At 49.5% G+C, this 57,671-nt stretch carries 53 protein-coding genes, 1 tRNA gene and 1 riboswitch (2 of these 55 only partly in view); of the genes, 36 read left to right on the top strand and 18 right to left on the bottom strand.

From position 1 onward, the window contains the following. Both V3C10_18725 and tyrS read left to right on the top strand, forming a co-directional pair. Positions 1-698 carry the 3' portion of a TRAP transporter large permease gene (locus V3C10_18725; GenBank protein WVP61318.1) on the top strand. It extends 571 nt beyond the left edge of the window, so 698 of the gene's 1,269 nt are visible here — the last part of the coding sequence; its start codon lies off the left edge, out of view; the stop codon is at positions 696-698. 667 nt (positions 699-1,365) lie between these two features. Continuing rightward, positions 1,366-2,589, top strand: a complete 1,224-nt coding sequence (gene tyrS / locus V3C10_18720) for a tyrosine--tRNA ligase (GenBank protein ID WVP61317.1) — start codon at positions 1,366-1,368, stop codon at positions 2,587-2,589. A gap of 104 nt (positions 2,590-2,693) precedes the next feature. Here the strand turns inward: tyrS and V3C10_18715 are convergent, their stop codons facing one another. The 3 genes from V3C10_18715 to V3C10_18705 all read right to left on the bottom strand — a co-directional run bounded on the left by V3C10_18715 (position 2,694) and on the right by V3C10_18705 (position 4,980). Continuing rightward, positions 2,694-3,437 carry an ABC transporter permease gene (locus V3C10_18715; protein WVP61316.1) on the bottom strand — a complete coding sequence of 248 codons (744 nt, stop codon included), beginning with the start codon at positions 3,435-3,437 and terminating at the stop codon, positions 2,694-2,696. Continuing rightward, positions 3,430-4,158, bottom strand: a complete 729-nt coding sequence (locus V3C10_18710; protein WVP61315.1) for an ABC transporter ATP-binding protein — start codon at positions 4,156-4,158, stop codon at positions 3,430-3,432. Before V3C10_18710 ends, V3C10_18715 begins: the two co-directional genes overlap by 8 nt. Positions 4,159-4,227: 69 nt before the next feature. Next, complete coding sequence (locus V3C10_18705; protein ID WVP61314.1) at positions 4,228-4,980, bottom strand: MerR family transcriptional regulator; 753 nt, start codon at positions 4,978-4,980, stop codon at positions 4,228-4,230. A 327-nt stretch (positions 4,981-5,307) separates the two neighbouring features. Between V3C10_18705 and V3C10_18700 the strand changes: the two genes are divergently transcribed. Continuing rightward, a complete protein-coding gene (locus V3C10_18700) occupies positions 5,308-5,922 on the top strand; it encodes a DUF5780 domain-containing protein (GenBank protein WVP61313.1) in 615 nt (204 codons plus the stop codon). A 230-nt stretch (positions 5,923-6,152) separates the two neighbouring features. On the opposite strand, the gene V3C10_18695 is transcribed toward V3C10_18700, so the two are convergent. Beyond that, a complete protein-coding gene (locus tag V3C10_18695) occupies positions 6,153-6,881 on the bottom strand; it encodes a hypothetical protein (GenBank protein ID WVP61312.1) in 729 nt (242 codons plus the stop codon). 180 nt (positions 6,882-7,061) lie between these two features. Then, positions 7,062-7,622, bottom strand: a complete 561-nt coding sequence (locus V3C10_18690; GenBank protein ID WVP61311.1) for a manganese efflux pump MntP family protein — start codon at positions 7,620-7,622, stop codon at positions 7,062-7,064. 675 nt (positions 7,623-8,297) lie between these two features. On the opposite strand from V3C10_18690, the gene V3C10_18685 reads away from it, so the two are divergent. From V3C10_18685 to phoU, 5 genes are all read left to right on the top strand, one after another. Continuing rightward, on the top strand, positions 8,298-9,218 hold the full coding sequence (locus tag V3C10_18685) for a phosphate ABC transporter substrate-binding protein (protein ID WVP61310.1): 921 nt from the start codon (positions 8,298-8,300) through the stop codon (positions 9,216-9,218). Between the two features lie 162 nt (positions 9,219-9,380). Then, positions 9,381-10,319: a phosphate ABC transporter permease subunit PstC gene (gene pstC, locus V3C10_18680; GenBank protein WVP64663.1), complete on the top strand. Its 939-nt coding sequence runs from the start codon at positions 9,381-9,383 to the stop codon at positions 10,317-10,319. Continuing rightward, entirely contained in the window at positions 10,309-11,178 is an 870-nt protein-coding gene (gene pstA / locus V3C10_18675; GenBank protein WVP61309.1) for a phosphate ABC transporter permease PstA, read from the top strand. The genes pstC and pstA overlap by 11 nt, the downstream gene beginning before the upstream one ends. 12 nt (positions 11,179-11,190) lie before the next feature. After that, a complete protein-coding gene (gene pstB, locus V3C10_18670; GenBank protein WVP61308.1) occupies positions 11,191-11,946 on the top strand; it encodes a phosphate ABC transporter ATP-binding protein PstB in 756 nt (251 codons plus the stop codon). Between the two features lie 48 nt (positions 11,947-11,994). Further along, the gene (phoU, locus tag V3C10_18665) at positions 11,995-12,657 is read left to right on the top strand and encodes a phosphate signaling complex protein PhoU (GenBank protein ID WVP61307.1); all 663 of its coding nucleotides are present in this window, start codon (positions 11,995-11,997) and stop codon (positions 12,655-12,657) included. A gap of 265 nt (positions 12,658-12,922) precedes the next feature. Here phoU and V3C10_18660 read toward each other — a convergent pair whose 3' ends face one another. Next, positions 12,923-13,363 (bottom strand): Hsp20/alpha crystallin family protein, encoded by a 441-nt coding sequence (locus tag V3C10_18660; GenBank protein ID WVP61306.1) that lies wholly within the window; start codon positions 13,361-13,363, stop codon positions 12,923-12,925. 310 nt (positions 13,364-13,673) lie between these two features. Between V3C10_18660 and V3C10_18655 the strand changes: the two genes are divergently transcribed. Together V3C10_18655 and V3C10_18650 are read left to right on the top strand one after the other, a co-directional pair. Continuing rightward, positions 13,674-14,291 (top strand): DedA family protein, encoded by a 618-nt coding sequence (locus V3C10_18655; GenBank protein WVP61305.1) that lies wholly within the window; start codon positions 13,674-13,676, stop codon positions 14,289-14,291. A 439-nt stretch (positions 14,292-14,730) separates the two neighbouring features. Further along, entirely contained in the window at positions 14,731-15,159 is a 429-nt protein-coding gene (locus V3C10_18650; GenBank protein WVP61304.1) for a chemotaxis protein CheW, read from the top strand. 147 nt (positions 15,160-15,306) lie between these two features. Here the strand turns inward: V3C10_18650 and lepB are convergent, their stop codons facing one another. After that, complete coding sequence (gene lepB / locus V3C10_18645; protein WVP61303.1) at positions 15,307-15,948, bottom strand: signal peptidase I; 642 nt, start codon at positions 15,946-15,948, stop codon at positions 15,307-15,309. A 466-nt stretch (positions 15,949-16,414) separates the two neighbouring features. Between lepB and V3C10_18640 the strand changes: the two genes are divergently transcribed. Continuing rightward, on the top strand, positions 16,415-16,915 hold the full coding sequence (locus V3C10_18640; GenBank protein ID WVP61302.1) for an aminoglycoside adenylyltransferase: 501 nt from the start codon (positions 16,415-16,417) through the stop codon (positions 16,913-16,915). A 73-nt stretch (positions 16,916-16,988) separates the two neighbouring features. Then, positions 16,989-17,837, top strand: a complete 849-nt coding sequence (locus V3C10_18635; protein WVP61301.1) for a MerR family transcriptional regulator — start codon at positions 16,989-16,991, stop codon at positions 17,835-17,837. A 91-nt stretch (positions 17,838-17,928) separates the two neighbouring features. Here V3C10_18635 and V3C10_18630 read toward each other — a convergent pair. Both V3C10_18630 and V3C10_18625 read right to left on the bottom strand, forming a co-directional pair. Beyond that, positions 17,929-18,000, bottom strand: a tRNA-Arg gene (locus V3C10_18630). A gap of 230 nt (positions 18,001-18,230) precedes the next feature. Next, the gene (locus V3C10_18625; GenBank protein WVP61300.1) at positions 18,231-19,031 is read right to left on the bottom strand and encodes a hypothetical protein; all 801 of its coding nucleotides are present in this window, start codon (positions 19,029-19,031) and stop codon (positions 18,231-18,233) included. Between the two features lie 247 nt (positions 19,032-19,278). Between V3C10_18625 and V3C10_18620 the strand changes: the two genes are divergently transcribed. From V3C10_18620 to V3C10_18610, 3 genes are all read left to right on the top strand, one after another. Then, positions 19,279-19,986, top strand: a complete 708-nt coding sequence (locus V3C10_18620; protein WVP61299.1) for a hypothetical protein — start codon at positions 19,279-19,281, stop codon at positions 19,984-19,986. Positions 19,987-20,025: 39 nt separating this feature from the next. Next, positions 20,026-21,051 carry a tRNA preQ1(34) S-adenosylmethionine ribosyltransferase-isomerase QueA gene (gene queA, locus V3C10_18615; GenBank protein ID WVP61298.1) on the top strand — a complete coding sequence of 342 codons (1,026 nt, stop codon included), beginning with the start codon at positions 20,026-20,028 and terminating at the stop codon, positions 21,049-21,051. A gap of 62 nt (positions 21,052-21,113) precedes the next feature. Continuing rightward, a complete protein-coding gene (locus V3C10_18610; protein WVP61297.1) occupies positions 21,114-21,239 on the top strand; it encodes a hypothetical protein in 126 nt (41 codons plus the stop codon). Between the two features lie 893 nt (positions 21,240-22,132). On the opposite strand, the gene trxB is transcribed toward V3C10_18610, so the two are convergent. From trxB to V3C10_18595, 3 genes are all read right to left on the bottom strand, one after another. Then, entirely contained in the window at positions 22,133-23,041 is a 909-nt protein-coding gene (trxB, locus tag V3C10_18605) for a thioredoxin-disulfide reductase (protein WVP61296.1), read from the bottom strand. 13 nt (positions 23,042-23,054) lie between these two features. Further along, positions 23,055-23,378, bottom strand: coding sequence for a thioredoxin (trxA, locus tag V3C10_18600; protein ID WVP61295.1), 324 nt, complete (start codon positions 23,376-23,378; stop codon positions 23,055-23,057). Between the two features lie 111 nt (positions 23,379-23,489). After that, positions 23,490-25,013, bottom strand: coding sequence for a serine hydrolase (locus V3C10_18595; protein WVP61294.1), 1,524 nt, complete (start codon positions 25,011-25,013; stop codon positions 23,490-23,492). Between the two features lie 343 nt (positions 25,014-25,356). Between V3C10_18595 and V3C10_18590 the strand changes: the two genes are divergently transcribed. The 4 genes from V3C10_18590 (at position 25,357) to ligA (ending at position 30,144) form a co-directional block, all read left to right on the top strand. Next, a complete protein-coding gene (locus V3C10_18590) occupies positions 25,357-26,385 on the top strand; it encodes a nucleotidyltransferase domain-containing protein (protein ID WVP61293.1) in 1,029 nt (342 codons plus the stop codon). Further along, positions 26,366-27,181, top strand: a complete 816-nt coding sequence (locus V3C10_18585; protein WVP61292.1) for a nucleotidyltransferase domain-containing protein — start codon at positions 26,366-26,368, stop codon at positions 27,179-27,181. The genes V3C10_18590 and V3C10_18585 overlap by 20 nt, the downstream gene beginning before the upstream one ends. A gap of 212 nt (positions 27,182-27,393) precedes the next feature. Further along, a complete protein-coding gene (locus tag V3C10_18580) occupies positions 27,394-28,122 on the top strand; it encodes a pseudouridine synthase (protein WVP64662.1) in 729 nt (242 codons plus the stop codon). A gap of 54 nt (positions 28,123-28,176) precedes the next feature. Then, the gene (gene ligA, locus V3C10_18575) at positions 28,177-30,144 is read left to right on the top strand and encodes an NAD-dependent DNA ligase LigA (GenBank protein WVP64661.1); all 1,968 of its coding nucleotides are present in this window, start codon (positions 28,177-28,179) and stop codon (positions 30,142-30,144) included. A 110-nt stretch (positions 30,145-30,254) separates the two neighbouring features. Here ligA and V3C10_18570 read toward each other — a convergent pair whose 3' ends face one another. Continuing rightward, positions 30,255-31,373, bottom strand: a complete 1,119-nt coding sequence (locus V3C10_18570; GenBank protein WVP61291.1) for a ferritin family protein — start codon at positions 31,371-31,373, stop codon at positions 30,255-30,257. A 171-nt stretch (positions 31,374-31,544) separates the two neighbouring features. On the opposite strand from V3C10_18570, the gene metA reads away from it, so the two are divergent. The 11 genes from metA to V3C10_18515 all read left to right on the top strand — a co-directional run bounded on the left by metA (position 31,545) and on the right by V3C10_18515 (position 43,783). Continuing rightward, positions 31,545-32,462 carry a homoserine O-succinyltransferase gene (metA, locus tag V3C10_18565; protein ID WVP61290.1) on the top strand — a complete coding sequence of 306 codons (918 nt, stop codon included), beginning with the start codon at positions 31,545-31,547 and terminating at the stop codon, positions 32,460-32,462. A gap of 297 nt (positions 32,463-32,759) precedes the next feature. Then, the gene (locus V3C10_18560; protein ID WVP61289.1) at positions 32,760-33,920 is read left to right on the top strand and encodes an aldo/keto reductase; all 1,161 of its coding nucleotides are present in this window, start codon (positions 32,760-32,762) and stop codon (positions 33,918-33,920) included. Positions 33,921-34,383: 463 nt separating this feature from the next. Next, positions 34,384-35,724, top strand: a complete 1,341-nt coding sequence (locus V3C10_18555) for a hypothetical protein (GenBank protein ID WVP61288.1) — start codon at positions 34,384-34,386, stop codon at positions 35,722-35,724. A 527-nt stretch (positions 35,725-36,251) separates the two neighbouring features. Further along, entirely contained in the window at positions 36,252-37,037 is a 786-nt protein-coding gene (locus V3C10_18550) for a DeoR/GlpR family DNA-binding transcription regulator (GenBank protein ID WVP61287.1), read from the top strand. 40 nt (positions 37,038-37,077) lie between these two features. Further along, positions 37,078-37,440, top strand: a complete 363-nt coding sequence (locus V3C10_18545) for a VOC family protein (GenBank protein WVP61286.1) — start codon at positions 37,078-37,080, stop codon at positions 37,438-37,440. 363 nt (positions 37,441-37,803) lie between these two features. Continuing rightward, a complete protein-coding gene (locus tag V3C10_18540) occupies positions 37,804-38,904 on the top strand; it encodes a sialic acid TRAP transporter substrate-binding protein SiaP (GenBank protein WVP61285.1) in 1,101 nt (366 codons plus the stop codon). A 37-nt stretch (positions 38,905-38,941) separates the two neighbouring features. After that, positions 38,942-39,475, top strand: coding sequence for a TRAP transporter small permease (locus V3C10_18535; protein ID WVP61284.1), 534 nt, complete (start codon positions 38,942-38,944; stop codon positions 39,473-39,475). Then, positions 39,472-40,746 carry a TRAP transporter large permease gene (locus tag V3C10_18530; protein WVP61283.1) on the top strand — a complete coding sequence of 425 codons (1,275 nt, stop codon included), beginning with the start codon at positions 39,472-39,474 and terminating at the stop codon, positions 40,744-40,746. The genes V3C10_18535 and V3C10_18530 overlap by 4 nt, the downstream gene beginning before the upstream one ends. 51 nt (positions 40,747-40,797) lie before the next feature. Further along, the gene (gene iolC, locus V3C10_18525; protein WVP61282.1) at positions 40,798-41,823 is read left to right on the top strand and encodes a 5-dehydro-2-deoxygluconokinase; all 1,026 of its coding nucleotides are present in this window, start codon (positions 40,798-40,800) and stop codon (positions 41,821-41,823) included. A gap of 18 nt (positions 41,824-41,841) precedes the next feature. Continuing rightward, entirely contained in the window at positions 41,842-42,675 is an 834-nt protein-coding gene (locus V3C10_18520) for a hypothetical protein (protein WVP61281.1), read from the top strand. A gap of 52 nt (positions 42,676-42,727) precedes the next feature. Next, complete coding sequence (locus V3C10_18515; protein WVP61280.1) at positions 42,728-43,783, top strand: alcohol dehydrogenase catalytic domain-containing protein; 1,056 nt, start codon at positions 42,728-42,730, stop codon at positions 43,781-43,783. Between the two features lie 55 nt (positions 43,784-43,838). Here V3C10_18515 and V3C10_18510 read toward each other — a convergent pair whose 3' ends face one another. Both V3C10_18510 and V3C10_18505 read right to left on the bottom strand, forming a co-directional pair. Next, complete coding sequence (locus tag V3C10_18510; protein ID WVP61279.1) at positions 43,839-45,167, bottom strand: MATE family efflux transporter; 1,329 nt, start codon at positions 45,165-45,167, stop codon at positions 43,839-43,841. Next, a complete protein-coding gene (locus tag V3C10_18505; protein WVP61278.1) occupies positions 45,167-45,598 on the bottom strand; it encodes a MarR family transcriptional regulator in 432 nt (143 codons plus the stop codon). Before V3C10_18505 ends, V3C10_18510 begins: the two co-directional genes overlap by 1 nt. 257 nt (positions 45,599-45,855) lie before the next feature. Between V3C10_18505 and V3C10_18500 the strand changes: the two genes are divergently transcribed. Continuing rightward, positions 45,856-47,247 (top strand): Na+/H+ antiporter NhaC family protein, encoded by a 1,392-nt coding sequence (locus V3C10_18500; GenBank protein ID WVP61277.1) that lies wholly within the window; start codon positions 45,856-45,858, stop codon positions 47,245-47,247. A 27-nt stretch (positions 47,248-47,274) separates the two neighbouring features. Then, the gene (locus V3C10_18495; protein WVP61276.1) at positions 47,275-48,624 is read left to right on the top strand and encodes a M20 family metallopeptidase; all 1,350 of its coding nucleotides are present in this window, start codon (positions 47,275-47,277) and stop codon (positions 48,622-48,624) included. Positions 48,625-49,074: 450 nt separating this feature from the next. On the opposite strand, the gene V3C10_18490 is transcribed toward V3C10_18495, so the two are convergent. Next, positions 49,075-50,100: an IS3 family transposase gene (locus tag V3C10_18490; protein ID WVP61275.1), complete on the bottom strand. Its 1,026-nt coding sequence runs from the start codon at positions 50,098-50,100 to the stop codon at positions 49,075-49,077. A gap of 11 nt (positions 50,101-50,111) precedes the next feature. Next, positions 50,112-50,531, bottom strand: a complete 420-nt coding sequence (locus V3C10_18485) for an HTH domain-containing protein (protein WVP61274.1) — start codon at positions 50,529-50,531, stop codon at positions 50,112-50,114. 902 nt (positions 50,532-51,433) lie between these two features. Here V3C10_18485 and brnQ point away from each other — a divergent pair. Together brnQ and mgtE are read left to right on the top strand one after the other, a co-directional pair. Further along, positions 51,434-52,777: a branched-chain amino acid transport system II carrier protein gene (gene brnQ, locus V3C10_18480; protein WVP61273.1), complete on the top strand. Its 1,344-nt coding sequence runs from the start codon at positions 51,434-51,436 to the stop codon at positions 52,775-52,777. A 163-nt stretch (positions 52,778-52,940) separates the two neighbouring features. Then, positions 52,941-53,108, top strand: a riboswitch (M-box (ykoK) riboswitch). 355 nt (positions 53,109-53,463) lie between these two features. Continuing rightward, on the top strand, positions 53,464-54,795 hold the full coding sequence (gene mgtE, locus V3C10_18475) for a magnesium transporter (protein WVP61272.1): 1,332 nt from the start codon (positions 53,464-53,466) through the stop codon (positions 54,793-54,795). A gap of 115 nt (positions 54,796-54,910) precedes the next feature. Here the strand turns inward: mgtE and V3C10_18470 are convergent, their stop codons facing one another. Further along, positions 54,911-55,681 carry a DeoR/GlpR family DNA-binding transcription regulator gene (locus V3C10_18470; protein ID WVP61271.1) on the bottom strand — a complete coding sequence of 257 codons (771 nt, stop codon included), beginning with the start codon at positions 55,679-55,681 and terminating at the stop codon, positions 54,911-54,913. 208 nt (positions 55,682-55,889) lie between these two features. On the opposite strand from V3C10_18470, the gene V3C10_18465 reads away from it, so the two are divergent. Beyond that, positions 55,890-57,044 carry an iron-containing alcohol dehydrogenase gene (locus tag V3C10_18465; GenBank protein WVP61270.1) on the top strand — a complete coding sequence of 385 codons (1,155 nt, stop codon included), beginning with the start codon at positions 55,890-55,892 and terminating at the stop codon, positions 57,042-57,044. 468 nt (positions 57,045-57,512) lie between these two features. Then, on the top strand, positions 57,513-57,671 hold the start of the coding sequence (locus V3C10_18460) for a ketose-bisphosphate aldolase (protein ID WVP64660.1). The gene runs 660 nt beyond the window's last position; the window shows 159 of its 819 coding nt (coding positions 1-159); the start codon lies at positions 57,513-57,515; its stop codon lies off the right edge, out of view.

The raw sequence follows: 57,671 nt of genomic DNA, 5'->3' as shown, positions 1-57,671 counted from the left end.
AACGCCATTATGTCGGACGTGAGCAGAAAGCGCCGGCAAGTGAGGTGTTAAAAACAGGAAAAGACGCACTGCTGGCGCTGATCATGCCGGTTATCATCATCGGCGGCATTATGAGCGGTATCTTTACAGCGACGGAATCGGGTGCAATCGCCTGCGTCTACTCCCTGATTATCGGAATTTTTGTTTACCGTGAACTGAAGATTAAAAACCTATGGGGCGTGTTTATCGACAGCGCCAAATCCACGGGCCAGGTTCTGATTGTCGTTGCTTTTGCATCCCTGTTTACCTGGATCATCACGGTTAACCAGGTTCCGCAGCAGGTCAGCGCATTCCTGACGGCCAACATCGGAAATAAGTACCTGATGCTCCTTGTCATCAACATCGTACTCTTAGTTGCGGGAACATTTATTGATACAACCAGCGCTCTGGTCATCTTTACACCGCTGTTCCTCCCGATTGTACAGGGCCTTGGAATCGACCTTCTTCACTTTGGCCTTGTAATGACGGTCAACCTGACAATCGGTATGTGTACGCCTCCGCTGGGCGTCTGCCTGTTCGTATCGGGAACCATTGCGGAAGTGTCGCTGAAAGACCAGATGAAGGATTTGCTTCCGATGCTGGCGGTTCTGCTGATTGTCCTGCTGATTATCACATACATACCGGCTACGGTTACATTCCTGCCTAACCTGATTGGATAGGGCTTGACAAACGGGAAAAAACTCCCTATAATGTCAAGTACTTAAACTTAATACCTAATAATAAAGGCTTTGAGGGGAACAAGTAGTAATCTGCAGGACGCACAGAAAGCAGCCGGTCGATGAGAGGCGCGCAGGTTGGCAGACAGACGAATACATCCCGGAGCCGCGCACCCAACGGAATTGTTTAAGGATTTCCCAGTAGGCTGCGACGTATAGGCATACGTTACCGTGCCGGAGTATCTTCTGCCTGAACGGCTGGATGTACTTACTGAGGCAGGCAGTGCGAGCTGTTTGCAAATGAAGGTGGTAACACGGGATATTGCCCCGTCCTTTTAGCGAAGGACGGGGCTTTTGCATTAACCGCTTAGTAAGGTCTTATCGAACTTAGCGGTTAAGCACACCTGTGAAACGAGCGCGTCCTCTGCGCGACATTGAACATGGTGTTTCACTGCAATTACCGCTTAGTGAGGTCTTTTCGAACTTAGCGGTTAAGCACACCTGTGAAACGAGCGCGTCTTCTGCGCGACATTGAACATGGTGTTTCACTGCAATTACCGCTTAGTGAGGTCTTATCGAACTTAGCGGTTAAGCACACCTGTGAAACGAGCGCGTCCTTTGCGCGGCATTGAACATGGTGTTACAGCAAGAATGGAAAAGGAGAATCACGATGAAAATCTACGAAGAGTTAGTTGCCAGAGGCCTGATTGCCCAGGTAACGAACGAAGAAGAAATCAAAAACATGATTAACGAAGGAAAAGCCACATTTTACATTGGCTTTGACCCGACTGCGGACAGCCTTCATGTAGGCCATTTCATGGCGCTCTGCCTGATGAAACGTCTTCAGATGGCGGGAAATAAACCGATTGCGCTTTTAGGCGGCGGTACGGGAATGATCGGTGATCCGTCCGGAAGAAGCGATATGCGACAGATGATGACGGTGGACACGATTCAGCACAACTGTGACTGCTTCAAGGAGCAGATGAGCCGTTTTATCGACTTCTCCGAGGGCAAGGCCATGATGGTAAACAATGCGGAGTGGCTGATGGATCTCAACTATGTGGAGCTGTTACGTGAAGTAGGACCGCACTTCAGCGTAAACCGCATGCTGACGGCGGAGTGCTACAAGCAGAGAATGGAAAAGGGCTTAAGCTTCTTAGAGTTTAACTATATGATTATGCAGAGTTATGACTTCTATATGCTGTTCCAGAAGTACGGCTGCAACATGCAGTTCGGCGGCGATGACCAGTGGAGCAACATGCTGGGCGGAACCGAACTGATCCGCCGTAAGCTGGGCAAGGACGCCCACGCCATGACCATCACCCTCCTTCTGAATTCCGAAGGCAAGAAGATGGGCAAGACGCAGTCCGGCGCAGTATGGCTGGATCCGAAAAAGACGACTCCGTTCGAGTTCTACCAGTACTGGAGAAACGTGGGAGACGCCGATGTATTAAAATGCTTAAGAATGCTTACCTTCCTTCCGCTCGAGCAGATTGACGAGATGGACAAATGGGAAGGCAGCCAGCTCAACACGGCGAAAGAAATCCTGGCATACGAGCTTACAAAGCTGGTACACGGCGAGGAAGAAGCAGAGAAGGCAAAAGAGGCGTCCAGAGCGTTATTCTCAAGCGGAAATGCTGCCGATATGCCGACGGCCGAGCTTACAGAGGAAGACTTTACAGGGGATGAGATCGATATTCTCACTATCCTCCAGAAATCCGGTCTGGCTCCGTCGCGTTCCGAGGCAAGGAGAAACGTGGAGCAGGGCGGCGTAGCCGTAGACGGCGAGACGGTAAAGGATACAAAGGCCGTATTTACAAAGGCACAGCTCTCAGGGGACGGAGTGGTTGTAAAACGCGGTAAGAAGAACTTTAAAAAGGTAGTTTTAAAATAAGATAGTTATCGTTTAAACTAAGGCCGTTTTAATATCAATGCGAAATCAATAAAAAGCGCCGGGAAAGCTGCAAATTGGCTTTCCCGGCGCTTTTGGCCCTGCGTTTACTCCCATTTAAAAAACAGGAGCGAAATTCCGCCGCAGACAACGCCAATCACAACCATCACAATCAGAGGCACCGTTACATGTTCAAGCGGCAGGCCGAGTGATGTGGCTTTTAAGAGCTTGATTCCCTGGGTCAGGGGCAGCACACCGGCTATTTTTTGCAGAACCGGGGGCATCACCTCATACGGCAGCGTGGCGCCGGAGAAAATCAGCATTGGAAAATACAAAAGGCTTGCAAGGATACCGGCAATTTTAGTATTTGGAGAAACGCCTCCCACCATCATTCCAATGCTGAACATGGAGAGCATGACAAGGAAAAATGTGCCGATAAACGGAAAAAAGTCTCCCTTAAGGCGCATGCCGAAAAACAGGGTGGAAACCAGATAGACCAACACCAGTGCGATCAGCGAATAAATCATATAGATGGATACCTGCACCGACAGCAGAAGAACCGGGCTGGAGGGCGTGATTTTAAAGCGCTTGAGGATTTTTTTCTGACGGTAATCGGAGATTACAAGCGGCAGGCCCATCACGCCTCCGGCGCAGACCGCGATTGTCGAGACGGCGCCGAAGGACTGTTCTAAAAAGGTATAATCCGCGCCGGGAGAGGCGGGTTTTCCGCCATAAATGATTCCCATCAGCGCGGTCACAACCACCGGCATGCAGATGGCAAAAATGACCATGTCCATTCCGCGGAAAGAAAGTTTCAGCTCTGTTTTTAACATCGTAATAAATTTATTCATCTTCGTATTTCTCCTCTCCTGTAAACCACAGATAGGCATCTTCCAGCCTGTCGTACGGGCTTTTTTCTATTGCTTCGGCCACCGTGCCGCAGAAAACAAATTCCCCGTCTTTTAAAATACCGATTCTGTCGCAGAGTTCTTCCACCTCATCCATGAAATGGGAGGTTAAAAAGATGGTCAGTCCCTTACCCTTCAGTTCCTTCAGGCTTTTCCATACACTCCTTCTGGCCTTTGTGTCGAGTCCCGTGGTCAGTTCGTCCAAAAATACGACCCGCGGATTAGGGATCAGCGCCAGTACAATGAACAGCCGCTGTTTCTGGCCGCCGGACAGTTCACTTACCGGGCTTGGTTTCTTTTCCGCAAGGCCGAACTGCTTAAGCAGCCCGTCATAGTCTGCCGGGGATTTGTACAGACAGGCCGTCTCCTCACATAACTCATTTACCTTGATTTTATCGGGATAATTTACTTCCTGGAACTGGACGCCGACCTGCTCGAATAATTTTTTACGTTCCTTCTGAGGATTCATTCCCAGAATGGAGATTTCTCCCCGGTCGGCTTTTCTGGTGCCTAAAATACACTCGATGGTTGTGCTTTTTCCTGCTCCGTTTGCGCCGAGAAGACCATAAACTTCGCCTCCCGCAACGGTTATGTCAATATTTTTGATTACGTTTAGTGTGCCGTAGGACTTTTCCAGACCGGACACCCTGATGGTTGTCTGCATACCATATCCTCCTTTATTTGATAAAGAGAGGATATCACAGGGAGGAAGGGTGGTGGGAAAGTGGAGACTTTATAGTTTCATCTGCTCCATTTTTTCGATCCGGGTGAGTACATAGTTCATATTGCTTTTTGCATCCGCAAGGGAGGAGAGCAGCTTATCGCAGGCGGTAATCACGTCTTCATCCGGTGCGGGGGTATCGATCTTTTCGCGGATACTGGCGGAAGGATTTGCATCGAGGGACGACAGCATCCTCAGAATTGCCGTCAGTGAGTAATTAGCGCACCGCAGGGAACGTATCATTTTAAGCCGTTCAATATCCTCACAAAAATAGGCGCGGTACCGGTTTTTCCTGCGTTTGACGGTAATGAGGCCGTTGAGTTCCCAGTTGCGGAGCGTGTCCATCGAGATCTGTAAAAGTTCTGCCGCCTCTTTACGGGTATAGACGGAACCGTCTTTTTGTGAAAGGGACGCCGCGCCTTTCAGAATCTGTCCGGCAATGGCGATGGCCTCCTCCGCATGTCTTGTTTCCAGTTCCACCTGCTCCAGATAGCGCGCCACCCTTTGCCTGGCATCCCGGTAATCTCCTGCGGCGGATACTTTGATGATTTCGACTGCCTGTTTTCTGAGGCCGTTCTGCAGTACTTCCGCCCGGAGGGCGGCCCTGGCCAGCCGGAACTGTTCAATGTGCAGATCGGTAAAGACCCGGTAACCGTTACTCATGCGTTCAGGAGCCGGAATCAATTTGCACTGTTCATATAAACGCACGGTATTTACATGGATACCGATGATTTTTGCCACTTCATTTGTTTTGTAAGTTTTCATTTATGAATACCTCCGTCTCCATCATACTACAAAAAATAAGGCTGGTGTATTAGTGTAGGGTTTTATTATAACCGGATTTTAAGATCTGCACTATTATATGAATCTTTCACGGGCCCCGGATAGCTGACGCATAGCGGCCGAAGTGATTCTGCGGTTGTTACTTCCCTATATTGCGCGTGAAAACACCTCGTGGGATATTACCGGTGAACAGGAACTGTGGTTTCTGCCGCAGCCGGAAACTTTGTTAAACGGATTGAATGTACGGTTCCTGATGTGATAAGATAACGGTATAAGACAGGAAACATAGGGCAGAGAAAGGGGGGCGCCATGACGAAACACAAGTTAATGCCGGGAACCACCGTACTGATTGCGGGTGTTCTGGCAGCGGTTTTACTTGGTGGTGCGGTAAGTGCCGCAGCGAATACCGGAACCGGGGATGTAAAGGGGCCGGTATCCCAGGAGAAGGCCGTTATCTATGAAAATGTGGAAATGCGCCGATACGAAGGGGAGAGCGGCCATCCCTATATCCATGACATTAAAACAAACGGAACGGATCGGGGAATAGCGGGCTATAAACAGGGGAAATTGGCCTTTGACCGTGACGGTAATCCCCTGAAAATTGACTGGTGGAGCCTGGACACCGATTTAGAATATGAATATTTCTATCTTTATGAGAATGATTCGTCCGGACTTGCCTCAGGCGGGACGGAAGATGTATTTGGCGGCTGGTCGTTGAATCTCATGGGTGAAGACGATAATGTGGCAGATATTTCCTATATACTGTATTGCGATAAAGAGATTACGTTTGAGGATGGAACCGTATGGGAAAACCCGGATTTTGAGGGCTGGCTTTCCGCTTACTGCGGTAAAAAGACCGATGTTAACGTTTTGGAGTCTTATTATCCTTACGTACAAAAAATTGATATTAACGATACAAAATAATGCAAAAGAGAGTGGAGGAGGAAATCACTCAGGAAACGGGCCGGCCCTCTGGCATGAAACAATGACAGGCATGTATCGGAGCCTTAAAGAGATAGGATAAAGAGGAAAAATTAAGAAGACCAATAAAGACACTAAAAAAGGCGTCCCGCATCATGCAGGAGGCCTTTTCTTTAACTATCTTTTTTATTGTAAAAATGCAGCCGTACTGTGATGCCGCGGCTGATAAAGAATTACTGCAGCGCTATTTTATCGGTTAGAACCGGATCGGAGGCAGGACCGGAGGAATTCCGATCGGCAGAGTCGCCGCCCGGGAAGATGACAACCTTTGAGGCGTGGATGATTTCATTGCCGGAAGCGTCGGTCATATTACGGTCGGGCCATACAAGACAGGTGGTGCCGGAGGTGAGATCTTCCGGAGTGACGATATTCCTGGTCAGGTAGGGGAGGACGGTTGTCTCGCTGTCAATGCCGTATACCATACCGCGTTTTGTTGTAAGCTGCCAGCCCGATTCACTGTTTCCGGTAAGCTTAACGGCTGTTTCATAGGACGGAGCGGCAAAACCGGCCGGGATCTGGCAGATAATCATCTCGGCGTGGGACTGCGGAGGCAGGCTGAGGGCCATGGCCGGACTTATGTAGGCATAAACCATCTCTCCGTCCTTCAGGGAATCGGCGGATACGGGATAACCGTTCAGGGCATCCAGAATCCGTGTTTCATCTGAGATGTTCAAAACCAGTGCATCGAGTGTCGTGTCTCCCTGAATATGATTGAGCATCAGGCGCTCGCCCTCATGGGAAACCGTACCGTAGACACGGTACAGATCGAGAGAACCCTGGCCGTCCTCAGCGGCAATGGCTTTGGCCGGACTCGAAAATGCCATCAGCACAGTAGCCGCGAGCGCTCCGAGAAGCACAGGCGCCTTTCTGGTGATAAATGCGGATAATCTGAAATTCTTCATACAAATCTTCTCCTTATCATCTTAGAATAGTCTATTTAAATCGTGATACCCTCATTTTACCAGAAAACGGGTCAGAATGGGGGCATTTAAAAGAAATGTCAGGAAATCTTCGGATATTACCGTTTCCTTAACTTTTTTGACGGAAGGAATAGACAGAGCCGCTTAGTAAAGTAAATCCGATTAGAAGAACAGATGCTCTATCAGGATTTTTGTGCCCATTATAATAAGGATAACGCCTCCTGTAAATTCGGCCTTTGATTTGTATTTCATGCCGAAAAGATTGCCCGCCTTGACGCCCACGACAGAGAGAAAGAAGGTGATAATACCGATAAAGGAAACAGCCGGCACAATATGGACACTCAGGAAGGCAAGAGTAACGCCGACGGCCAGAGCGTCGATGCTGGTAGCAACTGCAAGCACGGCCATGGTTTTAAAATCCACGGAGGGATCGAGTTCTTCCTCATCGCAGCGGCAGAAAGATTCCTTGACCATATTGGCGCCGATGAGAACCAGCAGGATAAAGGCAATCCAGTGATCCACAGAGGTGATGGCCTCCTTAAAATGGTAGCCGAGATAATAACCAATCAGCGGCATTCCGGCCTGGAATCCGCCGAAGTAGAGGCCGATAATAAGAGCATGTTTTTTATTCATACGTTGCATGGAAAGTCCCTTACAGACTGCGACGGCAAACGCATCCATCGAAAGACCCACGGCGAGGATAAATAGTTCGATTAATGACATAGGAGATCCCCCTGTTCGTTTATTGATATGCGGGAAGCCGGCTGTCTCATGCGCAACCTCGCGGAGCTTTTGCGCTGCCGCGCGGTTGCTTCAGCAACCATTTACCTCTGCGCGGCATGTGCATCCTCGCGGAGCGTTTTTGATTCATAGGACGTAATTTCCTATGAATCAAGAAAAGACTTATCTGCAGCATGAACCGCAGATAAGTCTCATTATTTAAAGTTAAGCCAGATATTTCTATCAGTATGTTGACCAAACTACACAAACGTGCTAACTACTCCCCTATCTCTGTACGATTTTATAGGAAGCGAGAAAAAAAGTCAACAGGGAAATGGGTGAAAAATAAGTATGCGGCAGGGATGGATCGGGGGCGGGGAGGGGTGAGTCTTCAGTCCCGGGCTTTAGATGGTCGCGGGGTGGGGAATCCGGGCAGACTGTGGCCGGGACTGAAGGCGCAGCCGCCAACCTCTCTATCCGTTCGCCAACCTCCCCACCCGTCCGCCATCCTTTCAACGATCCCCATTTGACTTGACATAATAGAACGAAAATATTACTTTCCTTTTACATTTCCTATACAGAAGCATGATTTCCCCTTTTCTGCAAATGTCTTATACTGCGAATTGTAAAACAAATGAGTGAGCATGAAATGAGTTTAAAGGAGAAAAGAGGATCATTATGAAAAAAAGATTTCAGAAATCAATAGCAATTTTAGGCGCGGCAGTTTTAATGATGGGGCTTGCGGGATGCAGTTCTTCTTCTGAAGCGCCGTCCACGGCAGCTCCGGCGGCGGATACGGGTGAGGTGCAGGCGGCGGATACAGAGGCGGCGGATACGGAAGCAGCAGAGGCCCAGGGCGATTTGAGCGGTTCCATCACACTGGCAGGCTCCACTTCCATGGAGAAATTTTCCAATGCTCTTGCAGAGGCATTTATGGAGAAATATCCCGACGTGACGGTGCAGGCCGAGTTTACAGGTTCTTCCGCAGGCGTCGAAGCGGTACTCGGCGGACAGAGTGATATCGGAAATTCTTCCAGAAACTTAAAGGATGAGGAGAAGGGAAAGGGAGCTGTAGAAAATATTGTGGCAATCGACGGAATTGCGGTAGTGACGGATCCGGCCAATACAGCGGCAGACCTTACGAAGGAGCAGCTCATCAATATTTATAACGGCACAATCACAAACTGGAAGGACGCAGGCGGAGCGGATCAGCCTGTCGTAGTGGTAGGACGCGAGGCAGGTTCCGGTACAAGGGGCGCTTTTGAGGAGATTCTCAAACTGGAGGACGCCTGCAAATATGCCAACGAGCTGGATTCCACAGGCGCTGTTATGGCTAAGGTGGCGTCCACACCGGGCGCTATCGGATATGTGTCACTCGATGTAATCGACGACACGGTTAAGGTGCTGACCTTAGACGGAGTGGAGGCCAATGAGGCGAATATTAAAACTGGTGATTACTTCTTAAGCCGTCCGTTTGTGATGGCGACCAACGGTGAGATTTCTGCCCAGAGCGACCTGGTAAAGGCATTATTTGACTATGTGTATTCCGCCGAGGGTGACGAGCTTATCCAGTCCGTAGGGCTTATCACGACAAAATAAATAGAGCAAATCAGACAGAGAAAGAAACATCATAACGGGCCGCTGTAACTGAGAGCAGAAAGCTTGAAAATGCGAAGCTTCAAACTTGGTACGGCGGCCTGTGCCGTTGTCGTCAGGGGTGTGCCGTCATTCCTGAATCTGTCCGGTTGGAAGGAGACACAGATGCATGAAAAGAACTTTTCCATTTTTGGCGGCCATAAAAGTAAATCGGCTGTAGAAAAAGGGGCGGAAGTCATTTTTACCGCCTGCGGCCTGCTGGCAGTCATAGCGGTATTTTCCATTACGTTATATATGATTATCAGTGGTACACCGGCGCTCTTCAAGGTGGGGATTCTCGATATCCTTTTTGGGAGTGTCTGGAAACCGACGGCGGATCCTGCTATGTTTGGAATCCTTTATGTGATTCTCACTTCCATTGTCGGTACTTTTATGGCGATTCTGATCGGTGTGCCGATCGGCGTTTTCACGGCCATCTTTCTGGCGGAGGTGGCGCCTCCGAAACTGGCCGCCTGTGTCCGGCCGGCCGTGGAGCTGCTGGCCGGGATTCCGTCGGTCATATACGGCCTTTTGGGAATCCTGATTCTGAATCCCCTGATGTACAAACTGGAGCTTAAATTATTCGCAGGTTCCACGACCCATCAGTTTACCGGGGGAGCCAATCTGATTTCGGCGGTGTTAGTGCTGGCGGTCATGATTCTTCCGACCGTCATAAGCATCACGGAATCGGCGCTCCGGGCGGTGCCGAAGCATTTAAAAAGCGCTTCACTGGCTCTCGGCGCAACCCATATCCAGACCATTTTCAAGGTGCTGGTTCCCGCAGCCAGATCGGGCATTATCACGGCGGTTGTACTCGGCTGCGGCCGGGCGATAGGAGAGGCCATGGCCATCAGCCTGGTATCGGGAAGTTCCGTGAATCTTCCGCTTCCATTTAACTCCGTCCGGTTCCTGACGACCGCGATTGTGGCGGAAATGTCATATTCCCAGGGACTCCACAGAGAGGTCCTTTTCACAATCGGGCTGGTCCTCTTTGTATTTATTATGTTTATCAATACGGTACTGACCCGCATGTTCCAGAAAGGAGGGGTGGAGAATGACAGGTAACGCAAGTATTTACAACAAAAAGACCCGCGCTTCCGATCGGGCGCTTACGGCGCTTATTTATCTGGCGGCCGTCATAGCCATCGGCATCCTTGTGGGAATCATGGGGTATGTATTTGTGAGAGGCATCCCGCAGATTTCCTGGCAGTTTCTTTCCACGGTACAGAGCGCAAGAAAAGGGACGTTCGGAATTCTGGGAAATATCGTAAATACGCTGTACATGATTGTGATGACGCTGGTTATTGCGGCTCCCGTGGGAATTGGCTCAGCCATCTACCTGAATGAGTACGCAAAGCCGGGAAAAATGGTGAGAACGATTGAATTTACAACGGAAATCCTTTCGGGAATCCCGTCTATCCTGTTCGGCCTGTTCGGCATGGTGTTTTTCGGTTCCGCGCTGAAGCTTGGATACTCCGTGCTGACCGGATCCTTTACCCTGACGCTGATGGTTCTTCCGCTTATCACGAGGAGCACCCAGGAGGCATTAAAGACGGTGCCCGACAGTTACCGTTCGGGCGCGCTTGGGATTGGCGCGACGAAATGGTATATGATCAGGACTATCCTGCTTCCCAGTGCGGCTCCTGGAATTCTGACCGGAATTATTCTTTCGGTCGGACGGATCGTGGGAGAGTCGGCGGCGCTCCTTTTCACGGCGGGAAGCGGTTTTAAGCTTCCCAGGGATTTGTTCGGCAAACTGTTTGAATCCAGCGGTACGCTGACAATCCAGCTATACCTGTCCATGCAGAAAGCAAAATATGATCAGGCTTTCGGCATTGCGGTCGTGTTGCTCGTAATCGTCCTGGGCATCAACCTCCTGACCAGATATCTGACGGGAAAATTCGATGTGACGAGGCTTAAATAGATGGAGGAAAGTATGGAAACCAAGATTGTTACCACGGATTTGAACCTGTATTACGGTTCCAACCACGCACTGAAAAATATCAACCTGGATATTTATACAAATAAAATTACCGCATTGATTGGACCGTCCGGCTGCGGAAAGTCCACTTACCTGAAGACGTTGAACAGGATGAATGATCTGGTGGATGGTGTAAAAATAGACGGCAGGGTCCTGATAGACGGGGAAGACATTTACGATTCCAAGGTGGATACGACGCTTTTACGTAAAAAGGTGGGCATGGTGTTCCAGCAGCCCAATCCGTTTCCCATGAGCATCTACGATAACATTGCCTACGGGCCGAGAATCCATGGCATTAAAAACAAGGGCCGGTTAGATCAAATTGTGGAGCAAAGCCTTAACGGAGCGGCTCTCTGGGACGAGGTGAAAGACAGGCTTAAAAAATCGGCGCTAGGACTCTCTGGAGGCCAGCAGCAGAGACTCTGCATCGCCAGAGCGCTGGCCGTGGAGCCGGAGATCCTTCTGATGGATGAGCCGACATCGGCTCTGGATCCGATTTCCACACTGAAAATCGAAGATTTAATGGATGAGCTGAAGCAGAAATATACGGTGGTGATTGTTACCCATAATATGCAGCAGGCAACACGTATCGCGGACTATACCGCATTTTTTCTGGTGGGTGAGGTAATAGAATACGCCCCGACAGGCGAGCTATTCTCACATCCGGCAGAGAAAAAAACGGAAGACTATATCACGGGACGTTTCGGCTGATGACAGCTTGACAGTGTTTATCCAGTAAACAGATTAGGAGGTAATAAAATGGCACCGAGAATGATGTTTGACCAGGAGCTTGTGGAGTTAAACAGCGAACTGGTAAAGATGAGCGGGATGGTGGAGAAGGCCATTGCAGACAGCTTCGAAGCCCTGAATAAAAAAGATTTTGTACTGGCGAAAAGGGTGATTAACGGCGACCGGACTGTAGATGAGATGGAGCGCAAAATCGAGAGCCGGTGTCTGTCCCTGATGCTCAGGCAGCAGCCCGTGGCACGCGATTTGCGACACATATCAACGGCCCTCAAGGTGGTGACGGATCTGGAACGGATTGGGGATCACGCGGCGGACATTGCGGAGCTGACGATCAGGATGAGCGATAACCGTTCATTTGTCGGAGTAAAGCACCTGCCGGCCATGGTAGACAATGTAAAAGCCATGCTGCGCGACGCCATCCACGCGTTTACCCAGCGCGATACGCAGGCCGCGGAGCAGATAGAGCTGAGGGACGATATGATAGACGCCTATTTTGATAAAGTGAAAAATGAGGTGGTGGAGCTGCTGAAATCTGATTCTTCGCAGTCGGATATGGCGGTGGATCTCCTGATGATTGCAAAATATCTGGAGCGGATCGGGGATCATGCGGTCAATGTATGCGAGTGGACGGAATTTTCCGATACGGGAACTTTAAACAATGTTCCTATTTTATAGGATGGATGGCTGCATATTCCATCTTCGCGCGAGTGTGTAACCTGCCGGAGCTTTTTTTATTTTAGGGGCGGCTTTCCTATGATATAAAAAAAGACAGGGCCGACACCTGATGGGGAATCAGGTCCGGCCCTGTGCTTTATTGTGAGTAGTGATAGTATGTGTTGAAAAAAGGAGAATATACATCTATATTAAAAAATTGTGGGGGAGGAGGTATCTCTTGCCGTTCTGCCGGGGGGGGTGAACGGTAAAATGGCTGTTTCTCCGTTTATTCAATGGCGATAAATTTCTTTTCCTCAACGGCCTTGCGCTGTTCCTCTTTCGGGAATACCAGTTTCAGAATGCCGTTTTCAAAAGAAGCGTGAATGTCTTCTTCTTTCAGGTTGTCGCCGAGATGGAAACTTCTGCGGCAGCTTCCGCTGTAACGCTCTCTGCGGATGTAATTGCCGTTCCCATCTTTTTCGTTATTCTCTGTGGTCTTCTGAGCGGTTACGGTCAGGTAGCCTTTCGAAAGTTCAGCGTGGATGTCTTCTTTTGCAAATCCCGGAAGCTCAATGTCAAGCTGATAATTTTCGCCCAAATCCTTGATGTCGGTTTTCATCACACCGGAACCGGAGCGGTTATGCTCGGAAGTAAGTCCCGGAAAACGGAACATGTCATCGAAAAAATTATCTACAAAGTTATCATTAAAAATGCTCGGTACTAACATAAGTCATTCCTCCTTATAATTATGTTTTTATGGTCGATGATGAAGAGCCTGTTCAGTCGGTTTTTGCTTTTCATCATGGGGTGATTCAGATACTTTCTATCTGTTCTAGATGTAATATAACACACATTATTAGCACTGTCAATAGGTGAGTGCTAATAAAATTGTGAAAAAATTGTGAACTATGAATGCCGAATTTACTAAACCTGCAAAGCCCTCGTGCTTATCAATATTACATCCGATGCCCTTCGGGAGTCATACATTATTTAGACGGTGTATAAATTATAGTAATACGTTTTATGCAGGTGAATACATGCAGCAGTTTATAGTGGAAGTGATGAACTCGTTCGGATACATAGGGATTTTTGTGCTGATTCTGGTTGAAAACCTGTTTCCGCCGATCCCGTCAGAAGTCATTCTCACCTTTGGCGGGTTTATGACCACCTATACGGCAATGAATGTGCCCGGAGTGATTGCCGCATCGACGGCCGGTTCCGTTTTTGGCGCGGTCATTCTTTATTATGCGGGGCGGCTGATACCAAAGGATATGCTGAAAAATATGCTGGAGGGAAAGATCGGGAAACGTCTTCATTTTGAACAGGAGGATGTGCAGGATGCGGAAGGCTGGTTTGACACGAAGGGTAAAAGTACCGTCTTTTTCTGCCGCTGTGTGCCGATTATCAGGAGCCTGATCTCAATACCGGCCGGGATGGCGGGTATGAAGATGGCTCCCTTTCTGATTCTGACTTTTGCCGGGAGCCTTGTCTGGAACACGGTGCTCGTAACGGCCGGAGCCGTTGCCGGGGCCTCCTGGGGGAAGATCCTCGGCGTGCTCGATACCTATTCAAACATCACGATCATTGTGGTGGGAATCGCGGCTCTGATCGGCAGTACAATCTATTTTGGAAGGAGAAAAGGCGAGGAACAGTAATAGGGAAGGAAAAAACAGGGAAATGGAATGAGAGAGCCGAAGAATGGGAATATTTTCTGTATGGAAAAATTAGATCCCAGATTGGCGGCAATCATTATATTGTTATACGTACATTATCTCCCTGGAATGATATGGGATAAAATGTGTATGGAAAAGAAAAAGCACTGGAAAAATGAGGACGGAGCGGAAAGCCCTGACGGCGGCAGTTCAAAGTGATGAAACCGGTAACTTCAGGGCATAGAAGACCGTCCTGATTCTGTCAAAGGTTATATAATAATTTGTATAACACTTTTCAAATCGTACAGGTATATGGATAAAAGGCGTGCCAGCCTGTATAATTTCCCGTAGAGGACGCGGGAACCGGGCGGTATTTATAACGGACGGTTAAGTTGGCGGGAAGGCGGCCTGCGGAAAATAAACAGAAGCGGAGGATGTAGGCATGAACACATTTGAAAAAGCGGCAAATGCAACTTATCTGACTGTCCTGAGCCAGGGACAGCTTTATGGAATACCCCTGAAATACGTTGTACATATCATACCGGTCCAGAAGATCAGGGAGGCGCCGGAACTTCCTTCTTATGTGAAGGGAAAAATTAAACATGAGGGAACCTCCATTCCCGTGATAGACTTAAGACTCCGTCTGGGGCTTGAGGAAACGGCCTGGGATGAGGAAACCTGCATTGTAGTCATGTATGTTCCAACGGGGACGGTTGGACTGCTTGTGGATGCCGCAGGGGAGATAAAAGAACTTGCAGACGGGGACTGCAGGATGGAGACGGAAGAGGAGAATCCATTTGTCCTCAAACAATGTATTAAAAATAAGCAGGAAATAAAAATCCTGGATTTAATGAAGGTAGTAATGATGTAAGGAGCTGGAAGGATATGGCATGTGCATCCTCGCGGAGCATTTTTTGATCCAGATGCCGTAATTTCCTATGAATGAAAAAAGAGCGCTGTTAAATTCGGCGCTCTTTTTGATATAGAAATGATGGAATCTGTAAAACCGGAAAACGCGTTAGTGAAGCGCTTTGATTTTGGGAAAATATTCAAACAATACTTTCGCAGTTATTTTCTCTTTTGGGACGAAGTGGTTTTTCCAGTATCGGCCGTCAAACGAGTTGTTCCGGTTATCGCCCATCATAAAATAACTGTCTTCTGGAACTTCAAAATGAAGACTCTCTTCCGGCTCCATGTCCTCACGCAGATAAGGTTCATCCAGGGGCGTTTCCGACCCGTTCAGATAGACCTCTCCGTCCCGGATGTCAATAATATCACCGGGAATGCCGATGATTCGCTTTACATAGTGGACGGTTTTTCCCTTTTTATTTATTTCGGAGTCACAGGCAGGGCAGACATCCGGCCGCTCGCCCTCGATCCGCCTGTGGCAGACCGGGCATTGCCAGCCAAAGACAAAGATGGCGATATCGCCTCGTTCCGGCTCCGTGAAATGGTAGTTGAGACGGGAACCGATGATCCTGCTTCCCGTCATAATGGTATTTTCCATGGAGTCGGAGGGAACATCGCTGTTGGCGATAATAAATGTGTTCAGGACAAAGGCAATGACAGCCGCGGTGGCAATAATCTGAATCCAGCTTATCAGTTCCGCCTTAAATCCCTTTTTCTCTTCTGAATTTTTATTCTCTGTTTTATTTTCCATATTGATTTTATCGACCTCGTTTATTTTCTGATTTGTCATGGTGAATAGTACTATTATACACATCCTGGGCTAAAAAGCAAACCTGCCGTCTGCGCCGGATGTCCCGGGAAAGTGTGTTAGTTACTGTTCACTCGGGAAGTATTCTGCGAGGTGTTTTCACGTGCTTTTCGTGAAAATCCCGAGTTCTGCGGCGCGATGCAACGAAAAGTGCGCGATGCGGTGTGAACAGTAACGTGAGTTAAGTCTCATGAAGCGGGGGATTGATGCAAATGCAGAAACCGGCCAGGAGGAACCCGTGAAGTGGACTGGTGATGCGAACTGTGTTAAAATGGGGATGGAACTGTGTTAAATGGGGGATGAAAACGGTGCTAAACGGGAGTTAGAGACTGTTTTAGACTGAGCATAATGACGGTGTTAAGCTGAGCATGCAACTGGAAACGGCAGACATTAGGGAGGATTTACTAATATGAAAGAAACGACAGACAGGGAAACACTGGAAGAAATACTTGATTTACTGGATGGCATGGGAATGCGGTACTGGATTGACGGTGGATGGGGAGTTGATATCATACTGGGCAGGCAGAGCAGAGAACACAGGGACATTGACGTGGACATTGACGGGGAATATACGGATGTTTTGCTGAAGGCCCTGGAAGATAAGGGATATGTGATTACGACAGACTGGAGGCCATGCCGCATTGAACTCAGCCATCCGCTTCTCGGATATATCGACATCCATCCTTTTGTTATTGCAGAAGACGGCAGCGCCAGGCAGGCCGACCCGGAGGGCGGCTGGTATGAGCTGCAGGCGGAATGGTTTTCTTCCGCCGTATTCGAGGGCAGGAAAATTCCGTGTATTTCGGCCGAGGCGCAGAAGCTGTTCCACACCGGATATGAGCCGAGAGAAGTGGATAAGGTGGATATGCAGAACCTGGACGCATTTTTAAAGGGACAGGATAAATTGTAGATGACACCGTTTTTTGGTATTGACTCTTCCGCAGCGTAAGGCTTTAAGATAGATTTAAAGGAAGGAGGATACGGTGAAAACGGTAAAAGAGGTGTCTGAGATAACGGGACTGAGCGTCAGGACATTGCGGTATTACGATGAAATCGGTCTGCTGAAACCTGCCGGACTGACAGAAGCCGGCTATCGGCTTTACGATGAAACAGCGCTTGAAAAACTGCGGGAGATTATGTTTTTCAGGGAGCTGGAAATCCCTCTGGCCGATATAAAGGAGATGATGGAACGGCCTGCCTATGATATAAAACAGGCTCTTTCACTTCAAAAGTCCCGGCTGGAACAAAAAAGAAACCACTTAAACGGAATTATAGAACTGATAGGCGATGATGTGGAGCACATCGGTAAAATGAATTTTGAAGCATTTAATGAGGAAGATATTGATAAAATCATAACCCATTCCCTGGAACGGCAGGGAAAGGAATCAATTGAGGCAATCATCGGTAAATTTGGGAGTATTGAGGCATACCGTGATTTTTTTGCCGAGAGTATGAAAGATGAAAAAATGAGTGTTCATTTCATTAAAATGTACGGAAGTAAAGATAAGGCGGTGGAGGCAAGCTTAAATTCCACGGGGGACGGTGGAGAACTTGAGAAAATGCGTGACGGGAACGACAGGATCTACAGATTGTTTGCCCGGGCTATGGAAACCGGTGATGAGGCCCTGGCGATGGAGGCGGTCAGAATGCTTTCCGAAAATTACAAGTCCATGTTCCGGATGGACAATGCCAGGTATCTGCTTCTGAGAGTGGCGGAGGATTATCTGGAGGAAAAGAAGGTTCCGGAGCTCATTGAGGCAACGGAAAAAGAGTACGGCCGGGGAATCACGGAATACATCGGCAAAGCTATCCGTCGTTACTTCGGTGAATAGCGTAAGGTTTAGAAAAATTAGAAAAATAGGAAAGAGTTCCTGTAAACCAGATATTATCATGGTTCACAGGAACTCTTTTCCGCGTTGTGAGTGCGTCTGATAGGAATCGAACCTACGCCTCAGGCTCCGGAGGCCGGCGCTCTATCCACTGAGCTACAGACGCATCTTCATTATTCTACTATATTTTATTTCTCTTGGCAAGGTCTTTTATAGAAGTTTTATTGCTTTTTATATTGGATTTTGCTAGAATAGAGCAGAACAACGGCCTCTGTAAAGCCGTTACGAAGTATGCAGTTAATAGTAAATAAAGTTGCCCCGACGAAGGGGATTAGCCAGTCTATCAGGAGGATACAGGATGGGAAGAAGCAGGAAAAAACAGCCCGACGGGCCGGTTCAGCCTGAAAACTCCGACCAGTCTGTGAATATAAACAGAGCGGACAGCGGGACAGCAGAGGAAAATAAAAAGACAGAGGATAGAACAGAGGTTGTAAAAAATGCCGCAAAAGATGATGCGCGAGAGAATGCGCCCGAGGCCGGGAAACATTTTTCCGGAGAACCGGTGACGAAAAAGGCATCGTCAAAAGAACTAACCGCGTTAAAAGAAACATTAACAGCTTTGGAATCATCAATGGAGAAAGAATCGCCAGCGGTCCCCAAAACACCAATGGTACAAGAATCACCAGCGGTCAAAGAATCATTAATGGTAAATAAATCACCGTCGGCGAAAGAATCATCAATGATAAAAGAATCACTGGCAGCGAAAGAATCACCGGCGGTAAAAAAATCATCAACGGCAAAAGATTCAACTACGATAGAAAATTCATCAGCAATCAAAGAAGTATCCACAATAAAAAAAACGCCGGTCGGAAAGACGCCTTTAAAAGAGCAGCCTGCAAAAGAGCCGGTGTCCCGGAAAGCGCCTTCAAAAACGTTATCATCTAAAGCGCCACCGTCCAAGGAAATCTTACCAAAAGAACATTTATCAAAGGAACCGTCAACAAAAGAATCATCGTTAAAGAAAACATCACTAAAAGAGCCATCAGCAAAAGAATCATCACCAAAAAAAATATCACTAAAAGAACCGCCTGCGAAAAAAGTACCGGACAAAGAATCGGCGGTAACACAGGCTAAGAAAAAAGAGATAAAGGAAGCACCGTCAAGAGAAAGGCCAAGAAGCAGGAAAGCGTCCGACACACAGAATCACCCCGTCGAAGTCCGGGAAGTTCCTGAGGCCGGGAAAAAATCGTCAGGTAAACCGGATACAAGGGTCAAACATTCCAGAAAACAGGGACAGGCCTCAGAACAGGCTCCTGGACAAGCACCGGCAGAGCCCCGGGACAGGCGGCGAAGCGCCTCAAGAGGGAAACAGACGGCGGCGGACAATGAACTGCGCCGTTATATTCTGCTGCTCAGCGTTCCGCTGATCGCCCTGATACTGGTGGTGGTACTTCTGATTTCAGGAAACTTCAGAGGTTCCGGGGAAGCAGTTACGGCTGCTCCGTCGAGACACAGCGTGGACACGCTTCCGGAAAATGCGGAGATACCGGTCATTGAACCGGATACTAAGGAATACTTCCACGACTTTGGAGGAAGCATTCTGTCCCAGGATACGGTTCCCGAGATTAACCAGTTGATGGAACAGTATTTCCTTGCGACTACAGATTGTGATATGGGGACATTTCTCCATCTTTTCACATCCCAGGACACCAGTGAGGAAGAGCGGTTCCGTCAGGACTTTGAAAAACAGAAACAGTATATAGAAGGATACCAAAATATCTCCTGTTACACGACCCCGGGACTTGATGAGAACTCCTATGCGGCATATGTCTATTATGAAATCAAATATGTCGGGGTGGAGACACCGGCGCCGAGCCTTGTCCAGATTTATGCGGTCAAGGGGGAAGACGGCATTTACAGAATCTTTGATCAGGAAATGTCACCGGAGCTGGAAGATTTCCTGGAACAGCTTTCGGTAAATGAAGATGTCAGGCTTTTGATTTCCCAGGTGGATCAGCAGGCAGAGGAGGCCATGGCGGCAGATCCGGCCCTGAACGAGCGGATTCAGTATATGAAGCAGGGACCCGACTATATGCGCGAAGAGGAAACCCCGGCACAGGAAAGCCAGGAGGGTGACACGGCGCAGCAGTAATCCGGAATAAATATTAAATGATAAAGAAGAGGCAGCAAAATGGATGTAAAAGATTTTTATTATGACTTACCACAGGAATTAATTGCACAGGATCCGCTGGAAGATCGTTCTTCTTCCCGTCTTCTGGTGCTGGACAAGGACACAGGTGAGATAGAGCACAGAGTTTTCAGGGATATTTTATCTTATCTCAGGGAAGGGGACTGTCTTGTCATTAACGACACAAAGGTAATACCCGCCCGCCTGATTGGAAGCAAAGAGGGAACCGACGCTAAGATTGAGGTCCTGCTTTTAAAACGAAGGGAAAATGACATCTGGGAGACGCTTGTAAAACCGGGGAAGAAGGCAAAACCGGGTACCGTTATAAGCTTTGGGGATGGCCTTTTAAAGGGCACGGTAATCGATGTGGTGGAAGAAGGAAACCGCCTGATTCAGTTCTCCTATGAGGGAATCTTTGAGGAAATCCTGGATCAGCTTGGACAGATGCCTCTCCCGCCCTATATCACCCATCAGTTACAGGATAAAAACCGCTACCAGACCGTCTATGCAAAGCATGAAGGTTCTGCGGCCGCTCCGACGGCGGGACTTCATTTTACAAAAGAGCTGTTACAGCAGATTGAGGATATGGGGGTCAAAATTGCCCATGTCACGCTTCATGTGGGCCTTGGCACATTCCGTCCCGTAAAGGTGGAAAACGTCCTGGATCATCACATGCACTCTGAGTTCTATATCGTGGATGAGGACGAGGCTGAGAAGATAAACAGCACAAAGAGAGACGGAGGCCGCGTTATCTGTGTGGGAACGACAAGCTGCCGCACCCTGGAATCGGCAACGGGAGAGGACGGAATCCTGAGAGCCGGAAGCGGCTGGACGGAGATTTTTATCTATCCGGGTTACCAGTTTAAAATTCTGGACTGCCTGATTACCAACTTCCATCTGCCGGAATCCACCCTGGTTATGCTGGTTTCCGCCCTGGCGGGACGCGAACATGTATTGGCGGCCTATGAGGAGGCTATTAAAGAGAGATATCGGTTCTTCAGTTTTGGGGATGCGATGTTTATTATGTGAGGATTTAGTTGAGATGCGAGGACGCCTCTGTAAGACGGCGGACGGGGGAGTGGGTTGGATGGATGAGTCTTCAGTCCCGGTTTATAGGTTGTGGTGAGGGGGAATCCAGGAGAAAAGATTCCTACGGGGACTCGCTTCCGCTTGTGGAGCGCACAGCGGATGCTAAGACGTCAAAGAACGCCGTCTAAGCACCGGCGGGCTCCAATGTCCCCTTCGGAATCTTTTATCCTTCCTTCCCCGGGCAGGTTGTCGACGGGACTGAAGACTCAGCGAAGTGTGTTGCCCCGTCCGCCGGCTTCAGGGGCTGATTGTCTCTTTCGTCAAGTGCGGAGGGAGGTATTGTCGCGGCCACTATGTAGTCGTGAACTTTTTACTTTAAGAAGGTATCTCGGGCTGGATTCAGAGAAAAATCCAAAGCTAAATTTAATGATGAATCAAAAAATTCAATGATTTTTCAATGATAGATCAGGCACTAAAGCTCAGACTCATCAATTGAATACCATGCAGAAGGCATTCTTCTGGAATTCGGGGAAAAGTAGTGGCAGAGACAATCCCTCCCCCCTTTGAAGGAATAAGAACAGATCAGCGGCCGCAGGCCGGGGGTCGGGATGGCGAAAACCTTCGCGTCTTCAGTCCCGGGGCATAACCTTCCCGTGGAGAATCCGGGAGAAAAAGATTCCGGAGGGAACCTGGGAGTTCATCGGCACTTACCGAGGTCTTTTCGAGGTTAGTGTCCGTTATGTACTCCAAAGAGCGCAAGCGTTTCCCGGAGGAACTTTTTCTGCCCGGATTCCCCACCCGCGACAACCTGCAGGCCGGGACTGAAGACTCACAACCTCCCCTCACCATCCCGAACTCCGACCGTCCCGGCGGCGTTCTCATTCCTCAATAAAATCCCTAAATAATAATCATATAGCGACTCCAACAACGAAAAGTATGCTTCGCGAACTTTTCATTGCCACTCAATAAAAAATGGGATACCGAAAATTCATTTCATGAGTTTTCGGTATCCCTATGTTTATGAAAAAAAGGAGTAGTATGAAAAAACGTTTTTATTGCTTCTAAAGCTGGCCCCCCGGTTCTATACCAGATATTCCTCGATATAATGCGAAGCCACGGCCCCGTCGGCGGCTGCGGTTACGATCTGGCGAAGGGGTTTGGTGCGGGCGTCGCCGACTGCGAAGACGCCCGGGAGGTTTGTCCTGGTGGTTTCGTCGGCAACCAGATATCCCTGCTTATCCATTTCCACCTGTCCCTGGAAGAGGCCGGTGTCGGGCACTCTGCCGATGGCGGCGAAAACGCCGTCGCATGCGATTTCTTTTACCGTGCCGTCGTTATTTGTTACGATAACGCCAGACACTTTTTTATCGTGCAGAATTCCGGTTACCCGGCTGTTCCAGACAAATTCTATGCCGCTGTTTTTAAGTGGTTCCAGATAAATCCTGGAGGCGCGGAGACTGTCCCTGCGGTGTACGAGATACACTTTTTTACAAATCTTTGAAAGGTACAGCGCATCCGCGGCCGCGCTGTTTCCGCCGCCTACGACGACGACCGTCTTACCTTTATACATCATGCCGTCGCAGGTGGCACAGTATGCCACTCCGCGGCCGCGAAGCATCTTTTCCTCTGCAAGGCCCAGTTCACGCGGGGAAGCGCCGGTAGCGAGCACCACCGCACGGGCCTCAATCTCTCCCTTGGAGGTGGTGATTTTCTTAATATCCCCGTCCAGCTTTGCCTCCGTGACGTTCACAAAAGCCGTTTCCACGCCGAAACGCTCTGCGCCTTTCTGCATCTTCTCACCCAGTTCAAAGCCGTCAATGCCCTCATCGAAGCCCGGGTAATTATCTACCTGGCCGGTGGTAGCCATCTGGCCGCCTGGGGAAAGTTTTTCCAGTACGATGACCGAATAGCCGCTTCTGGCGCAGTAGAGCGCCGCGGTATATCCTCCCGGTCCGCCGCCAATGACGGCGACATCATATGATTGTTTCATCGGATACCTCCTCCTACAGTGCGCCGTTTTCTTTTAACCATTCTTCAATTGCATCCTGTGAAGGCGGGTTAACGACGGAGTCCACCATTTCACCGTTTTTGAATAAAATCAGAGTCGGGATTGTGTCTACTTCATATTTTTCTGCAAGTTCTTCCTCGGTATCGATATCGAGCTTTGCCACCTTGATTTTGCCTTCATATTCGGCCTCCAGCCTGTCTACGGCAGGGGAGAGACGGCGGCAGTAACCGCACCAGGGAGCCCAGAAATCAACTACCACAGGTTCGGAAGATTTTAAAACAGTTTCATCAAAATTTTTGTTTATTGTAAGTACGGCCATATCGGCACCTCCTGATTATTATTATAATTAATTATAGAGCAAGTTTGTTTAAAAGTGAAACGGTTTATACATAAAGCCGCTGAAACGGTTTTTGGGGGAAATATTTTCACATTAATACACGCTGCCGGCTTTACGGACCAGATTTTCCATGAGAAGCTCCATTTTAGGAACCGCCGGATGGCTGTCCAGGCCGTAATCCGAGGCCATTTTTGAAATCCTCGGGAATGCGAGCCATGTGCTTCCGGCTTCATCTTCCCAGACGGAAATCTTAAGAGGCAGCTCCAGGGAGATGCTCTGATCCTTCTGCATCAGTCCGGTGCCCACAAGCGGGGAACCGAATACAAGAACCGTAGTGGGGCGAAGCTCCAGCCCTGCTTCCCTGGCATTGGCGGCGTGGTCAAATTTTGCAAAAAGAGGAATCTTTCGATCGGATAATTCTCTTTCCAGTCTTTCTACGGTTGCTGCGGCCGGAAGCTGTCCTTCGAAAAGGTAGAGCTTATTGTCGTCGTAGCCCGTGGAGAGGAGGTCGCCGAAGGCTCCGGCAATCCGGCGTCCCAGGTTTGTGAAATCCACGCCCTCTTTATTGGCGAGCAGGGTGACGCATACCAGTTCTTCCGAGTGGGTGAATCGGCTCAGGAAGCAGGAGTAACCGGGAAGGGAGCCTTTGATATCCATCAGGCCGCGGTGTTTGTAAAACTGCCACCCGGCCACCGCAGGAACCTCTTTGCCGTCCGGCAGGTTCCAGGGGGTATAGACCATTGCCCTGTTTTCAGGCTGATGAATCAGCACGGAACCGGCAAGGCCGATATCCCAGGTGGAAATATCCTGTGCCGACGCCCAGATATCCGAGAAACCGGGAAGCGCGGATGACGGGATGCGGGGGATAGGATTCCCGTTCTCATCGTAGCTTGCCGCAGGTTCCGTCGGATCGATGTAGGTTCCGTCCTTCTTGAAAATTTGATGTATATTTTCCGTCAGGGATACATCCTCATGGACAAATCCACCCAAATCCTCGGCAAAACCTGTGTGTCGCAGGCCGAGATAGTGAATCTGGCGCTCAGTGACAAAATCACGGTAAGATTTACCGGAAATAGCCTCGACAACCTGGGTAAGCAGCAGGAAGTTGGATGCGCTCAGACGGACATCCGTGCCGGGTGCAAACTGGAGAGGCTGGTCTGCAATCAGGCCGGTCAGTTCCCCTTTCTGCCATTCCCTGAAAGGAGTCCAGTCCTTGTTTTCACGGTAATCGGGAAGTCCCGATGCATGGCGGAGGAGCTGTAAAATGGTAATGCCTTTAAAGGTTTCAGGAAGTTTAGGGAGATATGCTTCAACCGCTTGGTTGATATCGAGTTTTCCCTCCTCATAAAGCTGCATGATGGCTACGGCTGCGAATGCCTGGGAGATTGGCCCTGCCGGCCACATTGTATTTGCAGAAGCGAGGCGCTTCTGTCCGGCATCGGAAACGCCGTATCCGACCACTCTTGGTATATAGGGCGCCTGAACGATAGCCAGCGTCAGGCCGGGAATCTTTTCTTCCTTCATAAAATCCCAAATCATTTCATCAACAGTCCGGCCGAGATAAGATACATCGGCGCTGCCACGCATTTTCATCGTTTCGTGTTCTCTTGTGTTCATAGAGCCCTTCCTTTCTATGTGCCGGATGCAGTCCGACGTTATCGTTGTGGTATATGTAATCGGAAAAGTTACATTTCTTAATTGTAACTATAACAGTTACAGTTAAACTTGTCAAGTGATGTTTGTAAAAAAATTGATAATCGGTTATAATTAAGGGCAACGATTCAGTATCTTCATAGTTACCGCTTCGCGATGCACAGAAACAGCATAAAATGCGGTTTCACGCTTTACAGCACACTGTTTTTTGGCAGGGGGCGAACAGCGGCCTAGTTGATGGAAAGAATTTATATCGGAGCATCGGAAGGACGGTGTTCCTTTTTTGGCTGATCCGGTGGAGGTAAAAATGGATTTCAGAGCTTTATTAGATACGGAAGAATATAATTTTATCAGGGAGAACGGCCGTCTCGGAAAAAATATCATCCTCCTTGCAATGGGAGGCAGTTATTCCTATGGAACCAACAACGCGGACAGTGACATTGATATCCGCGGAATTACGCTGAACCAGAAATCCGATCTGATCGGAATGACGGCATTTGAACAGTACGTGGATGATAAGACGGATACGGTAATCTACTCCTTTAATAAGATGATTAACCTCCTTTTGAGCTGTAATCCGAACACATGTGAGCTTTTGGGAATTGAGGAAGGGAAATATCTCTATCTGAGCGGTATCGGAAGAGAACTGCTGAAGCGGAAAAAGATGTTTCTTTCAAAAAAGGCAATCCAGTCCTTCGGAGGCTATGCGGATCAGCAGCTTCGCAGGCTCCAGAATGCCCTGGCCCGCGATTCCTACGGACAGAGTGAGAAAGAGCGCCATATTCTGAACAGCGTCAACAATGCAATGCACACCTTCAGGACCCGGTATGAGAAGTTTGAGGAGGGGCAGATCCGGCTGTATATCGGCCGTTCCGAAAGAGCGGATATGGAGACGGAAATTTTTATGGACGCATCGCTCACCCACTATCCGCTGCGCGACTACAAGGGGCTGTGGGCAGAGATGAATAATATCGTGAAGGAATACCAGTATCTGGGAAAGAGAAACAGGAAGAAGGACGACAATCATCTGAACAAACATGCCATGCACCTTCTCAGGCTGTTTATGATGGCTCTCGATATTCTGGAAAAGGGAGAGATCAATACATACCGCGGGGCGGAGCTGCCTCTTCTTATGAGTGTGAGGAATGGGGAATATCAGAAGGAGGACGGTTCGTACCGCGGGGAATTCTATGAGATTTTAGCGGATTATGAGAAGCGCCTCGATTATGCTGCAAAACATACGCTTCTTCCCGATGAACCGGATTACCGGGCCGTGGAGGAATTTGTCATGGAAGTGAACGAAAAGGTGGTCAGAGATGAAATACAAAAATTTTGAAGGTACGATAGAAGAGCTTGTGAATTTGAAACTGGATGAGATAGAGCAGGAGGAGCATGTAAAAATTCTGCATGCAGTTGAATCGGGCAGCAGGGCCTGGGGATTTGCCTCTCCGGACAGTGACTATGACGTCAGGTTCGTCTATGTGAGGACGGCAAAAGACTATCTGAGGCTGGATGAAAAGAAGGACTTTATCGACTGGGAGTTAGATGAGACGCTGGATATAAGCGGCTGGGATCTCTCAAAAACACTGCGTCATTTCCACAAGTCAAACGCCACTCTGTTTGAGTGGAGCAACTCACCGGTGGTATACAGGACAACGCCGGAATGGGAGAGGGTACGGAAAACGACGGAACGGTATTTTTCCTGCAAAGCCGGGATGTACCATTATTATGGAACGGCCAGGACCAATTTTACCGAGTATCTCCAGGGGGAGGAAGTAAAATATAAGAAATATTTTTATGTCCTTCGCCCCATCCTTGCCTGTAAGTGGATTGAGGAGAACGGCTGCCCCCCGCCGGTTCTGTTTTCCGAGCTTGCGGCCTCGGTTTTGGAGGAGGAAATGCGTCCGGCCGTTGAACGGCTGATCGCCATTAAGGTGAAAACGCCGGAGACGGGAAAGGGCGGGAGAATTGAAGAACTGAATGATTATATCAGCCGGAATCTCGATGCATTTAAGAGGAAGACCGCCGCGATGCCGGACGACAGGGTGACGGACTGGGAGGAACTTAACCGTCTGTTTCTGGAACAGATTAAATTGATGGAGGACAGTGCAAAGAGGCTGGAAAAGGGATGAGAAACGGCGTGGAAAACAGAAAAGATGTAAAAGTACGGAAAGAAGCGCAGAGAGAAGTACGGAAAGAGGCACAGAGAGAAGTACGCAAAGATGTGCAGAAAGAAGCACAGAAAGAAGTACGCAAAGAAGTGCGGAAAGAAACGCAGAAAGAAGTGCGGAAAGAAACGCAGAAAGAAGTGCGGAAAGAAACGCAGAAAGAAGTACGGAAAGAGATGCAGAAAGAAACGGGAGAAATCCGCCTGAACAAGTATCTGAGTGAATCCGGCGTCTGCTCCAGACGGGAGGCGGACCGGCTGATTGAAGCCGGAAAAGTGACGGTGGATGGAAAGACGGCAGTGACGGGAATGAAGGTGTTGCCGTCCCAGGCGGTTACCGTGGATGGAAAGACGGTGGGGGGGAAAGACAGACCGGTTCTTCTTGCGGTCAATAAACCGAGAGGAATTGTCTGTACCACCTCCGATAAGGACAGGGCGGAAAATATTGTGGAGTTTCTGAAATATCCCGTCCGCATTTATCCGATAGGCCGTCTCGATAAGGATTCCGAAGGCCTTCTTCTGATGACAAACCAGGGAGAACTGGTCAACCGTATCTTAAGAAGCCGATATGGCCATGAAAAAGAATACCTTGTGACGGTGGACAAGCCTGTTACGAAAGATTTTATAGAGAAAATGAGCCGGGGCGTGGAGATACTCGACACATGCACAAAACCCTGTGAGGCGGAGAAGACGGGGGAGTGTTCGTTCCGCATCATTTTGACTCAGGGCCTGAACCGGCAGATACGCAGAATGTGCGAGGCTCTCGGGTTTCATGTGAAAACTTTAAAGAGAATCCGTATTATGAACATGAAACTGGGCAATTTAAGGACAGGAGAATCACGCGAAATAACCGGAGATGAATGGGACGAACTGAACCGTATCCTGGGACAGGGAGAAGCAAATTAAAATAAGAACCGTAAATAAAGAAAGGCATAATATATGGCAGAGCAGACATCATCAATCGAACATAAGACAGCAAGAATCCGTGAACTGGTAGAGATTCTTTCGGAGGCAGGACGCGCTTATTACCAGGAGAGCCGGGAAATCATGAGCAACTTTGAATATGACAAGCTCTATGACGAACTGGTATCCCTGGAGCAGGAGACGGGAATCCGGTTTGCAAACAGCCCAACCCAGAATGTCGGCTACGAAGTGGTTGGATCCCTGCCGAAAGAGCGTCATGAGAAACCCATGCTTTCTCTGAACAAGACAAAAAGCGTGGAAGATCTGAAGGAGTGGCTGGGAGAACAGAAGGGGCTCCTTTCCTGGAAGATGGACGGCCTGACGATTGTGCTTACCTATGAGGGAGGCACTCTTGTCAAAGCGGTAACGCGGGGCAACGGCGAGATCGGGGAAGTCATCACCAACAATGCGAAGGTTTTTGCCAATGTTCCTTTAAACATAAGCTTTACCGGCCAGATGATCCTGAGAGGGGAGGCAGTCATACGCTACTCGGATTTCGAGAAAATCAACGCCCAGATAGAGGATGTGGACGCGAAATACAAGAACCCGAGAAACCTGTGCAGCGGTTCCGTTCGCCAGCTCAATAATGAAATAACGGCTCACAGAAACGTCCGTTTCTATGCATTCAGCCTTGTAAAGGCGGAAGGCGCGGACTTTAAAAATTCCAGAAAAGAGCAGTTTGAGTGGCTTCGTTCCCAGGGATTTGAGGTGGTGGATTACAGGGAAGTAACGGGGGAAACGCTGGAGGATGCGGTCCGGGAATTTTCGGAGGCTGTTTCCAGCAATGATATCCCGTCCGACGGCCTGGTGCTGCTTTATGATGATATCGAATACGGCCAGTCTTTGGGCAGGACGGCCAAATTCCCCAGAGACTCGATTGCATTTAAATGGATGGATGAGATACAGGAGACAACACTCTCCTATATTGAATGGAGCGCTTCCAGGACGGGGTTAATTAACCCCGTGGCCGTATTTGAGCCGGTTGAACTGGAGGGGACGACGGTCAGCCGTGCCAGTGTCCATAACATCAGCATCATGGAGGCCCTGGAGCTGGGAGCCGGCGACAGGATTACCGTCTACAAGGCCAATATGATTATCCCGCAGATAGCGGACAACCTGACAAAGAGCGGCGTCCGGGATATTCCGGAGCACTGCCCGGTCTGTGGCGCGGATACGGAGATTAAGCAGATAAATGATGTCAAATCTCTCTACTGTACCAATCCGGAATGTCAGGCCAAAAAGATAAAGAGCTTCACCCTGTTTGTCAGCCGTGATGCGCTGAATATAGGCGGACTTTCCGAGGCAACACTGGAAAAGCTGATTGGCGTTGGCTTTATCCATGAGTACGCCGATATTTTCCACCTGGAACGCTATGAGCAGGAGATCGTGGTAATGGAGGGCTTTGGCCAGAAATCCTATGACAACCTGATTGCTTCCGTCAAAAAGGCGGCAAAGACTACGCTGCCGCGAGTGATTTACGGCCTGGGAATTACGGGAATCGGCCTTGCGGGGGCAAAGATGATCTGCCGGACGTTTAAAAATGATTTCACCGCCATGAGAAATGCAGAAAAAGAAGAGCTGGTAGCGATCGACGGAATCGGAGACGTGCTGGCGGATGCCTGGATCAGTTTCTTTGGCAGCGAGAAGAACAATGAAATTGTGGATCATCTGCTGAGCGAACTGACCATCGAGGAAACGGCGGAAGAAGAGGGCGGAGAGGCCAGATTTGAAGGAATGACGTTCGTCATTACCGGCTCGGTGGAACATTTTAAGAACCGTAAGGAGATACAGGAGCTGATTGAGCAGCAGGGCGGCAAGGTGACCGGCAGCGTAACGGCAAAGACAAATTATCTGATTAATAACGATACGACGTCCAATTCATCAAAGAACAAGAAAGCGAAGGAGCTTGGAATACCGATTATTTCGGAGGAAGAGTTTATTGCAATGACAGGCGTTGAAGAATAAAAAAGTGGATGATTCCGGGAAAAGGCACCCGGAATCATCCACTTTTGCAATGGAGGCGCAGAAAATTCTGAAACAGTTTAATGAAAATATGTATTTTCCTGAGTCACATTTTATATCTGATGATACAGCCGGCTGAAAATTTCCACGTGCATCTGTTCATCCGCAGAAATCCTTCTCAGGATATCACAGATACCCACATCCTGAATCCAGGACGTCTGCTGCATGTATTTGTGAATGGCTGCCTGCTCCACTTCGATGGCCTGGGCCAGGATTGTGCGGACATTGGATTCCGGGATGCGGCAGCCGGGAGCCGGCGGCTGTATGTGCGGGTATTTCAGGCAGGCCGGGTTCCAGTACAGGTATCTCCCGCTCCGGGGCTGGCGGCACCAGAGACGCGGGTTTTCACCCAGCTGCATCGCCAGTTCGCCGAACAGATTCAGGTGCTGCATCTCCACCATGCTTATGCGGAGAAATGCCTCGTCCACATCTTTATATCCTGTCGTCACCAGATGTGCATAGAAATACAATCCAACGGCAGACATCTCCGAATTCTGCCCGGCCATATTGTCGAGCATGGCGGCCGCATAGTGGGAATTCTGCCCGGAAATTTTTACGGGAGGATACGGCGTTGCAGCCTGATAGGCAACATCGCAGCTTTGTAAAGGCTGAGCGGCGGCTTCACACATTTTATTCTGTCCGTTCTGCTGCCACCGCGGTGAGTTTGATGGTGAATAATTCTGCTGGCAGACGGTGTTATCAGGCGCCGTCTCCTCACAGGAACTGTTTTCCGTCCTGCAATTTTCCAGCCTGCAGTTTGCCGTTTTGACATTTTCGGCAGATGGGGCTTCACAGCGGATATTTTCTGCCTGAAGGGGGAGCGGTGTATTGCTTTCCTGTTTTATTGCATTCTGGCTCCTGGCATTCTGGGCCGTTTCGGCCGCTGCTGTGTTTTCCTGAAGGGGAGCCTTCCCCGAACCCGGTGCATCTGCGGCCGGATTTGCCTGCCGTTCCTCTGTTCTCTGTACCTGCGGAGGCATTGCCCGGCCTGCGCGGTTCATCTGATAATTGGTCTGGTAGTTTGGCTGATAGGGATTCTGGTTGTTCGCAAATCTGTTCTGTGGGAAAACTGACTGGGCGCTGACCAGGGTGTCAGGCTGCGGCGGGCAGATAAACTGGCCCGACTGCTGGATTACCTGCCTTGCGCTCTTCTCAGAAAATGGTTCGTTCATGATAGATTCAGTCCTTTTTTGTCCTGTTCTCTATCTATTTTATGAGGCGGACTGGCAATTATGTTTAAAATATGATATGATACAAAACACCAGAAAGCTGTAGTACAATTTTCGTCCAATCTGCAGTAAAATGATATACAGAAATGACTTTTTAGAAAGAGGTGGCTGTTTATGCCGATTAAAATTCAAAAGGATCTTCCAGCTAAAGTGATCCTGGAATCTGAGAATATATTTGTGATGGATGAGGAGAGAGCCATGACCCAGGATATCCGTCCCCTGGAAATCCTGATCCTGAATCTGATGCCCGTTAAGGAGGACACGGAAACCCAGCTCCTGCGAGCCCTGTCCAATACACCGCTTCAGGTGGACTGCACCTTTTTGATGCTGGCTTCCCATACGTCAAAGAATACATCCGCAAGCCATTTAAATAAATTTTATATTACCTTTGATGAGATTAAAAGAAAGAAATACGATGGAATGATTATCACCGGCGCTCCTGTCGAGAATATGGAGTACGAGGAAATCAATTACTGGGAAGAACTCACCAAGATCATGGAGTGGAGCAAGACCCATGTGACGTCCACGCTTCATATCTGCTGGGGGGCCCAGGCCGGGCTGTATTATCATTACGGTATCCCGAAATACCAGCGGAAGAGCAAGCTGTCCGGCGTATACCGCCACAGGGTCCTGGATCGCAAGGTGCCGCTTGTGAGGAGCCTCGATGACTATTTTTACTGCCCTCATTCCCGCCATACGGAAGTGCGGGAGGAGGATATTGCAAAACATAGTGAGCTTGTAATCCTGGCAAAGTCGGAAGAAGCAGGCGTGTTCCTCGTGATGAGCCGGGACGGAAAACAGATATTTATGCAGGGCCATCCCGAATACGACAGGATGACGCTGAATAACGAGTACCACAGGGATCTGAATAAGGACCTGAACCCGGAAGTTCCGTGCAATTATTATGAAAATAATGATCCGTTCTCTCCCCCGGTGCTGAAGTGGAGAAATATGTCTAACACGCTGTACAGCAACTGGCTGAATTATTATGTATATCAGGTTACGCCGTATCTGCTGGAGGATGAGGAATAAAAATATTTTAATCATACAAAAGTATAAAAGGTTCAAAAACCATAAGGTGCCGGTGTTACGGAAGATGATGCCCAAAAATCGGAAGGATGTATTGAAAAGCTCAGGCAAATCATGGATAATAAAGTCAGACTTGTTATCTGTGGTTACCGGAGCTTTTTGCTGTTTAAAATCTGCTTTTTGCAGTCTGTCGTTCTGCACCGTTGGTGCCCTGTGCAGATTGAAAATTTTTGCAGTTCTGCCCCGGATGGAGCAGGAGATTATGATTTTAAATCATATAAGAATAAAGGAGAGGGAAAAATGGAATACAGAAGATTTGAAACGATCCCGGAAAAGGTATCCCTTCTGGGTCTGGGCGGAATGAGGTTTCCTGTTCTGGATGATCAGCCGGACAGGGTAATAGAGGAAGGCGTGCAGGCTCTTGTCGATCATGCAGTCAGCCGGGGAATCACGTATTTTGATACGGCCTATTCCTATCATGGCGGCCGTTCGGAGGAGGTTTTGACACGGGCTTTGGGGAAATATCAGAGGGATACCTATTATCTGGCAGATAAGCTGCCGATTTGGCTGATTCAGGAAGAAGGAGACACGGAGCGTTATTTCTATGAACAGCTGGAGCGCTGCAGGACGGAGTATTTTGATTTCTATCTGGTACACTCTCTCGATCGTCTTAAGTATGCAGTCTGTGAGAAGTTCCATGTATTTGATAAATTGAAACAATTCCAGGCAGAGGGAAAAATCAGGCATCTCGGGTTTTCATTTCACGATACGCCGGAACTTTTGGAACAAATAGTGACGGACCACCGGTGGGATTTTGCCCAGATCCAGCTGAATTATCTGGATTGGGAGATGCAGGATGCGAAAGGGCAGTATGAAATTCTGGTGTCCCACGGACTTCCCTGCGTTGTGATGGAACCCAGCCGCGGGGGAACGCTGATATCCCTGCCGGAATCATCGGCAAAATTCCTGAAGGAGGTTCATCCCGAGGCGTCCTCCGGTTCATGGGCAATCCGGTTTGCCGCCTCAAAACCGGGCGTACTCTGTGTCCTAAGCGGGATGGAGTCAGAGGCAGTCATTGACGATAACGCGGCGGCTGTGACCGGCGTGAAGCCGTTTGACAAGAGGGAGCAGCAGGCTGTTGAGAAGGCGGTGGAGAGTTTCATGAAAAATAAATTGATCCCATGCACCGGCTGTGCCTATTGCCGGGAATGTCCCAAACAGGTAAACATCCCTAAAATTTTTGCCGCTTACAACCAGTATCTGGCCGGACGCGACAATTTTCAGTTTTACAATGCCTACTCCAAACTGAAACCGGAGGAAAGAGCCGTCAACTGCGTTAAATGTGGCAAGTGCATGGAGCGGTGCCCACAGTCCATACCGATCACGGACAACCTGGCAGCGGTACAGAAGCTGGCGGAGCAGATTAATGGGAACCGGCCTTCCAACTGGGAAGAACTGTGACGGACCGGCGCCGTTTCGGCCGGAGAGGGAAATCAGCCCTTGTTTTTTCCGGCAACGATTAGACAGGTCAGAATACAGCCGGATAAAAGGCCGGCCAGAAAACAGACAATACCCAACAACATAGATTTATGTTCCTTTCATAATACTCAGAAATAACGATACCGGTAAAACAGATACTGTTATATATATATTATGGACCCGATTCGGTTAAGTATAAGCATTTTGCAAATAAAAAGCTTATGTTCTGTTTTTTCATTTATTTCGCGGGGATAAAGGGGAGAGGCGCCGGGGGATTGCCTAACGGGTTTATGGATGCTATACTATATGTATACGAAAATTGACGGAGATTTTAGAACTGGCATGTTCTATGACAATGTGCAGGAAAGCTGCCGGAAGGGAGAAGAGGGCCGAAGGGAGAGCACACTCTTAAACGCCGCGTATGGCGTAGGCTCTCATCAGATTTATGAATCATAAAATTGCATTGCTGCTGCAGGAGCACTTCGCCTCATATTGCCGGGATGAGCTGGGAAATGAGCAGAAGGACTGCAGCCTGACTTATTTCACTTATAATACGCTGAAAGAGCTTCAAAAAATCTTTCTGGATCATAAAGACCAATACGACGGGTTTATCACCAGCGGCGCGGTACCGCTCAACGCACTGCGCGATATTGACGTGCCGCCCTACTCCGTCAAGGCGTACTTTGGCGGCAATCTGGAAAACACATACAGAATTCTTCTGGAGCAGGTACTGAAACGGGAAGGGACCGATCCGGCAGGGATTGGCCTTGACTACCTGGACGACGGGAAAATGCTGCAGACGGTGCTGGAGCAGGACCGCCTGCCGGAGATGGTTTCCGAGTTTGAAAATTCCTTAGTGGGGCTTTCGGAGCAGGAACTGGAGGCGGTGGAGAACCGGCTTGTTGAGAAATATTTAAGGCAGTGCAGGGAGGGCAAGCTTAACTTTGTCATCACCTATTTCCACAGTGTGGTGGAGGCGCTCGGCCGGGAAAACGTAAAGTGCTATTACTCCTACCCAAGCAGAAATTCAATGATTCAGACGCTGGAACTGTGTGGAAAAAATATCAGGCTGGAAAAGATGCGCCGCAATATTTCCGCCGTTATCCGCATCAGTCCCGATATCACCCGATGGAGAAATAAGAAAAATTCCAACCAGGAGCTGGAGATGCTGGCGTTGAAGGGCAGTATTCTGGAATACTGCAGGATGCACCGGGCGGAGCCGGTTATGAAGGATGATTTTACCGATGTGGAATTATACCTGAATACGGAGCAGGTGCAGAAGATGACGGATCAGTTTACAAACTTCGATCTGCCGGGCTACCTGGAGGAGAAAGCAGGATTCTGCGGCTTTGTGAGCATCGGCTCTGGAGATGAGCTGGGCAGGGCCAGACTCCACGCAATGCAGGCCAGAGATTACGGAAGCCGCCTCGGCCAGGATACGTGTATCTATATTGATGAAAAAGAGGAAGTCCATTCGCTGCCCCTCAAGAGCACAGCCGAAAAACCGGCTTCAGGAATTCCGGCCTCTTATGTCGAAAACATCGCGAACCAATCCCATCTGTCATCAGAGACCGTATACCGGGTAATAGCGGCAATGCAGACCGAACAGTCGGACGAATTTACGGCCACGGATCTTGTCAGGGTACAGGACTTCTCACTGCGCATCGCCACCAGAGTACTAACCGCTCTAACCGAGGCCGGTTACGCGGAAAAGATAGGACAAAAAAGAATCGGAAATAAGGGAAGACCGCTGAATCTTTACAAAATTAAAATCCAATATCGATAACAGGCCGCGTCAATACCTTATCCATTTGAGTGAACGTGGTGACTGCGGCAATACCTTATCCACCGAAGTGAACGTAGTGGCCGCGACAATACCTCATCCCACCTGAAGGAATAGAACAGATCAGCGGCCGCAGGCCGGGGAACGGGATGGCGACAACCTTCGTGTCTTCAGTCCCGGTCCATAACCTTCCTGTGGGGAATCCGGGAGAAAAAGATTCCGCAGGGAACCTGGGAGTTCATCGGCACTTACCGAGGTTTTTCACGAGGTTAGTACCGTTATGTACTCCAAAGAGCGCAAGCGTTTCCCGCAGGAACTTTTTCTGCCCGGATTCCCCACCCGCGACAACCTAAAATCCGGGACTGAAGACTCACAACCCCCCTCTCCCCATCCCATACCATCCGCCCGCCCGCGTTCTCATTCCCCAACCAACACCCCCCTTAATAAAAACCGGTTGTAAAATACCCAAATCAGTGGTATTATTTTGGTAAAGTATTTGTTAACTTTGCAGAAGGGATTCGGTATATTGTATGGTCAGAGAAAAACGTATCGAAGAGATTAAGAAATATGTGGCGGACAACGGGAGCGTTTCACTCGACGAACTCTGTGAAAAATTTGATATTTCCAAGAATACGGTCAGAAGAGATGTGGACGGTCTGGTGAAGGCAGGAGCGCTAAAAAAAGTATACGGAGGGGTGAGTTCCGTTTCATCCTCCCTGCCGGAGAGCAGCTACGATGCAAGGATGGCTCTTGAATCGGATGCAAAAGCGCAGATTGCCCGGAAGGCGGCGGAGTTTATTGAGGACGGGGACAGTGTTTTTGTGGATTCCGGTTCCACGACGGGGCGGATTGTGGACTATCTTCATGATAAAAAGAATGTTACGGTGGTGACGAATAACCTGGATTTTATTATGAAAGCGGTTCCTTTAAACAATTTGAAAGTGATTGTATTCTCGGGAATTCTGGATCGCGATATTATGGCATTTACCGGGATTGACGACCAGACGGCCAGAATGCTGAGGAATTTTAATTTTAAAAAGGCGTTTTTGTCTGCCACCGGCGTGACGGTTGAATTTGGGGCGATGAATTCCATTTTGTCTGAGACTGCGTATAAATCCACTGCCGTGGAATGGGCGAAGGAGAGGTATCTTCTCGTAGACAAGACAAAGTTCGGCAGCGTGACGATTAAGAGTTTCTGCAGACTGGAGGATATTGACTGCCTGATTACGGACGCCGCTCCGCCGGAGGATATTTCCCGTGCTATGAAAGAGAACGGCAGCCGGATTATTGAAGTGGAACGGCAGCAGGCGCAGTGAAGGGGCGGCTGTGTGTGATGACAGAAGGAGGGACGATAGAATGAAGTTTATTTTTGCAACAATTCATGTGAAAAATCTGGAGGATTCCATCCGGTTTTACGAGTCGGTGGTTGGTATGAAGCTGGTGCGCCGGTTTCCAGGCGGTCCACAGACGGAAATTGCGTTTCTGGCGGACGGTCCAGCGGAGATTGAGCTGATTTGTGATAAGAATGCGGAACATACGGGATGTGCCGGAGGACCTTCCCTGGGACTTTCCGTGGAAAACCTGGATCAGGCAATGGAGCAGATGAAGGGGCACGGCGTGGAAATTGTCAGCGGACCTTTCCAGCCGAATCCTTCTACCCGGTTTTTCTTTATTCAGGATCCGGACGGCGTGAGCCTTGAAATTATTGAGCAGAGATAAGGGAAAGCCGCCGTGTCCCGGAATGCGTTTTGCGGAAAGAAAGCCAGACCGTTTTGCCGGGGGTATAGCCGAAACGGTTTGAATAAAATTAAATAAACAGTCTGAAGCGTTTGAGGCCTGCACCGGTTATCCGGTGTGGGTCTTTTTCCATATCCAAAGAGCGTGAATCGGCAGTCCTATTTTCACTGCAACAGAGGAAAATGGTAATTACTGGTAATATAAATATAAAAAATGATGATATGATTAAAATTATTACCACAAAATAACAAAAAGTTAATAAATATATATTGAAAAGTTAACCATAATGTGGTAGCATTAAATTACAATCTTATTAACGGGGTAAATAGAGAAGGAGGTTACAAAATGAGAAAAATAGGTTTGGCATCAATTCTTTTAATGGCGGCATTGGCGGGGACGACTATCGGGTGCGGAGGTTCCGGAAACAGCCAGCTGGCGCAGAGCGCGGCTCAAAGCGGGAACACGGGTGAAAACACGGAGCAGGCAGGTTCATCGGCGGCTGAGACGGAGAAGAAAGAGGCGGCGGATGACGGAAAGGTGTATGAGATCACGCTGGGAACCGTATGGGCGCCGGAACATTATTTCGCCAAGGGAATGGACGAGATGGCGAAAGAGCTTGAAGAAAAATCGGGAGGACGTTTTATCGTCAAGAATTACCATAACTGTACATTGGGAAGCGAGAAGGACTTAACAGATGGAGTTTCCATGGGGACCGTGACTCTGGCCTGCCTGGGGCCCGGCCAGGTCGGCAACCTGTATGCGCCGCTTCTTGTATTCGACGCTCCGTATCTGATTCAGAACAACGACCATATGCAGGCAATTTCCAGGAGTGAAGTATGCAGGGAAATTTGGGAAGACGCTGCAAAGACAATCGGGGTAAGGCCTCTCGGCAGCCTGTACCTGGGCAGCCGTTTTATCACGACGTCCAAGAAAAAAGTGACGGTTCCGGATGATTTAAAGGGCCTCAAGATAAGAGTGCCGGATCAGCCGATCAGCATTGCGGAGTTTAAGGCGTTCGGGGCTAATCCGACTCCGATGGCATACAGTGAGGTCTATCTGGCGCTTCAGCAGAATGTAGTAGATGGACAGGAGAATCCACTGGTTCAGATTTCAACCGCAAAGTTCTTTGAAGTCCAGAAGTACCTCAGCAATACGGGTCATGTTGTCCAGATGATCAACCCATGCATCAATGAGGATTTCTATCAGTCTCTTCCGGAAGCCCTGCGGGTTCTGCTTACGGATACGGTGGAGGCATACTGTGTGAAGCTGAGTGAGGAGAGTGTGGAACAGGAGGAAACACTGCTTAAGGAACTGCTTGACCAGGGAATGGAACTCTGTGAGGCGGATAAAGACGCTTTCAGGGAAAAGGCAAAGTCCGTGATTCAGGAGTTTGAACAGCAATGGGGAGAAGGCATTTACGAAGATCTCCAGAATGTAGCGTATTAATGCAGCCGCTTAATACTTGAATGAGGAGTGGAAACAGATGATGGGAAAGGTGAAAAAAATAGTGGGAAACCTGGATCAGATTTTAATGGCCGCCACAATGGCGATTGTCTGCATCCTCCTGATTGTCCAGGTGTTTTTCAGATATGTTCTGAACAGTCCCCTCATATGGAGTGAGGAGTGCGCAAGATACATGTTTGTGTGGACCGTAATGCTGGGACTCGGATATAACGTCAGAACGAAAAACAATATTTCTGTTTCCCTTGTAACATCGCGGCTTCCGAAGGGTGTCCAGAGGGGGATGGAATACATAACGGATTTAATCGTGCTTGCCTCGTATCTGTTCTGCCTCCCGCCGATCCTGAAATACCTGGAGGCCCAGAGCCGGATCCGGTCGACGGCTATGCGGATGCCGATGGGGTTTCTGGCGGTGTCCGTTCTAATCGGCGTTCTGAGCCTCTTACTTCAGACTGTGGTATCCTTCGCCATGAAAATGAAGCATGACATGGAGAAGCGGGATACGGACAGGCACGGCATGGAAAAGCACAATGTGGAGAGGAGGGGTGAGAAATGACCATTGGAATGTTTATGCTCATGTTTTTCATTATGATCCTGTTGAATATTCCTATTGTATACTGCATGTTTATTCCCTCCCTCGTGTTTCTCTATACAAATGGGATTCCGCTCAATGTGATTCCCCAGCGGATGATTGCAGGCGTGGACTCATTTTCCCTGCTGGCGGTTCCGCTGTTTGTACTGGCGGGAGCGGTAATGAACAGTTCGGGAATCACGGACCGCATTTTCTACTTTGCGCAGAAGATGCTGGGACATCTGACCGGCGGGCTGGGTTACGCCAATGTGGCGGCCAGTGTCATCTTTGCCGGAATGTCGGGTTCCGCCATTGCCGACGCAGGAGGCCTGGGAGCCGTGGAAGTGCAGGCAATGAAACAGCATGGGTACGATGAGGATTTCAGCCTCGCCGTGACGGGGGCGTCGTCGATTATCGGCCCTATCATACCGCCCAGTATACCGGCCATCATTTTTGCCGTCTCTGCCGAGGTATCGGTGGGCAGGCTGTTTGTGGCAGGCGTCGTGCCGGGACTTCTGATGGCATGTACAATGTGCTTCTTAGTATATATGACATGCAGGAAACGCAATTACGTCAAAGACAAAAGAGCCTCCGCGGGAGAAAAATGGCAGGCTTTCAAGCGGGCGTTTTTCCCACTGATGACTCCTGTTATTATTCTTGCGGGAACATTTTCCGGTGTATTTACCCCCACCGAAACGGCGAGTGCAACGGTTGTCTACAGCCTGATACTGGGCTTTGCCTACCGTTCCATCGGAATCCGGGAAATCCCCGGGGTTCTGATGGATACGGCCAGGACAACGGTCAGCGTTATGACGATTGTATCGGCGTCGGCGTTATTTTCCTGGGTTCTTACCTATGCCAAATTCCCGGAAGTGATGGCGGCGGCATTTACCGGATTTGTGACGAGTAAGGCTCTGGCTCTGATTGTAATCAATGTGCTGCTGCTGATTGTCGGTACATTTATGGATAACTCGGCGGCAATTCCGATTCTGGCTCCCGTGCTTCTGCCCATAGCGGTTTCTTATGGAGTGGATCCGATTCATTTCGGAATTATCATGATTCTGAATCTGATGATTGGGCTTTTGACGCCTCCGGTGGGCATGGTTCTTTATGTGCTGGTGGGCATGTCCGATGTGCCGATGGAAAAAATTGTGAAATGCATGCTGCCGTTTATATTAATTTTATCCGCGCTTTTGTTGGTGATAACATTTGTGCCGGGTATCTCGATGGCGCTGCCGACGCTGTTTTTTAAATAGGATGGGCAGCTGCCGAAATTGGACAGGCGGTATAGAGGAGGATAAAAGAAAATGGACAAGATATTGTTTGACAGGAGCAAGCCCAGGGATCTTGTTGCCATCGGCCGTTCGGGAGTCGATCTGTATCCGGAACAGTTTGCCCCGATGGAACAGGTGGTCTCATTTACAAAACATGTGGGCGGTTCCCCGACCAATACGGCCGTGCAGGCGGCAAAGATGGGGCTGGACACGGCCTTTATCGGCAATGTTTCGGGCGATAAATTCGGAACCTATGTGAAATATTATCTGGAGCAGGAAGGCATCGACACATCCGCCATGACGGTGGAACAGGAACAGAATATCCGGCAGAGTCTGGCCGTTGCGGAACAGAGGGAAAAGGGAAAAATTGAGTATTTTTTCTACAGGCAGGATCCGGCGGATCTCCATCTCAAAATGGATGCGGTGAAAGAGAGTTTTATCAGCCAGTTTAAAGTCCTGCTTGTTTCCGGGGCGTCATTGTGTGCCAGCCCTGCAAGGGAGGCTGTGCTGCTGGCCGTCGAGTATGCAAAAAGGAATCATGTGACGGTGGTATTTGATCCCGATTACCGGCGCGAGGGATGGTATTCGGAGGAAGAGACTTCACTCTATTACCATATGGTGGCCGGGATGGCGGATATTATCGTATCCACCAGGGAAGAATTCGACATTTTGGAAAAAATTGTAAATCCGGGAAATGAGGACGACCGGATTTCTGCCGAAACTTATCTTGGCCGGGGCGTAAAGATGGTCTGCATGAAGCGGGGAGAAGACGGAGCGGCCGCCTATACCCGGGACGGAGATGTCTATTACGGCGCAGTCATGCCTGCTCATGTCTACAAAACGCTGGGAGCCGGAGATTCATTCTGCGGGACATTGATTGCAAAACTGATAGAAGGTGAGACAATACCGGAGGCTCTCAAATTTGCGGCAGCTGCGGCCTCCATAACCATCTCGGGCAAAAGCTGCTCTGATTCAATGCCGGACAAAGCCAGACTTCAAAGCTATATGGAGGCATACAGCGAGGGACGGATTGAACAGTGGGACGGCTGGAATCAGTAATAGAAAGAAGGAGAAATTATGAATCCAACATTTACAGGTGTCGGGAAGACAACCAGGATGAAACGTATTTTCGGAGGGGACGGTAAGGCTCTGATGGTTGCCATCAATCATGGACTCGGATGCGGCCCTATCAACGGAATAGAGGATATGGACGGGCTGTTAAAGGCGCTGGTGGAAGAAAAACCGGATTCGCTGACCTTACATAAAGGGATAGCGCTCCGTCATATGGAACACTTTGCGGGCGAGGTTCCGCTGATTCTCAAATGTACCAATGCGACGCGTTTTCTTTCGCCGGAGGAGACCGGCATTGCGCAGGTGGAGGAGGCGGTAACGCTGGGAGCCGATGCCATTGCGCTGGGGCTGACGCTGTGCAGTAAATATGAGGGGCAGGAGATAGAGAGGGCGGCCTCTTTTATCAGGACAGCGGAAAAATTCGGGATGCCCACGGTAACCCACAGTTATCCAAGCGGAGGTTTAATACCGGATTCGGAGCGCCATAGCGTGGAAAACGTCAAATATGCCGTCCGCGTTTCCCTGGAGCTGGGAGTTGACATCATTAAGACATTCTGGACCGGTTCCGGAAAGAGCTTTGAAGAAATTGTTAGGACGGGGGAACCCGCTAAAGTCGTGATCTCGGGAGGGCCGCTTTGCCGAACCACACGCGAATGTTTTGAGATGACGAAACAGGGCATGGATGCCGGGGCGGCCGGAATTACTTACGGTAGAAATATCTGGCAGAGCAGCCATCCCGCCGCAGTCCTCAGGGGACTTCGGGCGATCGTACATGACAATGCAACCGTGGACAGGGCGATGGAACTGGCAGAGGACGCCGCCGGATGCCATTTGGAATGAGCGGTTTAGGACGGCGTAGGAACGATAATAGCGAATCATAGGGGAGGAGAACGTGTCCGGGAATAAAATGATGAAAACTGCAAGGCTGTATGAGCCATGCAGGATTGTGATGGAAGAGGAAAGAATACCGGAGATTGGGGAAACGCAGGTTTTGTTGAAGATTTTATGCTTTGGCGTGTGCGGCAGTGATATGCAGATTTATCACGGAAAGCATAAAGCTGTTACTATGCCCGTTGTGATGGGGCATGAGATGGCGGCTGTCGTGGTAAAAACGGGAGCCTGTGTCAGGCAGTTTAAAGAGGGGGACAAGGTTACCGTGGAGCCTCAAATTATGTGCGGTTCCTGTTACCCCTGTCTGACCGGCCGCTTTAATGTCTGCGAGAATTTAAAAGTGATGGGCGTGCATGTGGACGGATGCAACTGCGAGTACTATGCGGTGGAGGAGAAGTATCTTCATCACATACCTTCCGATATGGAACCGGAGAAAGCGGCGTTTTCCGAACCGCTGGCGGTAGCGGTAGGGTGCGTCGGGAGAAGCCGGAGGATACAGGGAGGTAATGTTCTCGTCGTCGGGGCCGGGACCATCGGAAACCTCGTGCTGCAGGCCGCAAAAGCTGCGGGTGCAAAGCGGATACTGGCGGCGGACAGGAATGAAGAACGTCTCTGCTATGCAAAAATATGCGGGGCAGACGATACGGCCAATACGGAAACAGTGGATCTTAAAACCGCTGTAAAAGAGTGCTTTGGAGACAGGAAAGCAGATGTTATCATAGACTGTGCCGCAGTTCCGGCAGTATTTAAACAGATACTGCATGCGGCCAGACCGGATTCCGATATCATTCTGACGGGAAATTATAAAGAGCCGGTGGACTTTGAAATTCCCCTGATCCAGAGGAGGGAGATCAATCTGCTGGGACATATGATGTATGTCCGGGAGGATTTTGAGACGGCCATCCGTCTTCTCTATGAAGGGAAAATTGAGATGTCCCAAACCGTGAGCCAGAGATATCCCTTCAGCCGGTATCCGGAGGCTCTTGAGTTTGCGGACCGGAACCCGGATAAGGTAATGAAGATGATGATCTATATGGATGAGCGCATAGATGGGTAATCCGCTGTAACTGCCTCAGACGGAGATGCAGTAAATCCGTCTGAGGCAGTTGGTTTCAGTTTAATTTTTTACGGAACCACACCATAAAGGATATTGCAAGAAGGGCGGTCATAACCTCCGCCGACAGTGACGTCAGCCAGACCCCGTCGATCCCCAGAAAAGCGGGGAGGACAAGGAGGGAACACAGTGGAAAGACAAAAGTCTGTCCGGAGGAGATGGCCAGTGAGATGACCGGCCGGTTCATTGCCGTAAAGAAGGAACTTGCCGCCGTCCCAATCCAGTTTACCAGATAGGAGAAGGAGAAAAGCCGCATGGCCCGGGATGATATGGCAAGCAGTTCCGGCTGGTTTCCCTCCATAAAAAACGGGATGATGAAACGCCCTCCTGTGAGCATAAATATCATGGCGGAAATCGAGATAACCGCCCCGGCCGCCATCAGGATTTTTTCCAGACCGAACATCCGGTTGTATTTTTTTGCTCCGTAATTATAGCTGACGGCGGGCTGCAGGGCGTCCACCATGCCAAAGAGCATCGAGCTGACAAAGGAATCAATGTACATGACAATCGAAAAAGCGGCGACTGCCATCGAGCCGGACAATTTGAGCAGCACCGTGTTCATGATGACCATGAAGACGGAGGCGGAAATATTGGAAAAGAATTCCGAGCTGCCGTTGCCGATGATGTTTTTCAGTATGTGCCACGGGATACGGGGAGTGACAAAACGCAGAACGAGTTTCCTGGTAAAAAACGGCAGCAGGCCGATTACCGTTCCGATGGTCAGGCTGATACAGGATGCCAGCGCAGCCGATGAAACTCCCATTCGGAAATGCACAATAAAAAGCCAGTCGAGAAACAGGTTGGAAAGTGCGATAAAAATATTCATTCCCATGCTGTAAATCGTTTTCCCGCAGACTCTCAAGTAATTGTCGAGCGCAAAGAAAATCATGATAAATGGGGCAAAAACGGCATATACGCGCATGTACCGTGCGGCTGCGTCCAGGACATCGGTTCCGGCTCCCATGAGCCTGACGGCCCAGGCGCCCCCAAAATATCCTGCCAGGCCTACCAGGCAGGAGATGGCGACGATAAAGAGGGAGCTGAAGCTGAAAACGCTGCAGGCCTCTTTCTCTTTTCCCTGTCCGAGCCGGATGGAAATCTGGACGGAGGAGCCGACGGCCACCATGTCGGCCAATGCAAAGCTGATCATAATAATGGGCATGACAAGGTTGATTGCGGCCAGAGCTCCTGCACCGATAAATTTGCCGACAAAAATACCGTCGGCCACCATGTACAGAGATGAAACCGCCATTCCCGCCATACTCGGAAGGGCGCAGCGGAAAAACAGCTTCAGGGGTGAGAGAGTGGCAAACATTTTATGTTCCATTATTCACCATCCTCTTTCATTACTTCTTCACTGTATGTATCCAGGATACGGCAGAGTAGATCCAGATGCTCTTTATCAAATTCTTTTTCAATTGTGCGGAGTGCGCGTTCGTAGGGGCGGTCATAGAGCTCTGAATTTTTACGGACTGCATCGCTGACGCTCAGATAATGGATGCGCCGGTCTTTCTCACTCTGTGTCTTAACAACAAATCCCAGCTCAATCAGCTCATTTACCTTCTTCGTGACGGCCGGTTTTGATATCCTCAGCGTCTCTGCCAGAGAACTGACGGTGCAGTTTTCCTGAAAATCAATGACATCCAGATACATGACGCTGTTGTACGACAGATTTCCGGTTACGGAACGGTTGATAAAACGGATATCATGGATTGTCATATTGTAGTAGAGGCGGTTGAGGCTGCTTCTTAAATTCATAATTACTCTCCTGTTACAAAATATTAGTTAACTAAAGATCATTAAATATGGTTAATAATATAACCGGAGGGGAGGAAAGAGTCAAGGGAAAGCGTTTATTTTAGGAAAATTTTAAGAACTGTTGCATAAAAACGCAGCAGTTTTTTTGTGAATATTACCGGTAGATCTCCCGTTGACTTTACCCGGGTGGTGTGGTAGCATATTTGATATAAGGTACTGTACTAAAAGTATACTAAAATAAAAACGGGGGTACAAAAATGAAAGAAAAGAAAGCAATGAGAATACCACATCCTTATATCATTATATTTTTCATCATTGTGGTAAGTGCAGTTTTGACATGGATTCTTCCTTCCGGGGCGTTTAAAAGGGAGATGGATGAGGCGCTGGGGAGGGCGCTTGTAATTCCCGGCAGCTATGCGAGGATTCCTGCGAACCCGGTAGGGCCGTGGAGGCTTTTGGAATGTATCTATGAAGGATTTGTCGCTTCAGCCGATATCAGCTTTTTCCTTCTTTTTGCCTGCGGCTATGTGGGAATCCTGATGAAAAGCGGCACGCTCAATGCGCTTGTGGGAGCAATACTCAGGAAGATGAAGGATAAAGATTATCTGCTGATTCCTATTTTTACCTGCCTCTTTGCAGTTGGCGGGGCGACATTTGGAATGCATGAGGAGGCCTGGGGATTTATTCCTCTGTTTGTGGCGATCGCACTCTCCCTGGGATATGACAGGGTGGTGGGAGCCGGGATCGTGGAATTGGGAACGGTGACGGGCTGCGCCGGGGCTATCTTTAACCCGTTTAACGTCGGCATTGCCAGCGGTATTGCAGGAGTGCCGATCACAACTCCGATGCTGACGGTATTCCGCTGTGTGACGCTCGTTGTTTTTACGGCCTGTACGACCCTCTATCTGATGCACTATGCGGAAAAAATTAAAAAAGACCCGAAGAAGAGCGTTCTGTACGGAGTGAAGGAAGACGCGGTTTCCATGTCTCGTGAGGAGATGGTAGCGCTTCCGTTTTCCGGACGGCAGAAGGTGACGCTGGCTCTCTTTGGAATTCTGATTGCCGCGCTGGCCGTCGGGGTGACAAAGTATGGGTTTTACCTGACGGAGCTGGCTGCTCTGTTCCTCGGATTTATGATTATCACCGGCTTTGCCAACAGGATGGATTTGACGGAGCTGGCGGAGGCCTTTATCGAATCCTCCAAAGGAATGATTTTTGCCGTGCTGATGATTGGTTTTGCCCGCTCGATTGAGGTGATTCTGACACAGGGAGGAATTATCGACACGGTTGTCTTATGGATGGCGAATCTGGTGCAGAGCCTGCCGCGCGGCCTGTCTGCCTTCGGGATGCTGGCGGTGCAGAATATTGTAAATATGTTTATCCCGTCCGGAACCGGACAGGCGGTTGTAATGATACCGATTATGGCTCCGCTTGCGGATCTTGTGGGCCTGAGCCGTTACATAGCCATTATGGCATTCCAGTTCGGCGACGCATTCTCCAACGTGTTCTGGCCGACGGCCGTGGCAATCACCTGCGGAGTCATGGGAATTGGAATGGACCGCTGGCTGAAGTTTGTGGCAAAGCTCTTTGGAATGATGTTTGTACTGCAGGCTGTCATGCTGACCATTGCGGTGGCGATTGGAATTTAGAGAGAACACAGGGAAAGGTGAAATAGAATGGAAGAGAAACTCCGATGGATAGACGGTTTCACGAAAAGGCGGGAAGAAGAGTTTACAGGGCTCAGCAGGGAGATATGGAATTATGCGGAGACCGGGATGGAGGAGGAGCGTTCTGCTTCGGCGCTCTGCCGGGTTCTTCAGGAAAATGGTTTCTGCGTGGAAAAGAATCTGGCCGGAATCCCCACCGCTTTTGTGGGGAGCTTCGGAGAAGGCAGTCCCGTTATCGGTTTTCTGGGTGAATTTGACGCCCTGGAAGGGCTGTCACAGAGAGCCGGAACTGCCGAAAAGGGGCCGGAAGAGGAATATGGGAATGGCCATGGCTGCGGCCATAATCTTCTCGGCTGCGGTTCTCTGGCTGCGGCCGTGGCGGTAAAGGAATATATGGAGGAACATGGCCTTAAGGGGACGGTCAGATATTATGGCTGTCCCGGCGAGGAGGAGGGCTGCGGGAAAGTCCACATGGCAAAAGCGGGCTGCTTTCTGGGACTGGACGCTGCGCTGACCTGGCATCCGATGGATTTTAACGGAATCGAGGGGAGGGGGTCCCTGGCGGATTTGTGCATGAGTTTCCATTTTACCGGTAAGTCCGCCCATGCCTCATCCTGTCCTCATATGGGGCGGAGTGCGCTGGATGCCCTGGAACTCCTTAACATTGCCGCTAATTTTATGAGGGAACACATCATTCCTGAGGCCAGAATCCACTATGCCATCACCGACACGGGAGGGACGGCCCCCAATGTGATTCCCGCCAGGGCATCGGCTGCCTATGAGGTGAGGGCGCCTAAGAGGGAGCAGGCGGAGGAGCTGAAAGACAGATTGCTCCGTGCGGCCCGCGGAGCGGCGATGATGACGGATACGGAAGTGGAGATGGAGGACGGAAACAGTTACAGCGATTATGTCCCCAATGACTGCCTGAACCGGATCGCCTGGGAGCAGCTTCAGAAAGTGGAACTTCCCGTCTATACGGAAAAGGAGAGGGAGCTTGCCGCCCGTCTCCGCCGGACTTATTCAGAGAACGCCCGTGATATGGGCGGTGATAAAGACAGACGGCAGGAACCAATCTCCGGAAAGCTCACTCCCTATGAGGGAACCGGCGGCTGTCTTCCGGTGAGTACCGATGTGGGGGATGTGAGTTACCTTGTTCCCACCGTGCAGCTTTACACGGCCTGCTGTGCGGCGGGGACACCGGGGCACAGCTGGCAGATGGTCTCCCAGACCGGGTGCTCCATCGGAGAAAAGGGGATGATAACGGCTGCAAAGGTACTGGCTCTCACAGCGCTCCGTCTGTTCGAAAAACCGGAGCTGCTCGAGAAGGCCTGGGAAGAACATAAAAGAAGAGTTGAATAATGAGAACGCCGCCGGAACGGTCGGGGGGCGGGATGGTGAGGGGGAGGGTGTGAGTCTTCAGTCCCGGTTTGGAGGTTGTCGCGGGTGGGGAATCCGGGCAGAAAAAGTTCCTGCGGGAAACGCTTGCGCTCTTTGGAGTACATAATGGTACTAACCTCGAAAAGACCTCGGTAAGTACCAATGGACTCCCAGGTTCCCTCCGGAATCTTTTTCTCCCGGATTCCCCACGGGAAGGTTATGGCCGGGACTGAAGACGCGAAGGTTGTCGCCATCCTGAACTGTCCCCTTTGTCAAGGACACTTTATGAAGTGGGGCGCCCAATTTTTAGACATCCTCTCTTCAGTGCAACCTTGATTATGGACACCAAAACAGAAGGCCTCCACTCGGTTGGACAATCGGCTCAAAAGGTATCCCGATTCTTAGACACACTCTCTCCCATGCCATGATATTCTATTGGTTTGGGTGATTCTCTGTGCGGGAGGGGCCCGCACTGGCACCAAGTTCCTCCGGTTTCCGGGCAATCGCCGGAAGTGCCGGTACGTTTGAAATATCCAGTGGATATTCACCGGTGGTGATAAAATCGTAAAACTCATTTGGGGCAAGCTTTGCAAGTTGCCATTGATAACGCCGGTTATTGTAATACTCCATATAGTCATCAATGAGGGACTGTACTTCGCGAAAGGTCCCGCATTGGGCCAGTTTCGCCCGGATGTGATCTTTCATATGGCCAAAGAAACTTTCCTGTGGGGCATTGTCCCAGCAGTTTCCCCGGCGTGACATGGATTGGCGCAGCTTCTTGTCGGAAAGGATGCGGATGAATCGGTAGCTGGTATAATGGCAGCCCTGGTCACTGTGGAGAATGGTTTCCGCCTTAAGGGAAATCCCATGGTTTTTAACCAGCCGCTTCACCGTTTCAAGGACAAAATCCACTTCCAGGGATTCGCTCAGCACATACGAAAGGATCTGCCGGGTGAAGGCATCCAGGACCGTTGATAAATAAGCAGAGGTCCCGTTATAAGGCAGGTAAGTGATATCGGTTAACAGGACCATCCTGGGACCATAGCAGTCGAACTCCCGCTTTAGCAGGTTATCGGCGACATGGCTGGTTTTCAGGGCTCTTGCCATCCTTTTATAAGGGTTGGGGCCACGGTGTGGGCAGGAAAGCTGGAACTTATCCATCAGCCTCCGTATTTTTTTCAGGTTCATGACGGCCGGAGGGGTCATATGAAGCAGGGCCATATAGATGCCTTTGGCCCCTTTTGTATAACCATGGAGCCGGTAAGCCGCCAGGATCCGTTCAAAATCCGCACGGTCCTTCTGTTCCTGAAGCTCCCTGGCCGGGGCCGCCTTTAGCCAGGCATAGTAACCGCTCCTGGAAACACCGGCGGTGGAACAAAGTTCTTTCACCGAAAGGGCATTTGAGCTTTGCTGCAGGGTGTTACAGATGATTTCGAATACACAGGAAGAATCGTTCATAAGCCATGCCCCTACTTCCTTGTGGTCCGGATGGAGGAAATTTTTTTTAGAAAGGCAACTTCCTGTTTTAGGTAATCCACTTCGTGCCGGAGCTGTTTGAGTTCTTCTTTCTCCGATACCGGCATACCAGAGTCCGAAGAGGCGGGTTTGGCCCTGCTGAAAGGGACACTCCCTTCGTGGAAACCGCCATATTTGTTGTACTGCTCCCGGATATGGCCGGAAATGCCCCATACCCTCCGCTGACCGAGAATGGCGGGATCATAGCCGTATTTTGCCAGGATCTGCCGGGGAGGCGCCCCTGCCTGATACTCCGAATAAAAGAGCTCCTTGAATTCTTTGGTAAAAGCTAAGCGGGACTGGTCCACCCGGTAGGTGTAAGGGTTTTCACGCAGCATCAGAACCTGTTCAGCGGTAAAAAGATTTTTGATCATGGGATTCCTCCTGTTCTTGCTTAAGAATACCATAGGCGACCGAATGTGTCGAAGGGAAAGGGATGTTCTGGCCATAATCCCGGGCTGGATACGCCCCCAGTCCTTCCATAAGGTGTGTCCACGATATGGGAAACGGGGCGTGGGGGATGTCTAAAAGATGGGGCCCCCACTTCGTTTCGTGTCCACACTTATGGGTACATTATATCCCGAACCCCGGCCTGCGGCCGCTGAATTGTTCTTATTCCTTCAAAGGGGGGAGGTATTGTCGCTGCCATTACATTTTCTCGGATTCCAGGAGCATGCCTCCTGCACGGTATTCAATTGATGCGTCGATGTTTTAGCGTCTGGCCTATCCTTGAATGGCCATACAATTTTTCGTTTACTCATTAAATTTAGTTTTGGATTTATCTTCGAATTCAGCCTGAAACATCTTTAAAAGGTAAAAGATTCACGACTACATAGTGGCCGCGACAAGACCTCCCTCCCCACTTGACGAAAGAGACAATCAGCCCCTGAAGCCGGCGGACGGGGCGACACCTTCCCTGAGTCTTCAGTCCCGTCGACAACCTGCCCGGGGAAGGAAGGAGAAAAGATTCCGAAGGGGACATTGGAGCCCGCCGGTGCTTAGCGAGGTCCTTTCGAGCTTAGCATCCGCTGTGCGCTCCACAAGCGGAAGCGAGTCCCCGTAGGAATCTTTTCTCCTGGATTCCCCTTCACCACACCCTATAAACCGGGACTGAAGACTCATATACACCCTCCCACTCCCCCGTCCGCCGTCTTACAGAGGCGTCCCCGCCTCTCAACTAAATCCCCCCTCTTTGCCTTGTAAAAATATCAATTTCGGTATAAACTACTTTTATGTCTGCTATGACTTAAAATTATAATACGGGAGAAATATATTTATGGACAGAGAGGGAACTTTAAACGGGAGAAAAGTTCTGATAGTGGGATTGACACTTTTCTCCATGTTTTTCGGGGCGGGAAATCTGATTTTTCCGCCTTTTTTGGCAGTACAGGCCGGAACGGTGATTGTGCCTGCGGCAGCAGGTTTTCTGGTGAGTGCGGTGGGACTTCCCGTGCTCGGCGTCGTTGCGGTTGCGCGTTCGGGCGGGCTTTCCAGGCTGGCGGGGCGCGTTCATCCGGTCTTTGCCCTGGTGTTTACCATCCTGATTTATTTATCGATCGGTCCCTGCCTGGCAATTCCCAGGACAGCCAGCACATCATTTGAAATGACGCTGCTGCCTCTGGTGGGAGAAAGCGGCAAAGCGGCGGGACAGCTCATTTATTCCATTGTATTTTTTGCCATCGCGGCATTTATGGCATTTAACCCGGATCGGCTGACGGACAGGCTGGGAAAGATACTCTGCCCGACGCTTCTGTTCCTGATTTTTATCATGTTTGCGGGAAGTGTTTTTCACCATCAGCCCGTTACGGGCGGACCGGCCGGAGCTTATAACGGTGCGGCGGCTGTCACCGGTTTCCTGGAGGGGTATCAGACCATGGACACGATTGCGGCTTTGAATTTTGGCATTGTGATTGCCCTTAACATCAGGGCGCTTGGGGTAAAGGAAGACAGCCAGGTAGTGAAAACGACGATACGGAGCGGCATAGCAGCCGGAATTCTGCTGGCTCTTGTCTATGCCGCGCTTGCCTATGTGGGAGGACAGGTACAGGCGGATGCGGCGGGACTGGACAACGGCGCCAGGATTCTGACCTTTGCAGCCGGCAAATTCTATGGAAATGCAGGGGCTGTCCTCCTCGGCGTCATTTTCTTTATTGCCTGTCTGAATACCTGCATCGGACTTTTAAGCTGCTGCAGTAACTATTTTTCATCACTGATTCCGCGGATTGGCTACCATGCCTGGGTGATTCTGTTTGCCGTTACCAGCGTCGTGATTGCCAATGCAGGCCTGGATAGGATACTGGCCTTTTCCGTGCCGGTGCTGAATGCAATCTATCCGGTCGCAATCGTGCTGATTGTCCTGTCATTTATGAACCGGGGGACGGGACGCGGAAAGGGAATGTATCCCTGGGCTATCTTTCTGACTGCCGTTGTCAGCATCATTTATGCACTGGAGCAGACGAAACTCCCGATTCCAGGGATAACAAAGGCCGCCTCACTTCTGCCGGGGTATGGGCTGGGACTGGGCTGGATGATACCGGCCGCGGCAGGGATGGCGCTCGGCCTGATGTTTGGCGGAAAGAACAGGGAAGCAGAGTTTGACAATCCGGATCGCGAAGTGTAAAGATACTGGGAAAATGATGTAAAATTGTTTTGAAGGTGTTGACAGGGCGGCGTCATGGTTGTATAATACGACAGACTTAAGCTGCCATGGAGACGGATGGAACGTCAGGATTCAAGTTCCGGTAACATTTTGGCAGACTGGTCATATCATAAAACAGAATATATGGAAACTTCGGTAGGTGAGGTTACCACAGGGATTTGGAATATTCCTAAGATTGCTGCCGCAAATTTGTGGAGACACAACGCGCTGGTTAGCAGGAGATGTCGTAAAGGCATCACCTAATGCAATGCTATTGCCCTGTGATACTAAAGCTTGTACGTTGCAGTTCCGGAATCCGGTCAAACGGATAGGCCGGAATGGAAAATTTCAGATAATTGAGATCCCGCTGCTACGTATGGCAGCGGGTTTTTTATGTCTGGGAAAATACGCCTAAGATATAAAAAGCTCTCCGGGCAGGATGCGCACTCGCGCGAAGCTGTAATGGGCCGCTATGCGGCCGCGCCCGGCGCGGGAGTCCGGCGAACGGGGTTATTCCAATTCCGCAGGTGGGATTCCATATAGATAAAAAATTAAAAAAAGGAAAGGCAGGTGAGACGTAATGGATGCCGGAGGTAATTATCACTCGTGTATGTACCGGGTGTTTCATCAGACAGAAAAACAAAATAGAAGAAAGAGAGGACTGAACAATGAACAGAGATATTTTTATGGAGCTTATGGCAAAGAGGGAATACAAAGCAGTCCGCAGTATTCTGGATGTGATGAACGCAGTGGACATTGCGTCCCTGCTGGAAGAGCTGGATGATAAGGATATGGCGACGGCCTTCCGCCTGATTCCCAAGGAGAAGGCGGCCGATGTGTTTTCAAATATGAATAACACAATGCAGTCTCATCTTGTACAGATGTTCACCGACAAGGAACTGAGAGAACTCCTGGATGATCTGTACATGGATGATACGGTGGATATGCTGGAGGAACTTCCCGCCAACCTCGTGACTCAGATTCTGGAAACGGTGGACGGTGAGAAGCGGGCGCAGATTAACGTGCTTTTAAATTATCCGCAGGACAGCGCGGGCAGCATTATGACGACCGAATACGTGGATCTGAGAAAAGAGAACACGGTGGCTCAGGCGCTGGCCCACATCAAGAAAACGGGAATCCACAAGGAGACTATCTACACATGTTACGTGCTTGAAAACAGAAAACTGACGGGGATTGTTTCGGCCAAAGATCTGATGACGATGGACGATGACATGAAGATAGAGGAACTGATGGAGACGGATATTATCTCCGTCTACACCCACACGGACCAGGAAGAGGTTGCCAGATTATTTTCCAGATATGATCTGCTGGCGATTCCGGTGCTTGATACGGAGGAGCGGATGGTCGGAATCGTAACGGTTGACGATGCCTGGGACGTTGCCGTGGACGAAGCTACCGAGGATATCACGAAGATGGCGGCCATGAATCCAAGTGAGAAATCGTATTTTGACACCTCTGTGTTCCAGCATGCGAAAAACAGGATTGTCTGGCTGCTGGTCCTGATGCTGTCGGCAACGATGACGGGAACACTGCTCACCAGATATGAGGACGCGATTTCCGTTGTGCCGCTTCTGGTGGCGTTTATACCGATGCTGATGGATACGGGCGGAAACTGCGGTTCCCAGAGCGCGACTCTTGTTATCAGGGGGATTGCACTGGATGAAATAAAGTTTAAGGACATTTTCCGGGTGATGTACAAGGAGTTCAGAATCTCGCTGATCGTCGGCGTGATACTGGCTGCGGCCAACGGACTGAGAATTTTCCTGATGTACCGCGATATGAGGCTGGCCGTCGCTGTCAGCGTTTCGCTGATTGGCACGGTTATCATTTCCAAGATTATCGGCTGCATCCTGCCGCTGCTGGCCAAGAGAGTAAAACTGGATCCGGCCATTATGGCCTCGCCGATTATCACAACGCTGGTGGATACTTGCTCGATTGCCATTTATTTTACGGTGGCTACCAGGATGTTTCATCTGTAATGATAGAAAGGACTTCGTTTCAATGAGGCGGCCTTCATGCATCAGAATCTAAATCTGAAGCTTGAGGGAGGTTCATTGAAACAAAGTCCTTTTTTGATTCGTAGGAAATTACGTCCTATTCAGCGATCTCCAATGTCACCCGGTGGGTTTTAAAATATTCAATATAATCGTTTTCGGGCAGTTTATCCGTGATAATGAGGTCGAAATCTTTAAGCTGCGAATAGGTCATCAGGGAGGTCTGGTTAAACTTTGTATGGTCGATTAAAAGAATATGTTCCAGGCTCTGGGCCATTGCGACTTTTTTAACCTCGTATTCTTCGGAAGTTGCGTTCGTCACTCCGCTCTGCAGGGAGGCAGCGGTACAGGCCATAAAAGCCTTGCTGATATTGTAGGTGCTCAAACTGTTGATGCAGGGTACACCCACAAGCGATGCGGTGTTGTGGTTCAGTACGCCGGGAAGGGCAATCACATTGATATGGGGGAAATTCAGCACACGGTACATGAACTGGACGCTGTTTGTAATAATCGTCAGTCCCTGTATGTTGGTAATATAGCTCAGGATACTTAAAGTCGAAGTACCGGTGTCCACAAAAATAGTATCTCCGGGCTGAATGTGGATGGCAGCCTGTCCGGCAATCCTGTTTTTCAAATCTATATTTTTCGTATCCCTGTCATTGAAGGGAAGCAGTTCCTTTACGGAAAAAGGCGGATGCATGGCGGTGACCCCTCCATATACCTTCTTGATGGTTCCTTTCTCGGACAAAATATTCAGATCCCTCAGCAGTGTGTTCTTGGAAATACGGAAAATTTCGCAGAGCCTGTCGCTGGTGACAGAGCCGTTTTCTAAAATATATCGTTCAATTTCATTAATTCGTTCAACTCTCATACTTATAGCTCCTTATTTTCTTGAGTTAATTATAACCAGAATACAAACAAAACACAAGGAAAATAGTAAAAAAACACAATAAAATTTCAAAATAACACCAAAAACTATTGACATACCATGTTCGAATGCTAAAATATAATAAAGGTACAAACAAAATAACACTAAAAGAATCAAGAACAAACCAAAAACTGACAAGGAGGAGAAACGAATGGCAAATCAATTTATAATGCCGAAGCAGGTAATAATGGGGGAACATGCGCTTTATGAGGCGGCGGAACTTCTGAAGGGACTGGGGAAAAAGGCTCTGATTGTGACGGATCGGGTGATGGTGGAACTGGGAAATGTAAAAGTTCTGGAAGATGTCCTGGAAAAAGAAAAGGTGAAGTATGAGATTTATGACGGCATCACCGGTGAACCGACGGATCGGATGGTGGAAGCCGGACTGGCAGCCTATAAAGAAGCATCCTGTGACTTCCTGATTGCCCTGGGCGGCGGCAGCGCCCTCGACACGATGAAGGCGGTGGCTGTCCTTGCCGTATTGGGCGGGAAAATTTCAGATTTGATGGGAAAAGAGATTAAGGCGGATACCGCCCCGATGGTGGCCATACCAACCACGGCGGGGACCGGCTCTGAGGCCACCCAGTTTACAATTATTGCGGATACGGAAAACGACGTCAAAATGCTGTTAAAGGGAGCGGACATCATGCCGTCTCTGGCCATTGTGGATCCCCAGTTTACGATGACGGCTCCGCCAAAGATTACGGCGGCTACGGGGCTCGACGCCCTGACGCATGCCGCGGAGGCGTATACCTCCAAAAAGGCGAATCTGCTGTCCGATGTATTTGCGATCTCGGCTGTCAAAAGGATCTTCCGGTATCTGCCGGCCGCTTTCCGGGACGGGAAGGATGTGGAGGCCAGAGTGCAGATGGCGACGGCGGCTTTGGAGGCGGGAGTTGCCTTTAACAATGCATCCGTGACCGTGGTCCATGGAATGAGCCGGCCGATTGGAGCGCTGTTCCATGTACCACACGGTATTTCCAATGCCATGCTGATAAAAGAGTGTTTTGATTTTGTGCTGGACGGAACCTATGAACGGTTTGGAGAGCTGGGACGGGCCATCGGCGCCGCTGGGGAACAGGACTCCGACAGGGATGCCGCACGCGCATTTTTAAACGCGGTGGAGGAACTCTGCCGCACACTGGAGATACCAACCCTGGAGGAGTATGGAATCGACAGGGAACTCTTCTTTTCCTCCATCGGCAAGATGGCTGAGGACGCAATGATCAGCGGAAGCCCGTCCAATACGAGGAAGGAATTGAATGCAGAGGATTTGAAAAATATTTACAGGAGGCTGTGGGATTAACAAGATCGGAATATAAGACCAGAATAGGAACCGTTATATATTTAATACACAGAAGCTGATTAGATACACAGAAGTAGAACAGACTCTGTCTGCCGGACCCGGAAAGTTACATCACTCAAGGAACCCGGCAGGCAGAAGCTGTTCTTTTTTTGCCCGGAACGCTTTTTTCCGTGATGGCGCGGTGTGTTTTACGAGCGTCAATAAAAATGTTTATACAAAACGCACAATAAAACATGGAAAAAATCTGCATAATTAATAAAAATGTAAATGACTATTGACTGAAAGTTGAGAAGATGCTAACATTGAATCATAAAATAACAATAAATAAATCAAAAACACATCATAAAATGTCAAGAAGACATGGAAAAGAAATGATGCGGCTCTGCCGGAAGAGCAGAAGGAGAAAGCAGGGCAAAAAGTGAAAGAAACAGTCGGGAGAGAACAGGAGGGGGAATTGTGATATGCACGATGAAAGAATTGCTGGCGGAGGCAGATGAGAACGGAAGAGCCGTCGGTGGCTTTAATGTTGCCAATATGGAAAGCGTAATGGGAGTAATCCAGGCGGCGGAGGAGATGGATACACCGGTAATCCTGCAGGTTGCGGAAAAGAGGATGGGGTATTCGCCG

This window comes from [Clostridium] symbiosum (genome assembly GCA_036419695.1).
In the GTDB taxonomy this organism is placed as follows: domain Bacteria; phylum Bacillota; class Clostridia; order Lachnospirales; family Lachnospiraceae; genus Otoolea; species Otoolea symbiosa_A.
Note: the sequence above shows the minus strand (reverse complement) of the source record. Positions and strands in the feature narration are given on the sequence as shown.

What these genes read in the sequence shown, in the direction of transcription:
- tyrS (WVP61317.1), top strand. Translation starts at nt 1,366, where the DNA reads ATGAAAATCTACGAAGAGTTAGTTGCCAGAGGCCTGATTGCCCAGGTA.
- V3C10_18715 (WVP61316.1), bottom strand. Translation starts at nt 3,437, where the DNA reads ATGAATAAATTTATTACGATGTTAAAAACAGAGCTGAAACTTTCTTTC.
- V3C10_18710 (WVP61315.1), bottom strand. Translation starts at nt 4,158, where the DNA reads ATGCAGACAACCATCAGGGTGTCCGGTCTGGAAAAGTCCTACGGCACA.
- V3C10_18705 (WVP61314.1), bottom strand. Translation starts at nt 4,980, where the DNA reads ATGAAAACTTACAAAACAAATGAAGTGGCAAAAATCATCGGTATCCAT.
- V3C10_18700 (WVP61313.1), top strand. Translation starts at nt 5,308, where the DNA reads ATGACGAAACACAAGTTAATGCCGGGAACCACCGTACTGATTGCGGGT.
- V3C10_18695 (WVP61312.1), bottom strand. Translation starts at nt 6,881, where the DNA reads ATGAAGAATTTCAGATTATCCGCATTTATCACCAGAAAGGCGCCTGTG.
- V3C10_18690 (WVP61311.1), bottom strand. Translation starts at nt 7,622, where the DNA reads ATGTCATTAATCGAACTATTTATCCTCGCCGTGGGTCTTTCGATGGAT.
- V3C10_18685 (WVP61310.1), top strand. Translation starts at nt 8,298, where the DNA reads ATGAAAAAAAGATTTCAGAAATCAATAGCAATTTTAGGCGCGGCAGTT.
- pstC (WVP64663.1), top strand. Translation starts at nt 9,381, where the DNA reads ATGCATGAAAAGAACTTTTCCATTTTTGGCGGCCATAAAAGTAAATCG.
- pstA (WVP61309.1), top strand. Translation starts at nt 10,309, where the DNA reads ATGACAGGTAACGCAAGTATTTACAACAAAAAGACCCGCGCTTCCGAT.
- pstB (WVP61308.1), top strand. Translation starts at nt 11,191, where the DNA reads ATGGAAACCAAGATTGTTACCACGGATTTGAACCTGTATTACGGTTCC.
- phoU (WVP61307.1), top strand. Translation starts at nt 11,995, where the DNA reads ATGGCACCGAGAATGATGTTTGACCAGGAGCTTGTGGAGTTAAACAGC.
- V3C10_18660 (WVP61306.1), bottom strand. Translation starts at nt 13,363, where the DNA reads ATGTTAGTACCGAGCATTTTTAATGATAACTTTGTAGATAATTTTTTC.
- V3C10_18655 (WVP61305.1), top strand. Translation starts at nt 13,674, where the DNA reads ATGCAGCAGTTTATAGTGGAAGTGATGAACTCGTTCGGATACATAGGG.
- V3C10_18650 (WVP61304.1), top strand. Translation starts at nt 14,731, where the DNA reads ATGAACACATTTGAAAAAGCGGCAAATGCAACTTATCTGACTGTCCTG.
- lepB (WVP61303.1), bottom strand. Translation starts at nt 15,948, where the DNA reads ATGGAAAATAAAACAGAGAATAAAAATTCAGAAGAGAAAAAGGGATTT.
- V3C10_18640 (WVP61302.1), top strand. Translation starts at nt 16,415, where the DNA reads ATGAAAGAAACGACAGACAGGGAAACACTGGAAGAAATACTTGATTTA.
- queA (WVP61298.1), top strand. Translation starts at nt 20,026, where the DNA reads ATGGATGTAAAAGATTTTTATTATGACTTACCACAGGAATTAATTGCA.
- V3C10_18610 (WVP61297.1), top strand. Translation starts at nt 21,114, where the DNA reads ATGAGTCTTCAGTCCCGGTTTATAGGTTGTGGTGAGGGGGAATCCAGG.
- trxB (WVP61296.1), bottom strand. Translation starts at nt 23,041, where the DNA reads ATGAAACAATCATATGATGTCGCCGTCATTGGCGGCGGACCGGGAGGA.
- trxA (WVP61295.1), bottom strand. Translation starts at nt 23,378, where the DNA reads ATGGCCGTACTTACAATAAACAAAAATTTTGATGAAACTGTTTTAAAA.
- V3C10_18595 (WVP61294.1), bottom strand. Translation starts at nt 25,013, where the DNA reads ATGAACACAAGAGAACACGAAACGATGAAAATGCGTGGCAGCGCCGAT.
- V3C10_18590 (WVP61293.1), top strand. Translation starts at nt 25,357, where the DNA reads ATGGATTTCAGAGCTTTATTAGATACGGAAGAATATAATTTTATCAGG.
- V3C10_18585 (WVP61292.1), top strand. Translation starts at nt 26,366, where the DNA reads ATGAAATACAAAAATTTTGAAGGTACGATAGAAGAGCTTGTGAATTTG.
- V3C10_18580 (WVP64662.1), top strand. Translation starts at nt 27,394, where the DNA reads ATGCAGAAAGAAACGGGAGAAATCCGCCTGAACAAGTATCTGAGTGAA.
- V3C10_18570 (WVP61291.1), bottom strand. Translation starts at nt 31,373, where the DNA reads ATGAACGAACCATTTTCTGAGAAGAGCGCAAGGCAGGTAATCCAGCAG.
- metA (WVP61290.1), top strand. Translation starts at nt 31,545, where the DNA reads ATGCCGATTAAAATTCAAAAGGATCTTCCAGCTAAAGTGATCCTGGAA.
- V3C10_18560 (WVP61289.1), top strand. Translation starts at nt 32,760, where the DNA reads ATGGAATACAGAAGATTTGAAACGATCCCGGAAAAGGTATCCCTTCTG.
- V3C10_18555 (WVP61288.1), top strand. Translation starts at nt 34,384, where the DNA reads ATGAATCATAAAATTGCATTGCTGCTGCAGGAGCACTTCGCCTCATAT.
- V3C10_18550 (WVP61287.1), top strand. Translation starts at nt 36,252, where the DNA reads ATGGTCAGAGAAAAACGTATCGAAGAGATTAAGAAATATGTGGCGGAC.
- V3C10_18545 (WVP61286.1), top strand. Translation starts at nt 37,078, where the DNA reads ATGAAGTTTATTTTTGCAACAATTCATGTGAAAAATCTGGAGGATTCC.
- V3C10_18540 (WVP61285.1), top strand. Translation starts at nt 37,804, where the DNA reads ATGAGAAAAATAGGTTTGGCATCAATTCTTTTAATGGCGGCATTGGCG.
- V3C10_18535 (WVP61284.1), top strand. Translation starts at nt 38,942, where the DNA reads ATGATGGGAAAGGTGAAAAAAATAGTGGGAAACCTGGATCAGATTTTA.
- V3C10_18530 (WVP61283.1), top strand. Translation starts at nt 39,472, where the DNA reads ATGACCATTGGAATGTTTATGCTCATGTTTTTCATTATGATCCTGTTG.
- iolC (WVP61282.1), top strand. Translation starts at nt 40,798, where the DNA reads ATGGACAAGATATTGTTTGACAGGAGCAAGCCCAGGGATCTTGTTGCC.
- V3C10_18520 (WVP61281.1), top strand. Translation starts at nt 41,842, where the DNA reads ATGAATCCAACATTTACAGGTGTCGGGAAGACAACCAGGATGAAACGT.
- V3C10_18510 (WVP61279.1), bottom strand. Translation starts at nt 45,167, where the DNA reads ATGGAACATAAAATGTTTGCCACTCTCTCACCCCTGAAGCTGTTTTTC.
- V3C10_18505 (WVP61278.1), bottom strand. Translation starts at nt 45,598, where the DNA reads ATGAATTTAAGAAGCAGCCTCAACCGCCTCTACTACAATATGACAATC.
- V3C10_18500 (WVP61277.1), top strand. Translation starts at nt 45,856, where the DNA reads ATGAAAGAAAAGAAAGCAATGAGAATACCACATCCTTATATCATTATA.
- V3C10_18495 (WVP61276.1), top strand. Translation starts at nt 47,275, where the DNA reads ATGGAAGAGAAACTCCGATGGATAGACGGTTTCACGAAAAGGCGGGAA.
- V3C10_18490 (WVP61275.1), bottom strand. Translation starts at nt 50,100, where the DNA reads ATGAACGATTCTTCCTGTGTATTCGAAATCATCTGTAACACCCTGCAG.
- V3C10_18485 (WVP61274.1), bottom strand. Translation starts at nt 50,531, where the DNA reads ATGATCAAAAATCTTTTTACCGCTGAACAGGTTCTGATGCTGCGTGAA.
- brnQ (WVP61273.1), top strand. Translation starts at nt 51,434, where the DNA reads ATGGACAGAGAGGGAACTTTAAACGGGAGAAAAGTTCTGATAGTGGGA.
- mgtE (WVP61272.1), top strand. Translation starts at nt 53,464, where the DNA reads ATGAACAGAGATATTTTTATGGAGCTTATGGCAAAGAGGGAATACAAA.
- V3C10_18470 (WVP61271.1), bottom strand. Translation starts at nt 55,681, where the DNA reads ATGAGAGTTGAACGAATTAATGAAATTGAACGATATATTTTAGAAAAC.
- V3C10_18465 (WVP61270.1), top strand. Translation starts at nt 55,890, where the DNA reads ATGGCAAATCAATTTATAATGCCGAAGCAGGTAATAATGGGGGAACAT.